59 protein-coding genes, 3 tRNA genes and 1 pseudogene (2 of these 63 cut by a window edge) are annotated in these 53,913 nt (G+C 63.7%); 20 read left to right on the plus strand and 43 right to left on the minus strand.

What is annotated here, in order from left to right:
• Positions 1-39, minus strand: the 5' portion of a protein-coding gene (locus tag V6E02_RS06750) for an Hsp20/alpha crystallin family protein (RefSeq protein ID WP_347308018.1). Its footprint begins 393 nt before the window's first position; only the first 39 of its 432 coding nucleotides appear in the window; its start codon is at positions 37-39; its stop codon lies off the left edge, out of view.
• Positions 40-209: 170 nt separating this feature from the next.
• On the opposite strand from V6E02_RS06750, the gene V6E02_RS06755 reads away from it, so the two are divergent.
• Positions 210-1,223, plus strand: coding sequence for a glycosyltransferase (locus V6E02_RS06755; RefSeq protein ID WP_347308019.1), 1,014 nt, complete (start codon positions 210-212; stop codon positions 1,221-1,223).
• 276 nt (positions 1,224-1,499) lie between these two features.
• Here the strand turns inward: V6E02_RS06755 and V6E02_RS06760 are convergent, their stop codons facing one another.
• Entirely contained in the window at positions 1,500-2,327 is an 828-nt protein-coding gene (locus V6E02_RS06760; protein ID WP_347308020.1) for a zinc dependent phospholipase C family protein, read from the minus strand.
• 106 nt (positions 2,328-2,433) lie between these two features.
• Between V6E02_RS06760 and V6E02_RS06765 the strand changes: the two genes are divergently transcribed.
• From V6E02_RS06765 to V6E02_RS06790, 6 genes are all read left to right on the plus strand, one after another.
• Entirely contained in the window at positions 2,434-3,372 is a 939-nt protein-coding gene (locus tag V6E02_RS06765; protein ID WP_347308021.1) for a carbohydrate kinase family protein, read from the plus strand.
• A 29-nt stretch (positions 3,373-3,401) separates the two neighbouring features.
• Complete coding sequence (locus V6E02_RS06770; RefSeq protein WP_347308022.1) at positions 3,402-3,857, plus strand: outer membrane lipoprotein; 456 nt, start codon at positions 3,402-3,404, stop codon at positions 3,855-3,857.
• Positions 3,858-4,032: 175 nt separating this feature from the next.
• Entirely contained in the window at positions 4,033-4,605 is a 573-nt protein-coding gene (locus V6E02_RS06775) for a TIGR00645 family protein (RefSeq protein WP_347308023.1), read from the plus strand.
• Positions 4,577-5,185 carry a DNA-3-methyladenine glycosylase I gene (locus tag V6E02_RS06780; protein WP_347308024.1) on the plus strand — a complete coding sequence of 203 codons (609 nt, stop codon included), beginning with the start codon at positions 4,577-4,579 and terminating at the stop codon, positions 5,183-5,185. Before V6E02_RS06775 ends, V6E02_RS06780 begins: the two co-directional genes overlap by 29 nt.
• A gap of 114 nt (positions 5,186-5,299) precedes the next feature.
• A complete protein-coding gene (locus V6E02_RS06785; RefSeq protein ID WP_347308025.1) occupies positions 5,300-6,058 on the plus strand; it encodes a GNAT family N-acyltransferase in 759 nt (252 codons plus the stop codon).
• Positions 6,059-6,105: 47 nt separating this feature from the next.
• Positions 6,106-6,948, plus strand: coding sequence for a lysophospholipid acyltransferase family protein (locus tag V6E02_RS06790; protein WP_347308026.1), 843 nt, complete (start codon positions 6,106-6,108; stop codon positions 6,946-6,948).
• On the opposite strand, the gene V6E02_RS06795 is transcribed toward V6E02_RS06790, so the two are convergent.
• Positions 6,875-7,702 carry a symmetrical bis(5'-nucleosyl)-tetraphosphatase gene (locus V6E02_RS06795; RefSeq protein ID WP_347308027.1) on the minus strand — a complete coding sequence of 276 codons (828 nt, stop codon included), beginning with the start codon at positions 7,700-7,702 and terminating at the stop codon, positions 6,875-6,877. The two genes, V6E02_RS06790 and V6E02_RS06795, sit on opposite strands and share 74 nt — an antisense overlap.
• A gap of 113 nt (positions 7,703-7,815) precedes the next feature.
• Here V6E02_RS06795 and V6E02_RS06800 point away from each other — a divergent pair, with 113 nt between their 5' ends.
• Complete coding sequence (locus V6E02_RS06800) at positions 7,816-9,801, plus strand: UvrD-helicase domain-containing protein (protein WP_347308028.1); 1,986 nt, start codon at positions 7,816-7,818, stop codon at positions 9,799-9,801.
• Between the two features lie 623 nt (positions 9,802-10,424).
• Here the strand turns inward: V6E02_RS06800 and V6E02_RS06805 are convergent.
• Complete coding sequence (locus V6E02_RS06805) at positions 10,425-10,922, minus strand: c-type cytochrome (protein ID WP_347308029.1); 498 nt, start codon at positions 10,920-10,922, stop codon at positions 10,425-10,427.
• A 143-nt stretch (positions 10,923-11,065) separates the two neighbouring features.
• Here V6E02_RS06805 and V6E02_RS06810 point away from each other — a divergent pair.
• Positions 11,066-11,142: transfer RNA gene (locus tag V6E02_RS06810), tRNA-Arg, on the plus strand.
• 233 nt (positions 11,143-11,375) lie between these two features.
• Here V6E02_RS06810 and V6E02_RS06815 read toward each other — a convergent pair.
• The 3 genes and pseudogenes from V6E02_RS06815 to csm6 all read right to left on the minus strand — a co-directional run.
• A pseudogene (locus tag V6E02_RS06815) lies at positions 11,376-11,718 on the minus strand (transposase); the annotation flags it as partial.
• A 238-nt stretch (positions 11,719-11,956) separates the two neighbouring features.
• Positions 11,957-12,349 carry a hypothetical protein gene (locus tag V6E02_RS06820; RefSeq protein WP_347308030.1) on the minus strand — a complete coding sequence of 131 codons (393 nt, stop codon included), beginning with the start codon at positions 12,347-12,349 and terminating at the stop codon, positions 11,957-11,959.
• Positions 12,350-12,563: 214 nt separating this feature from the next.
• On the minus strand, positions 12,564-13,724 hold the full coding sequence (gene csm6 / locus V6E02_RS06825) for a CRISPR-associated ring nuclease Csm6 (protein WP_347308031.1): 1,161 nt from the start codon (positions 13,722-13,724) through the stop codon (positions 12,564-12,566).
• A gap of 262 nt (positions 13,725-13,986) precedes the next feature.
• Here csm6 and V6E02_RS06830 point away from each other — a divergent pair, with 262 nt between their 5' ends.
• Entirely contained in the window at positions 13,987-14,841 is an 855-nt protein-coding gene (locus V6E02_RS06830) for a pirin family protein (protein ID WP_430626778.1), read from the plus strand.
• A 127-nt stretch (positions 14,842-14,968) separates the two neighbouring features.
• Here V6E02_RS06830 and hslU read toward each other — a convergent pair whose 3' ends face one another.
• The 4 genes from hslU to rpmE all read right to left on the minus strand — a co-directional run bounded on the left by hslU (position 14,969) and on the right by rpmE (position 18,531).
• Positions 14,969-16,306 carry an ATP-dependent protease ATPase subunit HslU gene (gene hslU, locus V6E02_RS06835; protein ID WP_347308033.1) on the minus strand — a complete coding sequence of 446 codons (1,338 nt, stop codon included), beginning with the start codon at positions 16,304-16,306 and terminating at the stop codon, positions 14,969-14,971.
• A 22-nt stretch (positions 16,307-16,328) separates the two neighbouring features.
• A complete protein-coding gene (gene hslV, locus V6E02_RS06840; protein ID WP_347308034.1) occupies positions 16,329-16,865 on the minus strand; it encodes an ATP-dependent protease subunit HslV in 537 nt (178 codons plus the stop codon).
• Between the two features lie 29 nt (positions 16,866-16,894).
• Positions 16,895-18,031, minus strand: coding sequence for an STAS domain-containing protein (locus V6E02_RS06845; protein ID WP_347308035.1), 1,137 nt, complete (start codon positions 18,029-18,031; stop codon positions 16,895-16,897).
• Between the two features lie 296 nt (positions 18,032-18,327).
• Positions 18,328-18,531, minus strand: a complete 204-nt coding sequence (gene rpmE, locus V6E02_RS06850; RefSeq protein ID WP_347308036.1) for a 50S ribosomal protein L31 — start codon at positions 18,529-18,531, stop codon at positions 18,328-18,330.
• A 393-nt stretch (positions 18,532-18,924) separates the two neighbouring features.
• Between rpmE and V6E02_RS06855 the strand changes: the two genes are divergently transcribed.
• Both V6E02_RS06855 and V6E02_RS06860 read left to right on the plus strand, forming a co-directional pair.
• Positions 18,925-19,113: a hypothetical protein gene (locus V6E02_RS06855; protein ID WP_347308037.1), complete on the plus strand. Its 189-nt coding sequence runs from the start codon at positions 18,925-18,927 to the stop codon at positions 19,111-19,113.
• A 207-nt stretch (positions 19,114-19,320) separates the two neighbouring features.
• Complete coding sequence (locus tag V6E02_RS06860) at positions 19,321-19,719, plus strand: YMGG-like glycine zipper-containing protein (protein ID WP_347308038.1); 399 nt, start codon at positions 19,321-19,323, stop codon at positions 19,717-19,719.
• Positions 19,720-19,731: 12 nt separating this feature from the next.
• Here V6E02_RS06860 and tyrS read toward each other — a convergent pair whose 3' ends face one another.
• Entirely contained in the window at positions 19,732-20,919 is a 1,188-nt protein-coding gene (gene tyrS, locus V6E02_RS06865; protein ID WP_347308039.1) for a tyrosine--tRNA ligase, read from the minus strand.
• A 130-nt stretch (positions 20,920-21,049) separates the two neighbouring features.
• Here tyrS and V6E02_RS06870 point away from each other — a divergent pair, with 130 nt between their 5' ends.
• Positions 21,050-22,411 carry an OapA family protein gene (locus V6E02_RS06870; protein ID WP_347308040.1) on the plus strand — a complete coding sequence of 454 codons (1,362 nt, stop codon included), beginning with the start codon at positions 21,050-21,052 and terminating at the stop codon, positions 22,409-22,411.
• A 30-nt stretch (positions 22,412-22,441) separates the two neighbouring features.
• Complete coding sequence (locus tag V6E02_RS06875) at positions 22,442-23,551, plus strand: anhydro-N-acetylmuramic acid kinase (RefSeq protein ID WP_347308041.1); 1,110 nt, start codon at positions 22,442-22,444, stop codon at positions 23,549-23,551.
• On the opposite strand, the gene V6E02_RS06880 is transcribed toward V6E02_RS06875, so the two are convergent.
• The 7 genes from V6E02_RS06880 to rplM all read right to left on the minus strand — a co-directional run bounded on the left by V6E02_RS06880 (position 23,548) and on the right by rplM (position 28,560).
• Complete coding sequence (locus tag V6E02_RS06880) at positions 23,548-24,705, minus strand: citrate synthase (protein WP_347308042.1); 1,158 nt, start codon at positions 24,703-24,705, stop codon at positions 23,548-23,550. The two genes, V6E02_RS06875 and V6E02_RS06880, sit on opposite strands and share 4 nt — an antisense overlap.
• Positions 24,706-24,777: 72 nt before the next feature.
• Positions 24,778-25,128, minus strand: a complete 351-nt coding sequence (erpA, locus tag V6E02_RS06885) for an iron-sulfur cluster insertion protein ErpA (protein WP_347308043.1) — start codon at positions 25,126-25,128, stop codon at positions 24,778-24,780.
• 42 nt (positions 25,129-25,170) lie between these two features.
• The gene (locus V6E02_RS06890; RefSeq protein ID WP_347308044.1) at positions 25,171-25,587 is read right to left on the minus strand and encodes a bactofilin family protein; all 417 of its coding nucleotides are present in this window, start codon (positions 25,585-25,587) and stop codon (positions 25,171-25,173) included.
• Positions 25,588-25,606: 19 nt separating this feature from the next.
• On the minus strand, positions 25,607-26,350 hold the full coding sequence (locus V6E02_RS06895; RefSeq protein ID WP_347308045.1) for a DUF6776 family protein: 744 nt from the start codon (positions 26,348-26,350) through the stop codon (positions 25,607-25,609).
• A 6-nt stretch (positions 26,351-26,356) separates the two neighbouring features.
• Positions 26,357-27,385, minus strand: a complete 1,029-nt coding sequence (gene argC / locus V6E02_RS06900) for an N-acetyl-gamma-glutamyl-phosphate reductase (RefSeq protein ID WP_347308046.1) — start codon at positions 27,383-27,385, stop codon at positions 26,357-26,359.
• A 344-nt stretch (positions 27,386-27,729) separates the two neighbouring features.
• The gene (rpsI, locus tag V6E02_RS06905) at positions 27,730-28,122 is read right to left on the minus strand and encodes a 30S ribosomal protein S9 (protein ID WP_347308047.1); all 393 of its coding nucleotides are present in this window, start codon (positions 28,120-28,122) and stop codon (positions 27,730-27,732) included.
• A 9-nt stretch (positions 28,123-28,131) separates the two neighbouring features.
• Positions 28,132-28,560: a 50S ribosomal protein L13 gene (gene rplM / locus V6E02_RS06910; RefSeq protein ID WP_347308048.1), complete on the minus strand. Its 429-nt coding sequence runs from the start codon at positions 28,558-28,560 to the stop codon at positions 28,132-28,134.
• Positions 28,561-29,151: 591 nt separating this feature from the next.
• On the opposite strand from rplM, the gene V6E02_RS06915 reads away from it, so the two are divergent.
• From V6E02_RS06915 to V6E02_RS06930, 4 genes are all read left to right on the plus strand, one after another.
• On the plus strand, positions 29,152-29,910 hold the full coding sequence (locus tag V6E02_RS06915; RefSeq protein WP_347308049.1) for a YdcF family protein: 759 nt from the start codon (positions 29,152-29,154) through the stop codon (positions 29,908-29,910).
• Between the two features lie 44 nt (positions 29,911-29,954).
• A complete protein-coding gene (locus tag V6E02_RS06920) occupies positions 29,955-30,371 on the plus strand; it encodes an OsmC family protein (RefSeq protein ID WP_347308050.1) in 417 nt (138 codons plus the stop codon).
• Between the two features lie 176 nt (positions 30,372-30,547).
• Positions 30,548-31,348 (plus strand): DUF2189 domain-containing protein, encoded by an 801-nt coding sequence (locus V6E02_RS06925; protein WP_347308051.1) that lies wholly within the window; start codon positions 30,548-30,550, stop codon positions 31,346-31,348.
• Positions 31,349-31,671: 323 nt separating this feature from the next.
• The gene (locus tag V6E02_RS06930; protein ID WP_347308052.1) at positions 31,672-32,715 is read left to right on the plus strand and encodes a transglutaminase-like domain-containing protein; all 1,044 of its coding nucleotides are present in this window, start codon (positions 31,672-31,674) and stop codon (positions 32,713-32,715) included.
• Between the two features lie 7 nt (positions 32,716-32,722).
• Here V6E02_RS06930 and V6E02_RS06935 read toward each other — a convergent pair whose 3' ends face one another.
• Positions 32,723-33,028 carry a hypothetical protein gene (locus V6E02_RS06935; protein WP_347308053.1) on the minus strand — a complete coding sequence of 102 codons (306 nt, stop codon included), beginning with the start codon at positions 33,026-33,028 and terminating at the stop codon, positions 32,723-32,725.
• A 228-nt stretch (positions 33,029-33,256) separates the two neighbouring features.
• Here V6E02_RS06935 and V6E02_RS06940 point away from each other — a divergent pair, with 228 nt between their 5' ends.
• Both V6E02_RS06940 and V6E02_RS06945 read left to right on the plus strand, forming a co-directional pair.
• Positions 33,257-33,460, plus strand: a complete 204-nt coding sequence (locus V6E02_RS06940; RefSeq protein ID WP_347308054.1) for a YgaP family membrane protein — start codon at positions 33,257-33,259, stop codon at positions 33,458-33,460.
• A 66-nt stretch (positions 33,461-33,526) separates the two neighbouring features.
• On the plus strand, positions 33,527-34,159 hold the full coding sequence (locus V6E02_RS06945) for a hypothetical protein (RefSeq protein WP_347308055.1): 633 nt from the start codon (positions 33,527-33,529) through the stop codon (positions 34,157-34,159).
• Between the two features lie 5 nt (positions 34,160-34,164).
• Here V6E02_RS06945 and merB read toward each other — a convergent pair whose 3' ends face one another.
• From merB to V6E02_RS07060, 23 genes are all read right to left on the minus strand, one after another.
• The gene (gene merB / locus V6E02_RS06950; protein WP_347308056.1) at positions 34,165-34,815 is read right to left on the minus strand and encodes an organomercurial lyase; all 651 of its coding nucleotides are present in this window, start codon (positions 34,813-34,815) and stop codon (positions 34,165-34,167) included.
• A gap of 84 nt (positions 34,816-34,899) precedes the next feature.
• Positions 34,900-35,409, minus strand: coding sequence for a GlcG/HbpS family heme-binding protein (locus V6E02_RS06955; RefSeq protein ID WP_347308057.1), 510 nt, complete (start codon positions 35,407-35,409; stop codon positions 34,900-34,902).
• A gap of 165 nt (positions 35,410-35,574) precedes the next feature.
• Positions 35,575-36,297: a M48 family metallopeptidase gene (locus V6E02_RS06960; protein ID WP_347308058.1), complete on the minus strand. Its 723-nt coding sequence runs from the start codon at positions 36,295-36,297 to the stop codon at positions 35,575-35,577.
• Positions 36,297-37,016 carry a lysophospholipid acyltransferase family protein gene (locus tag V6E02_RS06965; RefSeq protein WP_347308059.1) on the minus strand — a complete coding sequence of 240 codons (720 nt, stop codon included), beginning with the start codon at positions 37,014-37,016 and terminating at the stop codon, positions 36,297-36,299. The genes V6E02_RS06960 and V6E02_RS06965 overlap by 1 nt, the downstream gene beginning before the upstream one ends.
• The gene (gene gmhB, locus V6E02_RS06970) at positions 37,013-37,555 is read right to left on the minus strand and encodes a D-glycero-beta-D-manno-heptose 1,7-bisphosphate 7-phosphatase (protein ID WP_347308060.1); all 543 of its coding nucleotides are present in this window, start codon (positions 37,553-37,555) and stop codon (positions 37,013-37,015) included. Before gmhB ends, V6E02_RS06965 begins: the two co-directional genes overlap by 4 nt.
• A 47-nt stretch (positions 37,556-37,602) precedes the next feature.
• Positions 37,603-39,702 (minus strand): glycine--tRNA ligase subunit beta, encoded by a 2,100-nt coding sequence (glyS, locus tag V6E02_RS06975; RefSeq protein ID WP_347308061.1) that lies wholly within the window; start codon positions 39,700-39,702, stop codon positions 37,603-37,605.
• The gene (glyQ, locus tag V6E02_RS06980; protein ID WP_347308062.1) at positions 39,699-40,619 is read right to left on the minus strand and encodes a glycine--tRNA ligase subunit alpha; all 921 of its coding nucleotides are present in this window, start codon (positions 40,617-40,619) and stop codon (positions 39,699-39,701) included. Before glyQ ends, glyS begins: the two co-directional genes overlap by 4 nt.
• Positions 40,620-40,694: 75 nt before the next feature.
• The gene (locus V6E02_RS06985; protein ID WP_347308063.1) at positions 40,695-41,498 is read right to left on the minus strand and encodes a phosphate/phosphite/phosphonate ABC transporter substrate-binding protein; all 804 of its coding nucleotides are present in this window, start codon (positions 41,496-41,498) and stop codon (positions 40,695-40,697) included.
• A gap of 264 nt (positions 41,499-41,762) precedes the next feature.
• Positions 41,763-42,335, minus strand: coding sequence for a Tll0287-like domain-containing protein (locus V6E02_RS06990; protein ID WP_347308064.1), 573 nt, complete (start codon positions 42,333-42,335; stop codon positions 41,763-41,765).
• Between the two features lie 54 nt (positions 42,336-42,389).
• Positions 42,390-43,907, minus strand: coding sequence for an apolipoprotein N-acyltransferase (lnt, locus tag V6E02_RS06995; RefSeq protein WP_347308065.1), 1,518 nt, complete (start codon positions 43,905-43,907; stop codon positions 42,390-42,392).
• Complete coding sequence (locus V6E02_RS07000; RefSeq protein ID WP_347308066.1) at positions 43,904-44,755, minus strand: CorC family transporter; 852 nt, start codon at positions 44,753-44,755, stop codon at positions 43,904-43,906. Before V6E02_RS07000 ends, lnt begins: the two co-directional genes overlap by 4 nt.
• Positions 44,756-44,833: 78 nt before the next feature.
• Positions 44,834-45,307, minus strand: coding sequence for an rRNA maturation RNase YbeY (ybeY, locus tag V6E02_RS07005; protein WP_347308067.1), 474 nt, complete (start codon positions 45,305-45,307; stop codon positions 44,834-44,836).
• Entirely contained in the window at positions 45,267-46,226 is a 960-nt protein-coding gene (locus V6E02_RS07010) for a PhoH family protein (protein ID WP_347308068.1), read from the minus strand. Before V6E02_RS07010 ends, ybeY begins: the two co-directional genes overlap by 41 nt.
• A gap of 49 nt (positions 46,227-46,275) precedes the next feature.
• Complete coding sequence (miaB, locus tag V6E02_RS07015; RefSeq protein WP_347308069.1) at positions 46,276-47,607, minus strand: tRNA (N6-isopentenyl adenosine(37)-C2)-methylthiotransferase MiaB; 1,332 nt, start codon at positions 47,605-47,607, stop codon at positions 46,276-46,278.
• A gap of 85 nt (positions 47,608-47,692) precedes the next feature.
• A tRNA-Met gene (locus V6E02_RS07020) sits at positions 47,693-47,769 on the minus strand.
• A 67-nt stretch (positions 47,770-47,836) separates the two neighbouring features.
• On the minus strand, positions 47,837-48,928 hold the full coding sequence (ychF, locus tag V6E02_RS07025; RefSeq protein WP_347308070.1) for a redox-regulated ATPase YchF: 1,092 nt from the start codon (positions 48,926-48,928) through the stop codon (positions 47,837-47,839).
• A gap of 27 nt (positions 48,929-48,955) precedes the next feature.
• A complete protein-coding gene (pth, locus tag V6E02_RS07030) occupies positions 48,956-49,549 on the minus strand; it encodes an aminoacyl-tRNA hydrolase (protein WP_347308071.1) in 594 nt (197 codons plus the stop codon).
• 257 nt (positions 49,550-49,806) lie between these two features.
• Positions 49,807-50,412 (minus strand): 50S ribosomal protein L25/general stress protein Ctc, encoded by a 606-nt coding sequence (locus V6E02_RS07035; protein ID WP_347308072.1) that lies wholly within the window; start codon positions 50,410-50,412, stop codon positions 49,807-49,809.
• Between the two features lie 76 nt (positions 50,413-50,488).
• Complete coding sequence (locus tag V6E02_RS07040; protein ID WP_430626781.1) at positions 50,489-51,421, minus strand: ribose-phosphate pyrophosphokinase; 933 nt, start codon at positions 51,419-51,421, stop codon at positions 50,489-50,491.
• A gap of 117 nt (positions 51,422-51,538) precedes the next feature.
• Positions 51,539-51,613 (minus strand) — tRNA-Gln (locus V6E02_RS07045).
• A 104-nt stretch (positions 51,614-51,717) separates the two neighbouring features.
• Positions 51,718-52,575, minus strand: coding sequence for a 4-(cytidine 5'-diphospho)-2-C-methyl-D-erythritol kinase (gene ispE, locus V6E02_RS07050; RefSeq protein WP_347308074.1), 858 nt, complete (start codon positions 52,573-52,575; stop codon positions 51,718-51,720).
• 18 nt (positions 52,576-52,593) lie between these two features.
• Positions 52,594-53,157 (minus strand): lipoprotein insertase outer membrane protein LolB, encoded by a 564-nt coding sequence (lolB, locus tag V6E02_RS07055; protein WP_347308135.1) that lies wholly within the window; start codon positions 53,155-53,157, stop codon positions 52,594-52,596.
• Positions 53,158-53,162: 5 nt separating this feature from the next.
• A protein-coding gene (locus V6E02_RS07060) for a tetratricopeptide repeat protein (RefSeq protein ID WP_347308075.1) crosses the window boundary here: on the minus strand, positions 53,163-53,913 show its 3' portion. 1,034 nt of this gene lie beyond the right edge of the window; 751 of the gene's 1,785 nt are visible here — the last part of the coding sequence; the start codon falls outside the window, past its right edge; the stop codon is at positions 53,163-53,165.

The raw sequence follows: 53,913 nt of genomic DNA on the forward strand, positions 1-53,913 counted from the left end.
GTCCAGGTTGAACGGGTCGTAACGGGTAATGTTTGCCATGGGAACTCTCCTTGGTTGGTGAACGATTTCCGGCAGCTCTGTTTTGCCGGTTACCACCAATATGGGTGAAAGCGCGGGGATTTCAAGGGTGCCCAGAAAAGACTCTCCGTCACAACCCGGTCATGGCATCGTCACCTGGCTGTCGCAGGAAGCGCGCAGCATGGCAGCCCATGGATGGTCTTGAGTTCGCCGATTCGCTCCCGGTCTCGCGCCCCCCGCACCGGCTCCACCTGGCATGGGTCACCGAAACGTACCCGCCGGAAATCAATGGCGTGGCCATGACAGTCGGCCGGTTGGTGGACGGCTTGCGCCGGCGGGGCCATGGGGTGCAGCTGATACGTCCGCGTCAGCATCCAGCGGATGTGCCCAGTGACACGCAGAGTCTGGAAGAAGTCCTCACCCCCGGCTTGCCCCTCCCCCGCTATGACGAGCTGCGTATCGGCCTGCCGGCGGGGACGCGGCTTAAGCGCCTATGGCGGGCGCGGCGGCCCGATCTGGTGCATATCACCACGGAAGGCCCCTTGGGTTGGTCGGCGCTAAAGGCGGCCCGGGCCCTGGGCGTGCCGGTCACTTCGAGCTTCCATACCAATTTCCATATCTATAGTCGCCACTACGGCTTCGGTTGGCTTAAGCGTCCCATCGAAGCCTATCTGCGCCACTTTCACAACCGCACCGCTCTCACGCTGGTGCCCACCAAGGCCATGCGCCGCGAGCTGAGCCAGCTGGGCTTCCGCCGGCTCAACGTCTTGGCGCGGGGCGTCGATACCCAGCTATTCACACCGCAACGGCGCAGCGACGCGCTGCGCGCGAGCTGGGGTGCCCGCCCGGATACGCCGGTGGTGCTTTACGTGGGGCGGCTCGCCCCGGAAAAAAACCTGCCGTTGCTTCTCGCCGCCTATGATGCCTTGCGCGCCCGCCGTCCTGATGCGCGCTTGGTACTGGTGGGCGACGGCCCCCTGCGCCCGGCGCTGGCGCGCGCCCGCCCCTATGCCGCCACCTGGAGCGCGCGCGAGATGACGGCGCGGCTAACGTGTTTTTTACGAGGATACGCTCAAGCGAGGGGCCGCAGTGGACCGCCTATCCCACGCCGGGCTACCCCATGGATAGCCCCATCGCTGCTTGCGACCGTCGCCACCGCTTGCGTGAACACGCTACGCGTGCACCGTCCTTCCCGCGTAAGCTGAAAGCCAGGTGAGTGTGGCATGAGCCGCTGCCATTTGTGACGGTAGGTCGATCGCCTCGTGAGTCGGCTTATGACTATTGAGCATTACGTAAATGGGTGACACCTTTGTGTCGTCCCCGCGAAAGCGGGGACCCAGGAATATGGCGAGGAATACCCTGGATTCCCGCTTTCGCGGGAATGACGTTTGACTTACGCAGCCTGTCAACGACTTACGTAACGCTCAATAGCCACGTGCGAGGCGATGCGGTTGTGTAGCGACAACAGAAAGTCGATGTCGTTAACCAAACAGACTCTTCGGTAACGGCAGGGGCCCGCGCAGGCGCTCGTAACCAAGCCCGGCCAAGTGGGCCGTGCGCACCGGGCAGGGCAGATCGGCGCGCCAGTTGGGCGCCTCGCCCGCCAACAGCCGGTTGATCTCGGGCAAGCGCGCAGTGATCTCAGCCACGTAATGGTCGCAACGACGCGCTAGGCAACGATCGAGCGCCCGCGCACCCAGGCCCAGCAAGCGATGCAGGCGGCTGCCGTAGAGCAGCCCACTGGCCTGGGACAGACGTTTCACACCCCGCGCAGCCTCGGCCGAGGAGCAAGCGAAGTGGCGTGCGACGAAGGGGACGATGCGGGCCGCCTCTGCATCCAGTATCACTTGGGGATACGCGAACAGCTGGCAAGCCACGTGGGCATCCATCACCCATTCGGCCACGGCGTGGGTGAGGACCGGCACCTTGAGCCACAGGGCTTCGTGGGCGGGCACGAAATGATTATGGGCGAGCACGTCCACAAACAGGTGGCTGGCATAACCCACGGCCAGCGCCCGCTCCTCGTCGCTCGCCGCTTTTTCCATGAGACGCCAGGCAAAGCGCCATTCATGACTCGTGGCGAAGCCGGTAAGCCGCCCCGCCACCAGAGTGAGATCAGGTAGACACGCCCCAGCCAGAAGCAGCCGGGGCAGTCGGCGCACCGCGCGGCGCAAACGGGAATCGGCCAGCGGCACCGCCCACACCAAGAGCTGGGCGAAGTAGAGGTGGGTTGCCAGCCCCCAGGCCAGCGCCTGTTCGCTGTAGAGCGTCAATGGCAGCAGCCACCAGATCCATGCGCGCCGTTTCATGGCGTGCACTCTCGCAGCACTGAGCGAAGAAACGATGAACTGCCCGTGATTTTTCCGTGACAGGGAATGCGCTAAACTTGACGCTTCTCGCCACGGCCACGACACGATGCGCACGCTGATCTGCGGCTCCCTCGCCTACGACCACATCATGGTGTTCCGCGACCGTTTCCGGAACCACATCCTGCCGGACAAGATCCACATCCTTAACGTCTCTTTCCTGGTGCCGGACATGCGGCGCGAGTTCGGCGGTTGTGCCGGAAACATCGCCTACAACCTGAAGTTGCTGGGCGGCGAACCGGTGATCATGGCGGCGGTGGGCGAAGACTTCGCCCCCTATCGGGCGCGGCTGGAAGCCTTGGGGCTGGAAACGACCCACGTGCGGCTCATTCCCGGCACCTACACTGCCCAGGCCTTCATCACCACCGATCTCGATGACAACCAGATCACCGCCTTTCACCCGGGCGCGATGAACCACTCCCACGAAAACAGCGTGGGCGAGGCGCGCCACATCCGGCTGGGCATCGTCGCCCCGGACGGGCGGGAAGGCATGCTGCGCCATGCCCACGACTTCCATGCTGCGGGCATCCCTTTCGTGTTCGATCCGGGCCAGGCCATGCCCTTGTTCGACGGCCCAGAACTCTTGCGTTTCGTGGAACTGGCGGATTACGTGACGCTCAACGACTACGAAGCCGAGCTGATGCAGGAGCGCACGGGTCTGTCGCTCGCCGCGCTGGCCCAGCGGGTGAAGGCGCTCATCGTCACCCTTGGCGCGAAAGGCTCCCTCATCTTCGCCGACGGCGAACGGCTGGAAATTCCCTGCGTGCCACCGAAAGCCGTGGTGGATCCCACCGGCTGCGGCGATGCCTACCGTGCCGGTCTGCTCTACGGCATCGTGCACGGCTTCGACTGGGAACAAACCGGCCGCCTTGCGGCCTATATGGGGGCGCTTAAGATCGCCAGCCGCGGCGCCCAGAACCATAGCCTCGACCATGCCGCACTCACCGCCTGGGCACGGCAGGAATTGGGCCTGACCTGGCCCGCGTGAAACCCGTTTTGCAACAACCGGAGGTCAACATGCAACGTTTGCTAGTCATTACCACACTCGCCGCCACCGCGTTTGTGCTCACCGGCTGTCCGGCCACCATGTCCAGCGGCACCTACACCCGCGAGCAGGCGCGTCAGGCTCAGGAAGTTCAGATGGGCCGCGTGGAGAGCGTGCGCGAAGTGATGATCGAAGGCACCAAGTCCGTGGTTGGGCCCGCCGCCGGCGCTGCAGTGGGGGGCATCGCCGGCAGTAACATCGGCGGTGGCAAAGGCAGCACCGTGGGGGCCATCGTCGGCGCCGTGGCCGGTGGCGTGGCCGGAGCCGCCATCGAGGAAGGCGTGACCCGCACCAAGGGTCTGGAGATTACCGTCAAACTGGACAATGGCCGCATGATCGCCGTCACCCAGGCAGCGGACGAGGAGTTCCGGCCCGGTGACCGCGTGCGCGTGCTCACCGGAGGCGGCGTAACCCGCGTCACTCATTGAGCCAGCGGGGCCGCCAAGGAGTCCGAGACGGCCTCATTCCCACGCAATCGGACATCCAGGCTGTCATGGCCCCGCGTTCCTGGATCCCGGATCGCTGCGGCGGCGGAGGATGACGTGTGCCGGTGCTCGCCGCGCTCGGCTGTCATGACCGGAATCCTCACCAAAAGGGAGCAAAATGCGATTCATCGAACACTTGCTGGAACTCCTGATCTTCAACGCCCGCTGGCTACTTGCACCGTTTTATCTAGGGCTGGTGGTGGGTATTGGCCTGATCCTGTTGAAGTTTGCCCAGGAGTTCCTACACGTGCTGCCCCACGTGTTCGAAATGAGCGAAGGCGATCTCATCCTGGCGGTGCTCACCCTGGTGGACATGTCGCTGGTAGCCAATCTGCTGCTCATCATCATCTTCAGTGGCTACGAAAACTTCGTCTCCAAGATCGACACCGCTGGCCATGAGGACCGGCCGGACTGGATGGGCAAGGTGGACTTCTCCGGCCTCAAGGTCAAGGTGATCGCTTCCATCGTCGCCATTTCCGCGATTGAGCTGTTGAAGACCTTCGTCAACATCATGGCCCTCATCGAGGCGGACAAGAATCCCAACGCCGAGTGGGTGTGGACCAATGCCGACACCGCCATCGCCTGGAAGGTGGGCATCCATGCCATCCTGGTGGTATCGGGCGTGCTGTTCGCGCTGATGGATCGCATCGCCGAAGGGGCCCATGAAATCAAGCACCGCGCCAAACACTGAAGCCAGGCGCTGCGGCTGGTGCGGGACGGACCCGCTCTATATCGCCTACCACGACAGCGAATGGGGTGTTCCCTCTTTCGATGACGCGCACCTGTTCGAAATGCTCATTCTCGAGGGGCAGCAAGCTGGCCTGTCCTGGCTCACCATCCTCAAGAAGCGCGCCGCCCTGCGCGAGGCACTAGCGGGCTTCGACCCACAGCGCCTGGCACGCTTCACCGCGGCCGACATCGAGCGACTGCTGGACAATCCAGGCATCGTGCGCAACCGCGCCAAGCTCCAAGCAGCCGTCACCAATGCTCGCGCCTTTCTTGAGCTTGCGGCGCACGAAGGCGGTTTTGCGCCTTTTCTCTGGTCCTTCGTCGAGGGCAGACCGGTTCAGAACCGTTTTCGTCGTCTCGTAGACATCCCCACCCAGACCACTGTTTCCCGTCGGCTTGCGCGAGCGCTCAAACAACGCGGCTTCCAATTCGTGGGCCCAACCATGTGCTACGCCTACATGCAGGCGGTGGGTCTGGTGAACGACCACCTGGTGAGCTGCCCGCGCCACGAGGAGGTTGCGTCCCTGGCGCCTGACATCTGAGACATTGCGCGAAGAGTAGGCCCGCGGGTCATAAAAGCTTCATCCCTCTTTCACGCCCACGTCATCGCCGCTTCTTAGCCTGCGCCTCATCGAAAATTCGAAACGAGGTGTGGCATGTTGAACGAGTTGGCGCGTTGGGAAACCCAGGCCCGCTCTGCCCCGCTCACGCTGAGCCTGGCCCGCTGTGAAGACGAGGTGCGCGAGGCACAGCGCCTGCGCTACAAGGTGTTCGCCGAGGAAATAGGCGCGCGCCTGCCCAATCCGGAATCAGGGCTTGACCGGGATCTCTTCGACCCCTTCTGCGAGCACCTGCTGGTGCGCGACGCCCGGACGCTGGAAGTGGTCGGCACCTATCGCCTGCTCACGCCCCGCGGCGCGCGCGAGGCCGGCTGCTTCTATTCCCAGACCGAATTCGACCTGACCCGGCTCAATCATCTGCTCGACCGCACGCTGGAAGTGGGCCGCGCCGCGGTGCATCCTGCCTACCGCAATGGCGGCGTAATCACGCTACTGTGGGCAGGACTGGCCCGCTTCATCGAGCAGCATGGCTTCGATTACCTGATCGGCTGCGCCAGCATCGGCATGGCCGATGGTGGCCATGCGGCCGCAAGCCTGTTCCGCCGCATCGGCATTGAGCACATGAGCCCGGTGGAGTGGCGTGTATTTCCCCGCAACCGGCTGCCTCTGGAATCCCTGGACAACACGCTCAACGTGCCCTTGCCGCCCCTGCTCAAGGGCTACATCCGTGTAGGCTGCTATGTCTGTGGCGCGCCGGCCTGGGACCCGGACTTCAACACCGCCGACCTGATGCTGATCCTGCCGCGGGCGCTGATGAATCCGCGCTATTCCCGTCATTTTCTGCCCCACGGCTGACACGCCACGGCTTTGCACCGTCCGGCGCGGGACGGTAGCATCGCCCGATGGACGAGAAGACTCCCGCGACCGGTGCCGAGGCGTTGCCAAACCGGGCCACGACGCAAGGTGGGATCGCCCGCCTCCTTATCAAGCTCGTCCTGCTCGCGTTCCACTTGGCCTGGGGCGCGGTGCTGGCGGCCCTGGTCTTCCCCTTCGCCACGCAAGCCCGGCGCGAAGCCATCATCGAACGCTGGGCGCAGGCTTTGCTTGGGCGACTATCCGTGCGCGTCACCGTCACGGGTGTGCTTGCGGTCCGCAAGGGTGCCGTCTTCGTCGCCAATCACATCTCCTGGCTCGACGTGTGGCTGCTGGACAGCCAGCGGGCATGCCGGTTTGTGGCCAAGGCAGAGGTGGCGCGCTGGCCGCTGATCGGCTGGCTGGCAAAAAAAACCGGCACGCTCTTCATTCGTCGGGAACAACGACATCACACTGCCGCCATCAACCGGGAGATCGCCGCCGCCCTCGCCGACGGCGCCTGTATCGCCCTGTTTCCCGAGAGCACGACCAGCGACGGCCTAAGGCTGCGCCGCTTCCACCCTTCCCTGTTGCAGCCCGCAGTGGATCTGGGCGCGCCGGTGATTCCTGTGGCGATCCGTTATGTGGACGCGGCGGGCAACCCGGACACCACCCCGGCCTACATTGATCAGATGACGCTGCTCGACTCGCTTACGCGCATCATCAAGGCCGAAACAGTTCACGCCGAGCTTGCCTTTCTGCCCGCCATCTCCACGCGCGGGCGCAACCGGCGCGAAATCGCGCGCGCAGCCCAGGCCGCTATCGCAGCGGCCTTGTCCCTGCCAGACCCTGACAGGACACCTGAAACAGCGCCCGGTCTTCCAAGCGCATAGCAGATAGGGCGCCCCCCCACAGGCAGCCCGTGTCCAGGGCGCAGTATTCACTGTTGACATCGAGCCCATGCGCGGACCAGTGACCGAAAACGATGGGCGCGCCGCGACTCTTGCGTTCCGGCACTTCATACCAGGGCAAGAAGCCTTCCGGCCGCCGCGACGGTGGTCCCTTGTGGGTGAATTCCATCACGCCCTCGCGCGTGCAAAAACGCAGCCGCGTCATGGCATTGGTGATGACCCGCAGACGCGCGATGCCAATGAGATCGTCGCGCCACTGGCGGGGCTCGTTCCCGTACATGTGCTCAAGGAAGTGGCGATAGCCAGGCCCCGCGAGTTCCCCCTCCACTTCCCGCGCCAGCTCCACTGCACGTAACACCGTCCATTGCGGCAACAGTCCTGCATGCACCATCAGCCAGCCGTGCTCGAAATGGGCCAGGGGCCGGTGGCGCAGCCATTCCAGCAGCTCCGCGCGATCCGGCGCGGTGAGCACGTCCTCGAGCGTGTCGTTGTGATGAAGCGGGACGAAGCCCTCCGCCACAGCCAGCAGATGCAAATCGTGGTTGCCCAGCACGGCGACGGCGCGCTCGCCCAAATCACGCGCCCAGCGCAACACCTGCAGCGAATGCGGTCCGCGGTTGACCAGATCGCCCACCAGCCAGAGCCGATCCCGGCTAGGGTCGAAAGGGATTTTCTCCATGAGACGCATGAGCGCCTCGTAACAACCCTGGATGTCGCCAATGACGTAGGTGGCCATGCTCGCTCCAAACAAACCGGCGCCATTCTAACCCGCGTAACCAGCAAGCACCCGCGCTTTGGCTGCATGTTAGAATCGCGGCCTCCAAGCAACCTTCCGCAGCACCCCTGTCCATGCATGCTCTCAATGCCCCGCAGCGGGAGGCGGTCAAATACCTCGACGGCCCCCTGCTCGTGCTGGCGGGCGCCGGCAGCGGCAAGACCCGCGTCATCACACACAAGATCGCCTACCTCATCCGCGACTGCGGCTACGCGCCCGGCACCATCGCCGCCATCACCTTTACCAACAAGGCGGCACAAGAAATGCAGGAACGTGTGGGCCGCCTGCTGGAAAACCGTTCCGTGCGCGGGCTCGCGATCACCACTTTCCACGCCCTCGGCTTGCAGATCCTGCGCCAGGAAGCCGCGCGCATTGGCTATAAGCCGCGCTTTTCCGTGCTCGATGCTGCCGACAGCCTGCACCTGCTGGCGGAGATCCTGAAGACGACGGACAAGAGTCTGCTCAAGCGCATCCAGCACCGCATCTCGCGCTGGAAGAACGATCTGGTGGCGCCCGGGGCGGCGGCCACCCAAGCCGATAGCGAACAGGCCGTGGCCGCGGCGCGCGCCTATGTCGCCTACCAGGACACTTTGCGCGCCTATCAGGCCATGGATTTCGACGACTTGATCCGCCTGCCGGTGGAACTGCTGGAACGCGATCCCGAAGCGCGCGGCAAGTGGCAAGACCGCCTGCGCTACCTGCTGGTGGACGAATACCAGGACACCAATCTCGGCCAGTACCGGCTGATGAAACTGCTCGCCGGCGCGCGCGCGGCCTTCACCGCCGTGGGCGACGACGACCAGGCGATCTATGCCTGGCGCGGCGCCAACGTGGAAAACCTGCGCCTGCTGCAGGACGACTTTCCACGCCTGAAGGTAATCAAGCTGGAACAGAACTACCGCTCCACCCTGCGCATCCTGCGCGCCGCCAATCATCTGATCGCCCACAACACCAAGCTGTTCGAGAAGAAACTGTGGAGCGAGCTCGGCCTGGGCGAACCCATCCATGTGTTCGCCGCGCGCGACGACGAGGCAGAAGCCGAGAACGTGGTCATGCGCATCGAAGCCCACCGGTTGCAACATCGCACCCACTATGGCGATTACGCCATTCTCTACCGCGGCAACCACCAGGCGCGCCCCTTCGAAGAGGCGCTGCGGGCGCGGCGCATTCCCTACCAGGTCTCCGGCGGCCAGTCCTTTTTCGAGCGCACCGAGATCAAGGACATCACCGCCTATTTGCGCCTCATCCACAATAGCGACGACGACCCTGCCTTCATCCGCGCCATCACCACCCCTAGGCGTGGCGTGGGTGTGCAGACCCTGGAGAAACTCGGTGCCTACGCGGCAAGCCGTCACCTATCCCTGTTCGCCGCGGTGTTCGAAGTCGGGTTCGAGGCCCAACTGACTGCCCGCCAATACGAGCCGTTGGCGGCGTTTTGCCATTTCATCAATGGACTGGAGTACCGCGCCGCGCGCGAACCCGCCGGCGTCATCCTGCAGGATATGCTGCGCGGCATCGGCTATGAAACCTGGCTGTTCGACCAAGCAGAGCCGCGCATCGCAGAAACACGCTGGGCCAACGTGCAGGACTTCGTGGGCTGGCTTGCCCGCAAGGGCGAGGAAGAAGGCAAGACGCTGGCCGAGCTCGTCCAGACTGTCGCCCTCATGAGCATGTTGGACAATCGGGAGGAAGACGCAAACGCCGTGAGGCTAACCACCCTGCACGCCGCAAAGGGCCTGGAATTCCGCCACGTTTTCCTGGTGGGCGTGGAAGAAGGCATCCTGCCCCACAGAGAGTGCATCGAAAACGGCCAGGTGGAGGAAGAACGGCGTCTCATGTACGTGGGCATCACCCGCGCCCGCGAAAGCCTCACCCTGAGCCATTGCCTCAAGCGCCGCCGCGCACGCGAGTTCCAGGTGTGCGAGCCCTCGCGCTTCATCGCCGAACTCCCTCAGGACGATTTGCGCATCTCGGGGCGCGAAACCGACCCCATGCGCGACAAGCAGGAGGGCAGCGCGCGCCTAGCCCAGCTCAAGGCCATGCTGAAGGGCAGCTCTTGAGCCTTGAAAACCTGGTTGGCAGATGTGGCGCCCCCTACTGCCGCGAAAGCGATGCAAGGCAACGGAAGCGGACATGCCACGCCCGCCTGCCCCCTGGAGAATGCCCGTTGACGGCATCCCCGTCATCCCCGCGCAAGCGGGTATCCAGACTTCGATCTGCGCAGCTTGCGCAGTGTCCTATTGAGCGTTACGTAAGTCGTTGACAGGCTGCGTAAGTCAAACGTCATTCCCGCGAAAGCGGGAATCCAGGGTATGCCTCGCCATGTTCCTGGGTCCCCGCTTTCGCGGGGACGACACAAAGGTGTCACCCATTTACGTAATGCTCAATATTGAGCGTTACGTAAGTCGTTGACAGGCTGCGTAAGTCAAACGTCATTCCCGCGAAAGCGGGAATCCAGGGTATTCCTCGCCATGTTCCTGGGTCCCCGCTTTCGCGGGGACGACACAAAGGTGTCACCCATTTACGTAATGCTCAATAGATTCCGCGCGCACGGCGTCTGGCCGGCATGACGAAGAGCGTACCCATCTGCACCAGCAGCACCGGTGGGAACGCCTTTCGCCGCAATGGAGCGCAAAAAAAACGCGGGGGCGTCCCCGCGTTTTTCAAGTCCTGGTGGAATCCGTCATTCCTTGGGCTGGAAGTTGGCGCCTGCGGAGTTGGCCATGTAGGCCACCGTGCGCGCGATCTCGATATCCGAGATGTCCGGATCGCCGCCACGGGGCGGCATGCCGCGGATGCCCTCGATGGCATGCTTGATCAGCGTCTCGTAACCTTGAGCGATGCGGGGCGCCCAGTCCGCCTTGTTGCCAAACTTGGGTGCGCCCAGCGCCCCCGCCTGATGGCAGCTCGTGCACACCGCCTGATACACCTGCTCGCCGGTGCGCTCCACGCGCGGCGCGTTGGGATCGACCGACTTCACCTCCGCAACGGGCTTGATGCGTTCCCGCACCGCTAAATCGGCGAGTTGGGGATCATCCTTGTCGATATGACTCGCCTGGATGGACAGCACCAGCTGCACAATCAGGACGATGGCGATGATGGGCGCAGCGAAACCGCCGATCAGGGCGACGATCACCTGCCGCGCAGTGGTCTTGGGAACGCCAGTGCTTTGTTCACTCATAATGATCAAGGCCTTGTGTGGTTGCCAGATAAAGATCGCCGCGGGAAACCCCACGTAAAGGTCCTGATTATACGGGTTTCGGCCGCTTCGGCCAAGGTAATGCGTAGAGCAAAATGCCGAAAGGCGTTATACTTACGCGGCTTGCGCCCGTAGCTCAGTTGGATAGAGTACAGCCCTCCGAAGGCTGGGGTCGGACGTTCGAATCGTCTCGGGCGCGCCAGACAGATGCCTGTTCGGTGCCAGGCGGCGACTCATCAGCAGTACGCACCTCCGTGCCCCACCTTTTCGTCCCCGCAAGGGCGGTGGACCGGCAGCCCGGCTACGGATTGCCTTTCTCCCATTTCCTTTGGAATGCCGTCGTCGGTCATTGCGCCCACGCGACGCGAGAACCGGATTGTGCAACCCCTTTTCTGTAAATATCTGCGGCGGACGTCATGACGCGTGGGTTACGGAGGCCTCCTCGGCGCACTGGGCAAGCTTGTGATGCGCCTTGCGCCAGGCTTCCAAAGCGGCCGCGAAGAGCCGCTCGGCTTCCATCTCGTCAAGGGGCATGGGAGATGGCGCGCAGTTGAGGGGCAACGCTCTTTCGCGCTTGCCTTTCGCGTCATGAGTTGACCGGCGTTCTGTTGCAGAGGGAACTGGGCCCTCCCAGGGCACAGCAAGCAAGACGGCGCGGCGGGCGGCTGCAAGCCCCCCACGGTGATCGGCGACGATACGTTTGACCCCTTTCAGCCCCGCGGGCCAAGAGGCTTTCCAGAAAGCGCCGCCGGTTCAATTCCGCTCCCTTGGGTGCAACCGAATACGCGGCGCTTGTTTCGAAAAGATGAAGCCGAAGGTGCAGCGGGGCTTGCGAGCCGTCGGCCGGGCCGGCCCTCGAACCACAGGATCGCCGAACTGCGCAAGGCAGCAATTTTGGATCAAGTGCATAGCCCCGACGCCAACTTCGGGCAGCGTGGAAGGGGACATCCAGCACGTAGCCGCCACGGGTCCGGCCGCCAGCCCGTCGCACTCGCCACGACTTGTCACGACACCTATCAGCCCTCCTTCGGTTTTTGCTCGGCCACCATTTCGGGGGTTGCACCCGGACATTGCTTCTGAATCGCCACCTGCTGCAAGGCGTCGTACTCACCCTTGAGGCGCGCATATTCGGCTTCCTGCGCCTTGGTGCCACCCAGCGCGAATAGCGCGGGCCAGAAAAGAATCAGCCCCACGCCGGCGATTGCCTTGTCGTTGGCGGCCGCTTGATCCAGCCGCCCAGCAAGCTGCGTGGCGCGCGTTTGCACACGCTGCATCTCCGCCATGATCTGCCCACAGTCATATTGCTGATATTGCAGGGGCGATACTGATTGCGCAGCGATGTCTTTCGAAGCCCTGGCACAACCAGTCAGTTGCGCCGTGGCACAAGCAGACACGGTGAACAGCGCCACAGTTTTTTATTGTGTTTTCCTTTCCCTGTTAAATGGCATGTCAAACCCTTTGTGATCAGAGCATGTCTTCGGATCGCAGACGCATGGACAAAGACAATCGTGGGTGGGTCTCAATCCCTTTGTGATCAGGGCATGTGTTCGGATAGCAATGGTACCCAATCCTATTATCGTTTGATGTGCAGCCATTTTGCTCGAACGGCAAGCTTGTCTGTCATCACAACGTTTCCCTTTTCTTCCCCGTTCCTGGCTGGTCGCATATCTCGATCTGACCCGGTTCTAACGGCAGGTAGTAGTAGCTGTGGCCGCGCGGGCCGTCGCGTTGGATGAGATAGCGGGCGGCGGCCTGCCTGCCCAAGGCCGTTTCGAAGGCGGTCTTGATGCGCGACTTGTGTGGCTCGAAGTATTCGCCGAGCATCTTGGGATCGCTCGAACGCTCGCGGATGGCCTTCTCGCATCGCTCATACTCTCCTGTCATTGAGTTCATGAGACGCGCGGCAACGGCAAGAAACCCCTCTGCCTCGTCGGCGTCCTGCCAGCAGACGTTCGGCTCGCCGCTGCCCGCGCGCTCGGCAAGCCAGAGCAGGACGGCGAGTTCCGTGGGGCTCAGGTCGAGGGCAACACCGTCGGCCGTGACGGATTTTGCGTTTATGTCGATAAATAGGTGGGGCTCCATGAGCGCGCGATTGGCCGCCGCGACCACCTCACTCAAACTGGCGTGCCCCGTGAGCAGCCCGGGGGGCAGTCCTTCGCGCAGGCGCACAAAAGGAATTTCGGCCAGGGTGACCCGCGCCTCTCGGCAGTCGGCGAGCTTGCCGTCGCGGGTCTGGATAATGCGCTCGTGGCGCGTGGGATAAAAGAACTCCCAGCTCGATTCGAACGGCTCGGATACGAGCACATGGGAGAGACGATCCTGCGGACGACCGAACAGGGAGAGTGCATAACCCAGGTAATAGCCCATGGTCTTGCGTCCGCCCGCGATCGAGACGTGTAGCGCGGTGCCCGGATCGGCCGTGAGAGTGCGCACGATGTCCGTGATGCGGTCCGCAGCATGCTGATTGTCGGCTGGGGTGCGGATGTCGGCAAGCGCAACGCCAGACGCATCTTCAATGGTGTGGATGTGCGCTTCGCCAAAGGCGATGGGTGGCAGCGCGTAGTCCAGACACAGGCGGCGAAACCAGCCAGGGTCTTCGGACAACAGCGCAAGCCGCGCTCGCGCTGCGCCCTCGGCCGTGGTGATGAGCCGGACTTCCGTGGGGACGAAGGGCGCCGGTTGGTGAATCAGCGCGTAGAGGGTCTCGGTGACGACCTGTGGGGTGAGACCGCTCACGGCGAGCAGAACACGGCGCTCAAAGGTGTGGGGCTCATTGGGTGTCATGACTCGGTCTCCAATGGAGCCCCATCCTGCCAGGCGTTCTTTGGCCGCGCTCGCGCCACAAGCTTGCGAGCGCGTCACTTTTGGGACCGATTACCGCGCTTCTGTGCCCCGCGCGCCTTTACCGACGCTGGTTTATTGGATTCGACTCCCTGGTGGGGATCTAATCTAAGCGAGCCACCTGCGTTCTTCAAGACCCCTGTAGGCAGCAAAGCGCACGTGGCGTAGGATGCGCGCTGCGCCCATCGCAAACTTATGTTCGATCATGACGCTTCGCACCGTTGTTCACACCGTTCAGGCCCAGCCGCTCTCCGAAGGCGCTGGCGTGACCGTTTACCGTAGCATCGGCACCCCCAGGCTGCGGCACCTGGATCCCTTTTTGCTGTTGGACCATTTCGGCAGCGATGACCCGAACGACTATATCGCGGGCTTTCCGGATCACCCCCATCGGGGTTTCATAACCCTCACCTACATGCTGGATGGCCGCATGCTGCATCGCGACAGCCTGGGCAACACCAGCGAGTTGCGTGCCGGGGGCGCGCAGTGGATGCGGGCGGGCAGCGGTGTCATCCATTCCGAGATGCCCCAGCAGGCGGAGGGGCGGATGCGAGGTTTCCAGCTTTGGATCAATCTGCCTGCGGCGCAGAAGATGAGCGAGCCCGCCTATCAGGAATTTTCCGCGCAGGCCATTCCTGAGCTTGCCTCGCCTGGGCATCGCGTGCGGATCCTGCTTGGGGAATATGCAGGCGTGCGCGGGCCCATCGCCGACGATGTCACCCAAGTGCAGTATCTCGATGTGGCGCTCGAACGGAACGCACGGTTCGAACATGCCTTGCCCGCCGCGCACACGGCCTTCATCTACGTGTTCGAAGGCGAGGCTGTTGCAGGCAACGTGCTCAAGCCCCACACGCTGGGCGTGCTCTCCCCCGGGGAGGACGTGCAGGTCACGGCCGGTGTGGCCGGCACGCGTTTCATTCTGGTGGCGGGGCGGCCGCTTTATGAGCCCGTGGTGCAATACGGGCCGTTCGTGATGAACACGCGCGAGGAGATCGAACAGGCATTGCGCGATTACCGGGCTGGCACCCTGGTCCGGCACGCGCCCGACTTCTCGGCCAGGTGATCAACCTAACCTGCGACCGTCTTGTCCAACCCAGGCGCGTCTGAGACCCTCTCATCCCGCCTCCTGCTGGGTCACCCGGGTTGAAGCACGGCCAGCGCGGCGATCGACGCGGCGGCGGCTGGCTCCCTCACAGCACGTAACGGGCAAGATCTTCGCTCGTGGCCAGATCCTTGAGGCGGGCATCCACGTAGGCGGCATCGATGACCACGGTGCTGCCAGCCTGGCGGTCGGCGGCGAAGGAAATGTCTTCCAGCAGCCGCTCCATCACCGTGTGCAGGCGGCGCGCACCGATGTTCTCGGTGCGTTCATTCACCTCGAAGGCGATCTCGGCGATGCGCCGGATGCCATCGGGCGCAAATTCCAGCGTCACACCTTCGGTGGCAAGCAAAGCCTGGTACTGTTTGATGAGGCAGGCATCGGTACCGGTAAGAATCTGTTCAAAATCTCCGACGGAAAGGGAATCCAGCTCCACGCGGATCGGGAGCCGTCCCTGCAATTCCGGAATGAGATCAGAGGGTTTGGCGAGATGGAAGGCGCCGGAGCCAATGAACAGAATGTGGTCGGTGCGGATCATGCCGTATTTGGTGGAGACGGTGGTACCCTCGATGAGCGGCAGTAGATCCCGCTGCACGCCTTGGCGCGAAACATCGGCGCCACTCGTCTCCGCGCGGCTGGCGATCTTGTCCATCTCGTCGATGAAGACGATGCCGTTTTGCTCCACACTGGCCACGGCTCGCTGACGAATCTCTTCCTCGTTGATGAGCTTGAGGGCTTCTTCTTCGGTAAGGCTACGGAAGGCCTCGCGCACGCGCATTTTTTTCAGCTTGCGCCGCCCTCCACCCAGGTTTTGAAACAGTCCCTGGATCTGGCTGGTGAGTTCCTCCATGCCGGGTGGCGCGAAAATTTCCATGTGCGGGGCAGCCACGGCCATCTCGATCTCGATTTCCTTGTCGTCGAGCTTCCCCTCCCGCAGCATCTTGCGGAATTTCTGGCGTGTGGCGGATTCTTCCTGGGTGCTGCCTTGTCCACCTAAACCGAAGCCGACATCGCGCGCTGGTGGCAATAGCGCGTCCAGGATGCGCTCCTCGGCGATCTCCTCGGCGCGAAACTGCACCTTGCGCATTTCCTCTTCGCGCGTCTGCTTCACCGCCATGTCCACAAGGTCGCGGATGATGGTGTCCACGTCACGTCCCACGTACCCCACTTCGGTGAACTTGGTGGCCTCCACCTTGATGAAGGGCGCATTGGCCAGACGTGCAAGTCGCCGCGCGATTTCCGTCTTGCCCACGCCGGTGGGTCCGATCATGAGGATGTTCTTTGGCGTGATTTCCTGACGCAGCGGATCACTCACCTGCATGCGCCGCCAGCGGTTGCGTAGGGCGATGGCGACGGCGCGCTTGGCCGCCTGCTGGCCGACGATGTGTTTGTTAAGCTCGTGGACGATTTCCTGCGGTGTCATTTGCATGGCGTGAGCGGGAGGTCGCGCCTCAGTCGAGGGTTTCGATCACGTGGTTCTGGTTGGTGTAGATGCAAAGATCGGCCGCGATGGTGAGCGCCTTGCGAACGATTTCCGAGGCCGCGAGATCGGTGTGATCCAGCAGCGCCCGCGCCGCGGACTGCGCGTAGGGCCCGCCGCTGCCAATGGCCACCAGGCCGTGTTCGGGCTCGAGCACGTCGCCGTTACCGGTGAGGATGAGCGAGGTTTCCCGGTCGGCCACCGCCAGCATCGCTTCCAGTCTGCGCAGCATGCGATCGGTGCGCCAGTCCTTGGCGAGCTCGACCGCGGAACGCAGCAGATGCCCCTGGTGCTTCTCCAGCTTGGCTTCGAAGCGCTCGAACAGGGTGAAGGCATCCGCGGTGCCGCCGGCGAAGCCTGCCAGAATGCGGCCATGATAGAGGCGACGCACCTTGCGCGCCGAGGCCTTCACGACCACGTTGCCCAGGGTGACCTGCCCATCGCCACCCATGGCCACGCGGTTTCCGCGGCGGACGGAGAGAATCGTCGTACCATGAAACTGCTGCATCAGGGTTCCCGAGAATACCGGCGGACGCGCTAGCGCGCCTTACGCCGCGCAAGTTGCGCAAAATCGCGCACGCCCATCACTTCGAACAGGGCATGCACCATTTCGTTCTGGCCAGAAAGCGTCACCTTCTTACCGGCCTGGTTGAGGTTGATGAGTGTGTTGATCACGGAGCCAACGATCATGAAATCCACTCGCACCAGGCGACTTAAGTCCACCACCACTTCGCTGCGCCCTTCCGCGAAACGCGCAAGCTCCTTGAGCCGATATTCGCTGGCGGCATCGAGCACGCCTTCCAGCCGGAACACATCGCTCTCCACCTCACCCCCCGTCTGAGCGGGGGATGCAGGGCTCTCCGTCGCCGGCTCGGCAGGCAAACCCGCCACCGGTTCCCAGGAAGGGGGCGAGACCTCGAAAGTCACCGCATAGTCCACGGCCGCGTCCTCGAACTCCTGCGCGCGGTTTTGGAACTGGTAAAGCTCGAACAGCAAACGCCAGTAGGCGGGCTCGCGTCGTCCGGCACCTTCCGTGTAGGCCTTGACTCGCGCCGTGAATTCCTGCGCGCCAGCCAAAACCAGGTACTTGCCGGCCTTGCGCAGCATCAGCAACACTTCCGCGAGTAGCTGGGCACGCGACGGATCGATGCCCTGCGCTTGGGCCAGATCGAGACGAACCGGGACCTTGCCCTCCGCCAGTTTGAGCAGACGCTGAATGGCCTGCTCGGCGCCGCCGTCCAGCATGCCCTCTAGCCTCACCGTCGGCCCCGCCGCCGGTGCACTGGCGGCGACCGGCGCGGACGGGACCGCGTTTGGCGGTTCCCACACCGGCGCCGAACGTTCGAAGCGCACCACGAATTCCATGGACAGCTCGTCGAACTTCTGCTTCATGCCCTGGGACTGATAAAGATCGAACAGCAACAGCCAGGGCTGCAAGTCGCGCGAAGCGGTGTTTTCTCGGAGGAATGTCTCGAGCACGGCAATGGCCTCGGCCACACGTGTGTTGGCGTAGAGCACTGCGGCCTCTTCCACTGCCGAGTAGGACTCGGCGGTGGGCGTGGAACCCAGTAGCAGATCGTCCCAGCCCGCCTCTTGCACCTCGGCGGCTGGCTCGGTCTTGGGCGCCGGCTGGGGCGCTGCCCCTGCTGGCAGCACCGGGCGAGGCGGCGTCACGCTAGGTGGTCCGTCCTGATTCTTGCCTCTGCGAAAAAAGGAAAACACCACCGATCAGCCTACTGTCTACATCGAGTCGTCATAGGTGACGGGAAATCGTCGCCGGAACCGGCCCGCTTCGGGTTGTTTACGCAAGCCAAGCACTGTACCTGCGCAGCCGGCCGCGCACCAAAAGATGACTGGGCCATGATACGGCTAAAGAGTCGGCCTCAGCAATATCGAATGCAAGGTTCCTGCCAGCCCGGGCGCAGGCGAAAAAAAAAGCGGCCAAAGCCGCTTTTTTCGCCTGGCCCAACTTACTTGCGGGCGTATTTCTGGCGGAATCTTTCCACCCGCCCCGCGGTGTCCACGATCTTCTGCTTGCCCGTATAGTAAGGATGGCACTGGGAGCAGACCTCGATGTGCAGATCCTTGCCCAGGGTGGAACCAGTCTTGAACGTGTTGCCGCAGCTGCAGGTCACCGTGATCTCAGCGTAAGCGGGATGAATGTCAGGTTTCATCGCAAATCCTTGAAGTCTGGGAAGTCTGGGCAAATGCCTAATGTCGGGCGCGCCCCGGGCACACCCTACCGAAAGAAACACAAAATTATGGGGGAAACTTGCCCTACGCGCAAGGTATCTGTAGAGAGCGTGTAGAGAGCAAATAAACTGTCCGGACTTGTAGCACGATGGTTGTCCGGTTTTATTGGGTACCGAGGAGGTGCCTGGTGAGACGGACGGAAGTGTTGCAGGCGATACGGAAGATGCGATTTGAGGAAGCCTATGGAGGCTGGCGGTGGGACGGCTTTCGCAAGAGGCGGCAAGGAAAACGCAGTTTCAGCACAGGCTAACCTGCGCCAGCAGGTTAAGCCGCGTAGCGGCGGCCGAAACTTCAACTGTGTGGCCTTCGAGGGGATGAAGTTGCAAATCCCCACCGACCGTCACCGCATGCATTACGTCAAGGTGAAGGTGCAGGTGCACCGTGACTTGGATGGGACAATCGCCCTCTTCCACGGCCCACGCTGCCTGGCTCGCTACAATGCCCAAGGGCAGTTGCTCAAACCCGACTTGCAGGCTGCAGCAAAGGTCCGCCGCAGCACCTGACTGTGGGATACCTTCCCACAGGGAACAAGCGGACAGTCTATGTGCCACGAAACCGGGCAGTTCGATTCGTTGACAACAGCGCTTTACAGAAAAATTTCAGTGCGTCTGTCTTGACGTGTCCCAGCAGTCACTGCCTACCGTCAACCACGCGCCCGGGCATGCGTTAAGTCCTCCAGATTCTTGCGCCAACCGAAAGGAGGAAGTTGCATGAAAGCAAATACTCTCGTTCGCGTCTTGCCGCTGCTATTGGCCATGGGCGCGAGCACGGCCTACGCCGATCATGGTGCGAGCGTGCTCGGTGCAGCCATTGGAAGCGCGGCGGGCGCAGCAGTAGGTCATGGTCTGGGTGGTGATCGTGGCGCCGTCATCGTCTGGAGCGCCCTGGGCGGAGCTGCAGGCGCCGCGATTGGCCAAAGCATGGACTGGGACGACGAACCGCGGTCCGTGATATATCGCCCCCGATACGTGCGCGAGCGCGTGATCTATGTCCCGCAACCGGCGGAGCGCTGCCTCGTGGTGCCGCCGCCGCGGCGAGTGGTCTATGTCTATGGGCCGCCTCCGGGCTGGCGTAAGCACCACCATGCCCATTGGGACTGGGACGACTGACGCCCAGCCCCTTCAGACAAGGGAGACGCGGGCGAACTTGCGCTTGCCCACCTGAATCACGACCTTCTCACCAGGGGGGAGGACGAGGCCTTTGTCGCTCACTTTCTCGCCGTTCACCCGTACGCCACCTTGCTCGATCAGGCGCAGGGCCTCCGACGTGCTGGCGGTAAGCCCCGCCTGCTTGAGGACGTGCCCGATCCCACCAGCCGGCACGGCGACCTCGGGCAGGTCTTCCGGAATGGTATGCAGACGGAAGCGCGCCTCGAAATCCGCCAGCGCCTTCTCTGCCGCCGCGCGATCATGGAAACGGGCGACAATTTCCTGGGCGAACAGCACCTTGATGTCACGCGGATTGCGCCCGTTGGCCACCTCCCGCTTCCACTGCTCGATGGTGGACAGGGGCTGGAAGGACAACAGTTCGAGGTACCGCCACATCAAGTCGTCGGAGATGGACATGAGCTTGCCGAACATTTCGTTGGGCGGCTCGTTGATGCCGACGTAGTTGTGCAGTGACTTGGACATCTTGTTTATACCATCCAAGCCTTCCAGAATGGGCATGGTGAGCACCACCTGAGGCGGCTGGCCGTAGCGTTTCTGGAGTTCGCGCCCCACCAGCAGATTGAATTTCTGGTCGGTTCCCCCTAGCTCCATATCCGCGCGCAGCACCACCGAGTCGTACCCCTGAATGAGGGGATAGAGGAATTCGTGAATGGCGATCGGCTGTCCGGCGATGTAGCGCTTGTGGAAATCGTCCCGCTCCAGCATCCGCGCGACGGTGTACTGGGCCGCCAGGCCCACCATGTCGGCTGCCTTCATTTCGCCCATCCAGCTGGAGTTGAAGAGGACCAGTGTCTTTTCCGGATCCAGGATCTTGAAGATCTGCTGCTCGTAGGTGCGGGCATTCTCCAGCACCTGGTCGCGACTCAGGGGTGGACGTGTGGCGCTCTTGCCGGTGGGGTCGCCGATCATGCCGGTGAAGTCCCCGATCAGGAACAAGGCCTCATGCCCCATGTCCTGTAGTTGCCGCAGCTTGTTGAGAAGCACCGTGTGCCCCAAGTGCAGATCCGGTGCGGTCGGGTCGAAGCCCGCCTTCACCCGCAGTGGCCGACCCAGGGCGAGGCGCTGTTTCAGTTCGTCTTCCAGGAGGAGTTCCTGGCAACCGCGCTTGATAATTTGCAGAGCGTCGGCAATCGAGTCCATGGCGCTGTCGTTTCCGCCGTAAATATTAGATTTCCATGAAATTCCAAGGGCATGGCGATGACAGAAAGTTATTTTGCCCCGCCCGGAAACTCTGTTATCCTCGCGCCTGGTTTTTCGGAAGGCGCAACCCATGCACAAGGACAAAGGCGCGATTTTAGCGCAAAACCCGCCTCCCGCCCCGGTGGACCAAGTCGCGACACCATCCGGGACGACATCCTCCCGCAGCCTACGACTGCGCTGGCTCATCGCCCTCTCCACCCTGCCACTACTAGGAATGGCAGTGGCCTTTGGCATCGCGCCAGCCACCGACCCGCAGCCGCTGGAACGCCGGACGGTGATCGAGCAACTCGACCTGCCCACACCCACCCCCCTCGATGAGGGCGACGGCCAAACCTTCTGGCGCCAGACCCGCATCCAGCGCGGCGATACCTTGGCCAGCCTGCTCGATCGGCTGGAAGTGGACGATGCCGCAGCCTTTGCCTTTCTTCGCGCAAGCCGCGAGGCGCGCACCCTCACCCAGTTGGTGCCTGGCCGCAGCGTCCGTGCCGAGACGGATGCGGAAGGTCGACTGGTGGCGCTGCGCTACGTGGCGCCAGACCAGACGCTGCTGCAAGTGGAGCGCGCGGGTGAAAGCTTCCGCCTGCGTGAAGAGAAAGCGGCGCTAGAGACGCGAATCACCATCAAATCCGGAGAGATCAAGAGCTCTCTGTTCGGTGCCACGGACGCCGCAGGCGTGCCCGATGCGGTGGCAGTGCAGATGGCGGAGATTTTCTCTTCCGACATCGACTTCCACTTGGATATCCGCAAGGGCGACCGCTTCACTGTCATTTATGAGACGCTGCACAGCGAAGGTGAGCCAGTGCGCTTCGGGCGCGTGCTGGCAGCGGAGTTCGTCAACGCGGGCAGGACCTATCAGGCCGTCTATTTCCGCGACCGTGACGGACGCGAGGGCTATTACACGCCGGACGGGAAGAATCTGCGCAAGGCCTTTCTACGCTCGCCGCTGGAATTCTCCCGCATCACGTCGGGCTTCAGCCTGGCCCGCTTCCATCCGGTGTTGAAGACCTGGCGTGCCCATAAAGGCGTGGATTACGGCGCCCCCATCGGCACGCCGGTGCGCGCGGTGGCCGACGGTACCGTCGCCTTTGCTGGGCGGCAGAACGGCTACGGCAATCTCATCGTGCTGCAGCACAACGGACGCATCAGCACCGCCTACGGTCACCTCTCCGGCTTCGCCAAGGGCATCCGGCAAGGTGCGCGCGTCACCCAGGGTCAAACCATCGGCTACGTGGGCGCCACGGGTCTGGCCACAGGGCCACACCTACACTACGAATTCCGCGTCGCTGGCGTGCAGCGCAATCCCCTCACCGTGCCCATGCCCCAGGCCTTTCCCATCGCAGCCCAGTATCGCAACGAATTCCGCGCGGCCACGGCTCCTCTGGTGGCCCGCCTGTCGCTGGTGCGCGGGCTGAATCTGGCCAGCATCGACTGATGACTGCCCGGCTAGGGGCGGATCAACACCATGGCAGCTGGCACGCCCCCTCTCGTCATCGGGCTCATGTCAGGCACCAGCCTGGACGGCGTGGACGCCGTCCTTGGTGACTTTTCCCACACCATCCCGAAAACCTTGGGTCATGTCCAGCTCGGCTTCGACCCCGAGCTACGGGAAGAACTCCTCGCGCTAAACGAGCCGGGCCCCAACGAGCTGGAGCGGGCCGCCCTCGCCGCCAACCGCCTCGCCGAGCACTACACGCAGGCGGTCAAGGAACTGCTCGCGCAAACCGGTCTGAGGCCGGATCAAATCGCGGCCATTGGTGCCCACGGCCAGACCGTTCGCCATCGACCGGAGCTGGGATACACCCTGCAGCTCAACAATCCGGCGCTGCTCGCTGAACGAACCGGCATCAGGGTGGTGGCGGATTTCCGTAGCCGCGACCTCGCCGCGGGGGGCCAGGGCGCGCCGCTGGTGCCAGCCTTCCATGCCGCGGTGTTTAGCCACGCTGAAAAGCATCGTGTTATCGTCAATATTGGTGGCATCGCCAATCTCACCGACCTGCCTCCCGGTGGAAACGTGACGGGTTTCGATTGCGGTCCCGGCAACCTGCTCATGGATGCCTGGTGCCAGCGCCACACGGGTCAGCCCTACGACGTGGGTGGCAGTTGGGCGGCCTCGGGCACGCCCCTGCCGCAGCTTTTGGCGGGCCTCCTTGACGATCCATTTTTCCGGGCACCGCCACCCAAGAGCACCGGCCGGGATCACTTCAACCTCGCTTGGCTCGAGGCGCAACTTTCGGCAGCGTTCGCACCCCAGGACGTGCAGGCCACCCTGTTGCGCCTCACCGCGCAGGCCATCCATGATGCCGTGCAAAGACACATGGCAGGCGCCGAGGAAATCTGGTTGTGTGGCGGTGGCGCGCGCAACACGGCGCTGGTCAATACCCTGCGTCACGCCTTCGCTGCCAGCGCCACGCCGGTGGCGCTGACCGATGCCCTCGGCGTGGCCGCCGAGTGGGTGGAAGCGCTGGCCTTTGCGTGGCTGGCCTGGCGCACCTTGCATGGCGCGCCTGGCAACCTGCCGGCAGTCACCGGCGCGACGCACCCTTGCGTGCTGGGCGCGATCTATCCGCGCTAGCCGCGCTGCTCGATGGGAATGTACTGGCGATTGAGCTCGCCGGTATAAACCTGGGTGGGACGGAAAATGCGGTTCTGCCCCAGCTGTTCCTTCCAGTGGGCCAGCCAGCCGGCGGCGCGGGCGATGGCGAAGATGGAGGTGAACTGGTCGGGCGCGATCCCCATCTCCCGGTAGAGCACGCCCGAATAGAAATCCACGTTGGGATAGACGCCCTTGGGACCCAGACGCTCGGTGGCTGCCCTCTCCACCGCCTGGGCGATCTCGAACAGGGGGCCGACGCGCCCCTCGCGGTACTCGATCATCTTGCGCATGAGATGTTCCAGGATCACTGCCCGTGGATCCTTGACGTTGTATTCGCGGTGCCCAAAGCCCCAGATCTTTTTCTTCTGCTTGATCTGGGCGTCGATGTAGGCTTCCGCCTTGTCGGGTGAGCCGATTTCCTCCAACATCTTGACCACCGCCTGGTTGGCACCGCCGTGTAGCGGTCCGGAGAGGGTGGCGATGCCCGAGGCGATCACGCTGTAAGGACTGGCCAGGGTGGAACCGGCGACGAGCACCGCGAATGTGGAGGCATTGATGGTGTGCTCGGCGTGCAGGATCAGGCAGATGTCCAGGATACGGGCGATGTAGCGGTCCGGTTCCTCGCCCGTGAGCATCCACAAGAAATTTTCGGCAGTGGTGAGGTCCGTGCGTGGCTCGATGGGATCATAGCCATTGCGAATGTGCTCCCACATGGCCACCAGAGTGGGCATGCGCGCCAGGATGCTCACCGAGACGTCGTGCACGTAAGCGAGATCGGCGGCGGCATCGCCAGCGGGACCCTCCGCGCCCGGATAATACATGCCCAAGCAGTTGACCATGGATTGCAGCATGTCCATGGGGTGGGCGTTGGGCGGCAACGCTCGCATCAGTTCCCGGATGCGGAACTTCACCCGCCGCCGCGCCCGCATATCGCGATCGAATTCCTTGAGGGCAGCCCGCGTCGGCAGGTTGCCGTCCAGCAGCAAAAGCGCGGTCTCCTCGAAGGTGCTGCGCTCGGCCAGGGTCTCGATGGCATAGCCGCGATAGGCGAGTATGCCTTTTTCGCCATCGATGAAGGAGATGTTGGATTTCGTCGCCGGCACACCCTCCAGGCCGGGCACGTACTCGTTCATCGTTTTCCCCCTGCAGAAAATAAAAGGAGGCGTGGGTCGCCTCCTTTGGCGTTGCCTGATTGTTGTTGTGGATCAGACCGAGAACGAGGACCCGCAGCCGCAGGTGGAGGTGGCGTTGGGGTTCTTGATCACGAACTGGGCGCCTTCCAGGCCCTCCTGGTAGTCGATCTCCGCGCCAACCAGATAGGTGAAGCTCATGGGATCGATGAGTAGGGTCACGCCGCCCTTCTCCATCACGGTGTCATCCTCGGCCTGGTTCTCGTCGAAGGTGAAGCCATACTGGAAGCCGGAACAACCGCCGCCGGTGACGAACACACGCAGTTTCAGATTGGGATTACCCTCCTCATCGATGAGCTGCTTCACCTTGGCGGCGGCGGCGTCGGTGAAAATGAGGGGGGTAGGCATTTCGGTGGCGGCATTCATGGCAAACTCCTTCAATATTCGGTTCGGTCAATTATCCCGGCCTTAGGCGGATTGGTCAATCGCGCCCTGCGCGCCCAGTCCGACCTGGGCTGGCGAGCTTTCCTCGTGCACCAGCTTGCCCTCGACGATGGCGCCGAGGTGCATTTCCAGGGTCTTGTAAAAGACGTCGCCTGAGACACGGGCCTTGGGCTGCAGTTCCACGTATTCGCTCGCGTGCACCGGGCCCACCACCGTCCCATTGATGACCACGTGGGAAACCTGGATACGCCCCTCGATGCGGGCATTTTCCGACAATACCAGGGTAGCGGGCCCCTCGCCGCGCGAGGAAACATTGCCAAAGATGGCGCCATCCACGCGCAGGCCACCGCTGAACGAGACATCACCCTGCACCCGCGTCTCGGCACCGATCAGGGTATCGATGCGGTTTTGAGGACGGCTGGGTTTCTTTCCGAAAAACATGGTTTTCCTTCCTCCCAACTCAGGGCAGCGCAAGGGTACGGGTCCAGCGGGGCTGTACCGCGCCCGCCTCGAACACACGCACTTGCAAACTCCTTGGGCTCATGCCCTCCGGGAGCTGCAGGCTACCCTCGAGACGCTGATAATAGCGGAAGCGCACGGGCAATCGACCCTTGGCTCCGGGCTCGGCCACCGTCAGCGTCCGCCCGTCCCTGACTCCGCTCACCAACAGTTCCACGCTGCCCGAAAATTCCTGGTCGCGGGGACCGGCGTTCAATAGTAGCAGCCGGTACCGGTATTCGCCAGGCAGCAGGGGGTTGCGCTCCAGCTTGGCATGGTAAATGGTCACGCCCATCGCCCCCGGGTTGGGCGAGAGCAGGTTGCGGAAAAAGGCGGCATCCTCGCGCAAGATCGCGTTCTCTTCCTGTAGCCCCTTTAAGGTTTGCGCCAGGTTGCGCTGCGTGGCCTGCTCGATTTCCAATTGCTGACGCAGGCGCGCGCTCTCGGCACGCAAAGCGGCATTGTCGCGCTCAAGACGCGTCACCTCATCCGACAGACTGCGCAAGGCTTCCTGCGCCTGACTCTTTTCGAATCCCGCCAGGCGCAGCCCCGTCGTATAGACCCAGTCGGCCAGCGCCAGGCCCGCTCCCACCAGCAGCGCCACCACGATGAGACGCACCGGCAGGGGAATGTGGGTGCGCACCCGCATGCGCGCCGTCGCGATGCCGAACCGGCTCTTGAGGCGACGCAGGAGACGAGAGGCCATCCCACCTCAAGGCAGTAAGGGCACCTGATCGAGCCCGAGACGTTCTGGCAAGCCGAACAGGATGTTCATGTTCTGAATCGCCTGGCCGGCGGCACCCTTCACCAGATTGTCGATGACGGACAACACCACCACGGTGTCGCCACCCTGGGGCCGGTGCACGGCAATGCGGCAGACATTGGCGGCCCGCACCGAGCGTGTTTCGGGATGGGCCCCGGCGGGCAGTACATCCACAAAGGGCTCGTTGCGGTAGCGATTCTCGTAGAGGACCTGTAAGTCCACCTCTTGGGTAAGGCGCGCATACAGCGTGGCGTGGATACCGCGAATCATGGGCGTGAGGTGAGGCACGAAGGTGAGCCCCACCACGCGGCCCGCGAGCTGGGACAGGCCCTGGCGGATCTCCGGCCAGTGGCGGTGTCCGGCCACGCCATAGGCCTTGAAGTTATCACCAGCCTCGGCCAGCAGGGTGTGCACCTCGGCCTTGCGTCCCGCTCCCGACACACCAGATTTGGCATCGGCGATGAGGTGGTCAGTATCCACCACTCCGGCTTCAATCAGGGGCAAGAAACCCAGTTGCACCGCGGTGGGATAGCAGCCGGGATTGGCGATGAGGCGGGCACCGCGGATTCGGTCGCGGTTGATCTCCGGCAGACCATAGACCGCCTCCGCCACCAAATCGGGACATGCATGCGCCATGCCATACCATTTCTCCCACATGGCAATGTCCTTGATGCGGAAATCCGCGGCAAGGTCAATGACCTTGACGCCCGCATCCAGAAGGGCCCGCGTCTGGGTCATGGCGACGCCGTTGGGCGTGGCAAAAAACACCACGTCGCACTGGCTCAGTGGCGCTTGCGCGGGATCGCTGAAAGCAAGCTTCACCCGTCCCCTTAGATTGGGGAACAGGTCGGCCACCGGCATGCCGGCTTCCTTGCGAGAGGTGATGGCGGTGAGCTCCGCTTCCGGATGCTGGGCGAGTAGCCGCAAAAGCTCTACCCCGGTATACCCCGTGCCGCCGACGATGCCGATCTTGATCATGCCGTTTCCTCGAAGCCAGACAGTTAGGATGAAACCACGCTGCGCGTTACCTTAAGCGCCCCTCGCCTCGGGAGCGGGCGGCGTGATGGCAACGATCATGGCCAGGCGCCGTTTCATCGTCCAGGGCGACCGTCGCCATGATCGGCTGTGCTAAACCGCAGGTGCCTAGCGGGGCGAGAATTTGGCCTACGTGCAGCAGAGGCTGTCCCATTTCCTTCCTCACGATGGCAGTGGCGACGTCTCGCCACGCGGAGAACCGATCCCCGCAATGATAAAGGAGGGCAGGCAAGCCACCAATGAAAAAGCCGCCCGCAGGCGGCTTTCTGTCGGCACCGTAATACGGCTCAACGCTTGGAAAACTGCTTGCGCCGGCGCGCCTTGTGCAGACCCACTTTCTTACGCTCTACCTCCCGCGCATCGCGGGTAATCAGTCCTGCCTTGCGCAGGGTGGGCTTGAGCGCCGCGTCGTATTGCGCCAGCGCACGCGCGATGCCGTGGCGCACGGCTCCCGCCTGGCCGCTCTCGCCACCACCCGAGACGTTGACCATGATATCGAAGCGACCTTCGCTGTCGGTCACCACCAGAGGCTGGCGCACCACCATGCGGCCCGTTTCACGGGAGAAATACTCGTCCACGGGTTTATCATTGACGATGAAACGACCCTTGCCGGGCTTGATGAACACGCGCGCCACGGAGCTCTTGCGCCGGCCGGTTCCGTAATGCCAGTTGCCGATCATGATGGATCCTCAGATTTCCAAAACCTTGGGCTGCTGCGCGGCATGGGGATGCTCGGCGCCCTTGTAGATCTTGAGCTTCTTGAGCATGGCATAGCCTAGGGGACCCTTGGGCAGCATACCCTTGACCGCTTTCTCCAACACACGCTCTGGATGCTTGGCCTGCAGCTTGGCAAAGTTCGTGGTATGGATGCCACCGGGATAACCGGAATGACGGTGGTACTGCTTGTCCTGCGCCTTGTTGCCGGTGACGCGCAGCTTTTCCACATTGACCACGACGATGTAGTCACCGGTGTCCATGTGCGGCGTGTAGATGGTCTTATGCTTGCCCCGTAGGCGGCGGGCGATCTCGCTGGCGAGGCGGCCCAACACCTTGTCGGTACCGTCCACGACATACCAGTCGCGCCTAATGTCTGCCGGTTTTGCGGAATAGGTACGCATACCGAAAATCCCGATGCTGAACTTGAGGAAGGGGCGGATTATAGGGGCGTTCCCGCCGCGGTGTCAAACCGCTGTATGAGTCCACCACCTTTGGCACTCGGGGTGGTGAGTGAGGAGCCATTTTCCGGGGGAAGAAGGCCGCATGCGTCGGCCTCTCATCCCATTGCGTCCCATCCGTGCACTTGTGGTCAGGCCAGCGCTCTGCTTTCGGCTTCCTCCACAGCTGCAGTTACCCACGACGACACGCTGGTCGTTCGGCTAGTTCTTCCGCCGCCAGGCGGCTAGGACTATTACCTGCAAGTCCGCGCATGCTGCCGCGGCGCAAAAAAAACGCAGCCCGTGCGGGGCTGCGTTCAAATCCACCAAAGGAGGAGGATGGAGGAGACAACGATAAGACGCAGGCGCGTCTTACGTATGAGCATTTTCTAATATTCCGATAGTCTTTGCAAGCATTTCTTGCGCCCTCGCCGGCGCGATCTTCAAAGTCGTTTTGTATCAATTCCTTAGAAGCAGACGGGGCGATCGGGGCGGGCGTGTTTCGCCTGGCCGCGCCCGCCGCCGCTACAATGGCCATGCCAGCCAGGAGCCCCTATGGATCTTGCCTACCCGCTCACCGGTCTGCTCACGGCCTTGTTTTTGCCGCCTGGCAGTCCGTTGGTCATGCTCGCGCTCGGTTGGGCTGTCTGGCCGCGACGACCTCGCCTGGGTCGGGCGCTGGTTCTCGCCGGCACCCTCACCCTGGGCCTGCTGTCGCTGCCCTTCGTCTCGGCCTCGCTGCTACGCCTGCTCGCTGGCGAGCCTCCCTCGCACTTGGACTTCTCCGGGGCGCAGGCCATCGTGGTGCTGGGTGCCGGCCGCTATCAGGACGCATTGGAATATGGGGGCGACACGGTCAACAGGCTAGCTCTGGAACGCCTGCGTTATGCAGCGCGGCTAGCGCGGGCCAGCGGCCTGCCCGTGCTGGTGAGCGGCGGTAGCCCGGAAGGTCGCGTTCCAGAAGCGTCCTTTATGAAGGCCGTCTTGGAAGACGAGTTCGGCGTCCCGGTACGCTGGGTCGAAGCGGATTCGCGCAACACGTGGGAGAACGCCCGTTTCAGCCAGCGCATTCTCGCGCGCGAGGGCATCGAGCGCATTGTCCTGGTCACCCACGCCTGGCACATGCCCCGCGCCCGCGCTGTGTTCGAGCGCGCCGGTCTAAAGGTAGTGCCCGCGGGCACGCGTTTTTACACGCCACGCGGACAGGGGCTCGCCGACTGGCTGCCCGATGCCCGTGCGCTGCTTGACAGCAGCCATGCCCTGCACGAGGGGCTCGGGCTCATGTGGTATCGCCTGCGCGGCCATACCCGCTAGAATGCAGGACTGGCAAGCCGCATCAGACAGAGGATAGGAAAACCATGAAAGCCCGGGTGAAATGGTTAGAAGACGCCGCCTTCGTGGGCCAGACGGAAAGCGGCCACGCAGTGGTGATGGACGGGCCGCCGGAGGGGGGTGGCCGCAATTTGGGGCCACGCCCCATGGAAATGCTGCTTTTGGGCACAGGTGGATGCACTGCCTACGACGTGGTCGCCATCCTACGCAAGCAGCGCCAGCAAGTGGTGGACTGCGTGGCCGAGCTGGACGCCGAGCGCGCCACCACCGACCCGAAGGTATTCACTCGCATCCACATCCATTTCGTGGTCAAGGGCCGGGATCTCAAGCCGGACGCAGTGGAGCGCGCCATCAATCTGTCAGCGGAAAAGTACTGCTCCGCTTCCATCATGCTCGGCAAGGTCGCCACCATCACCCACGACTACGAGATCGTCCAGATCTGAGCGTGTAAACAACCTGCGGCATAAACTGTTCGCGACGCGGTACTCTTCCGCGTCAACTGATCCGCCTCGGCGCTGCGCGCTCAAGCTTGGCGCGCCGGCGCCGCTGCGTCTATAAAAGCAGAGGGCGGCGGCCCCAGAACGCCCCAATACCGACCAGATTGCCCGAGGAGGAACCCATGTCCACCTTGCCCCCACCTTCCGCCGGAAGTCTGCCGCCGGAGCAGCTTCCCTTCGTCGCCCCCTGCCGTATGGTCGAAGCCAGGGCTCCACTGCGATGGCTAAAGGCGGGCTGGCATGACTTCCGCCACGCCTTACGGTTGAGTCTGACCTACGGTGCCGTGCTCACGGCCTTGAGCGTTTTGATTCTGCTTGCCAGCTGGCGTTTCGGCATGCTGGCCTTCTACCTGGGCCTGGCGACCGGCTTTGTCTTTGTCGGGCCGGTGCTGGCGGTGGGCCTTTATTCCATCAGCCGCCAACTGGGCCGCGGCCAGACACTGGAGCTGGGCTATTGTCTGCGGGAGGGCCGGGAACACATCCGCGAGCTGCTGGTCTTGGGCATGGTGCTGCTAGTGGTACTGCTCCTGTGGGCACGGGCGGCCGCCATGGTGCATGTGTTCTTTCCCACCGAAGGCGAGGTGGATCTGAAGGCACTGGCCACCTTTCTCGGTGTGGGCAGCCTGGTGGGCGCCCTGTTCGCCATTGTGGTGTTCAGCGCCACGGCGTTTTCCCTGCCCATGATCCTGGACCGACGGGTGGATGCGATCACCGCGGTGATCACGAGTATGCATGCGGTGCTATGCAACAAGCTGCCCATGCTGCTGTGGGGTCTGATCATCGTCGCCTGCGTGATCGTGGGCTTTGCCACCCTGACCCTAGGCTTTCTCGTGCTGCTACCAGTGATCGGGCATGCCACTTGGCATGCCTACCTGGACACCATCGACGCCTCCGCTTGGCCAGAAAACCGGCCAGAAACGTAAACACCCAGCCAGCGCGCAGCCTTGTTTTCCTCGGCATCGAGCCGATTGCCCGGAGCTGCACGCGCATGCGTCCCACAACGCGCGTCATCGCCCGCTGAGCTTTGGACACCCAAGCTCACGGTTCGCCTGGCCGGAACGCCTTTTGCCGATCGAATGCGTCGTGCTTGCTCCGAAGACACTCAGCCTGCGCATCCGCTCGCTGGAAAGGGCGCTACAATTTCCTCGCTTGCGCCGGGAACAGTGCGGCCGACGGTGTTCGGCCATCCCCTTGTGGTGCGCAGGCACAGGCAGAAATCCGGGAAAAACGTTTTCAAGGAGCCACCATGAAACGACGTGATTTTCTGCGCCTCACTGCATTCTTGCCCCTCTATGCCGCCCTTCCTCCGGTGGCGGAAGCGACGCATGATGCCGCCTGGCGCACTTTCGAGCTCACCTACGACATCGACCTCGCAGCCCACCCAGGTGCCGGCCAACTCTGGCTACCCCTGCCCCAGGATGCCGGGGACTATCAGCGCGTACTCTCCATCGAGTGCTCGAGCGCGGTTCCCGCTACCCTGCACTGGGATGACACCTACCACGCACCCATTGTGCGGCTGGCGTTCGATTCCGAAGAGCGGAGCCGTACCCTGACGGTGAAGACGCGCATCGCCACCCGCGACCGGCATCCCCCCATGCCGGTCCTGCGCCCGCAGGGCATGCAAGAGGCGGCGCTGTACCTCAAACCCACCGAGCACATGCCGATAGATGGCATCGTGCGTGATACCGCCCTTCGCATCACACGGGGGCTGCGCGGTGCAGACGCCAAGGCGCGCGCAATCTATGAGTGGGTGGTGGACAACACCTTTCGCGATCCCAACACGCGCGGCTGCGGGCTGGGCGACATCAAATTCATGTTGGAATCCGGCAACCTGGGTGGCAAGTGCGCGGACATCAACTCCCTGTTTGTGGGGCTCGCCCGCGCGGCCGGGGTTCCTGCTCGGGAGTTCTATGGCGTGCGGGTAGCGGAATCGGCCCAGTTCAAGAGCCTCGGTAAGAGCGGCGACATCTCCAAGGCGCAGCACTGCCGCGCGGAATATTTTTCGCCGCGGCGCGGCTGGGTGGCGGTGGATCCGGCAGATGTGCGCAAAGCGGTGCTGGAGGAAAAGCTTTCGCTCGACGACCCCAGGATCGTCGCGCTCAGGAAGCGCCTGTTCGGCTACTGGGAGATGAACTGGGTCGGGTTCAACCACGGCCGAGACTTCACGCTACCCCAGGGCGATACGGTTGCCTATCTCATGTATCCCTATGCCCGGTTCGGTGACAAGGTGATCGATGGCCGCGAGCCGGAGGCCCTGAAGTTCCGCCTCACCAGCCGCGAAATCGGGTGAGCCTGCTTCAGTGCCGGGGCGGTGGCAACATTTCGAGTTGAGCGCGTAGGATGCTGAGCCGGCGTTCCACCGCGCGCACGTCCGGATGGGCGGGCGCGTAGCGGGTGAGCAAATCGGCTCGCCGCGCTTCCAGGGCGCGGATGTCTTGCTGGATTTCCTCGCGCGTGCGATGCGGCGCAGGAACCTGGGCGCGCCTGGCTGCGTCTTCCCCGGCAGCCGCCGGCTGCTGGGGAAACAGCGGCTCCTGGGCGGCCGTGGGCTCCACCATGGCGGCGAGCGTGCCGATTAGTAGGAATAGCCACTTGCTGTCCATACCCCTCCTTCCCCGCACGACGGCGGGCCAACCTTCAAATTGTCATTCGGAATGTTCTATGCTGTAGCAGGCCCGTCGTTTCCATGCAAGGTCGGTCGCCATGATAAATGGCTTCCCCTGGCTTAGGCTGGCACTCGCTTGCCTGCTGTGCATTGGCGGCATCATAATGCTGGTGCTGCTGGTGGAGGGCTGGTGGTAATCGTTTCGTTCCTAACCAAGGAGAGCATCATGAAGAAGAACATGGGCGGCGCAGACCGCATCATCCGACTCATCATCGCGGCCATCATCGCCGTGCTGTATTTCACCGGACAGATCAGCGGCACCCTCGCGATCATTCTGGGTATCATCGCCATCGCCTTCCTGCTGACCAGTCTCATCGGCTGGTGTCCGCTCTACGTGCCGTTCAAGATTTCGACCTGCAAGCACGAGTGAGCCCACCGCGTCAGGGGCGAAAAGCTGGCCGCCCACCGGCGGCATTGATCAATGGGGGGCACGGCCATGGCTGAGCTCGGCACCGCCTCGGGCAGTGCCGAGTCGGCGGGCCTGTTGCGGCGGGCGGCGTCCCATGCCGCGCGCGAGGCACGCCGTCGGCGCAGCCAGCGGCTGATGCTGGCGATTGCGCTGGCGGTGAGTCTAGCGATGCTCCTAGTGGTGGCAGTGGTCGCCGGTATCCAGATTCAGCATCTGACCGCCGAGAACGCGAGCCTTGCCAACGATCTCTTTCGCGCACGGCAAAAGCTGGAACGCATCGAGCCCGAACTGGAGAAGACGCGCCAGGAGCTCACCAGTGTCACGCGCGGCCGCCTGCCTCATCTCAAGGAACTGACACCGGACAAAGTTATCCCCCTCGACGCGGGCTATGTGAAGAACATCGTGTTCACCGTCCTGCGCCAGAACGGTCAGACCCGCTATGAATACCGGGCGGTACTGGAAAACGCCGGCGAGACCATGCTGCGACCGGAGGTGCGTGTGTTCGTATTCGATCAGCGCGGCATCCAGGTGGGATCGGGCGAAATCACGGACCGTACCGAAATGATCCCGGGTGAAAGCCGCGCCTATTCGGCCAGCATCGAGCGCTTCATGGACGAAGAGCCCCGCTACTTCTACGTCTGGGCGCGCCGCAAGAAATAGCCGCGTCAGAGGGGCTCGCCCCGGATCAGTTTGCGCTGGAACGCATAAAAGGCGTTAGCCACCGCCGAGGCCTCAGCGAGCGACAGCGTCTGCCGAGCACCTTCCGCCTCGCTCGGGCGCAGGAAACGAATCCCCGGCGCGAGATCGAAAGCATAACGCAGCACTTGATCCGCCACCTTGCGTAATGCCACGCGCGCCACGCCCAAGTCTTCCGCCCGAGGCGTGCCGCCTTCACCCACCACGATCTGAAGGCGCGCGCCACTGACAGGACAGGTGGCCTCGATGATAGCCGCCGTCGCCTGAAGCCGCGGCAACGCCAGCGCGTCCAAGGCCGACAGCGCGTGCACCGTCTCGTGGGGCACGTGCACGAGAATGTCGGTGGCCGCGGCGCTAAACGGCGGACAAGTGATGCGCCCGTCCACGATCTTCAGCGCATCCAACGCCACAAGCTCCTCCAGAGCTTCCCGGTCGAAGCCCTCCGGCGTGGGCGCCGCGCCCGTCTGCACCCAGCGCAGCAACACCGCGAGATAGGTTTCGCGCGTGGCCTCGCAGGCCGCAAGCCGCAGACGCTGCTCCAAGGGCCAAGCCCGGTGCAGGGCGGCGAGCGCCGCCAGCACTCGCTTTGGATCCACCGGCGCAGTGATGGTTGCATTCATGGTCGAGCGAAAAAGGCCACGCAGCCGGACTTTGCTTTTAGCGGGCGTGCCGCCGCGACGACCCTTGCCTACCGGGTGATGCCGTTACAGTGACGCGGATTCCAGATCCAGCGCGATAGCATCCAGCCCCGCTTTGGCGCAGGCTTCGTCCTGTTCGCCCGTGGGCGCACCCGACACGCCCACGGCGCCGACGATGTTGCCGGCTGCCTCGATAGGCAATCCGCCGGCCGAGAACACCAAGCCTTCCACCTTGCCCACCGAAAAGGGATGTGTGAAGCGACTCGCCATGCTGCCGGTGGAGGCGTTGAAATTCACGGCAGTGTAGGCTTTCTGGCGGCTAATCTCCAGGGTCAGACGCGGTGCGAGGGTGTCACGCAGCACCACCATGGGGTCACCGCTGCGGTCCACCACGGTCACCGCGATCTGAATGCCCTGCTTGCGGCACGCTTCCAGCGTGGCACGGGCGAGCTTCTCTGATGCTTCCACCGTCAGGCGGGGAATTTTCACCGCCACCGGCATTTCTGCGGCAGCAACGGGCGAAGTGGCGACAACAAGTACGGCCGCGAGGACAGGGATGGAAAAGGCATGACGCATGGTCGAACTCCTGTTTGTTCGGTTGGAAAACGAAGGGCAGTGCATGGCACTCTTGTTTTTATAGCGTAATTTGCAGCGCGCGGGGTGGTCACGCGCTTTTGCCGCAGAACGGCGCCACGACCGCGCCCTCACTGCGTGCATTGCGCGGAGGCGGCGGCAAGGCGCTCAGAAGGTGTGGTAGAGATGTCCGTCCCGTTCCAGTGCGAGCCGCTCCAGACGGTAGTCCGGGAAAATGGCTGCCACGGTTTGCCAGAAAGCGCGCGAATGGTTCATGTGCCGCAGGTGGGCGAGCTCGTGGGCCACGACGTAGTCGATCTGGCCGCAGGGTGCCTGGATCAGCCGCCAAGACAGGCGCAGGCGGCCTTCCGGCGTACACACGCCCCAACTGGTGCGCGCCTCCGACAGCCGAAACGGCGGTGGTGTCACCGGCAGGCGTGCGGCCAGCACCACCAGCCGCTGCGCGAAGTAGCGCTGGGCCTGGTCACGGTACCAGGTGCGCACCTGGGTCATTACCTGGTCGGCATCCGCCGGATCGTGCACGCCCATTAGCAGCCGGCTCGCGGTGCGGATGGGCTCGGCGCGAGTGTGGGTGCGATAGAGGTAAAGTTCGAGATTCTCGCCCAAGAAGAGCAGACGCTCGCCGCTCTTCCACTGGCGCGGCGGCAGGCGGCGCGCCTCCATCTGCGCCAGTTTCTCCACGATCCAGTCGCGCCGCATGAGCAGCACTCGCTCCAGGTGGCGATAGGGCTCCCGCGGCGGCGCGCTGACGGTGAGTCCATCCTCATCCACCTTAAGCCCGATGGTTCTACGCCGCCGACGCAGCAGGGTGTAGCTGAGCTGCCGGTCTGGCAACGCGAGCACCCGGGTTTCCTGCTGGGGATAGCCCATCAGCCGCGCCTCGCTGGGGGGAGTCTTGCCATTTCGCCCTCGATCCAGGCTTCCACCCGAGCGTTGATCTCGCCCGCCTTGAGTCCCGTGGTTTCGATCACCGGGCCGATGCTCACGGTGATGGTGCCCGGGTATCTCAGGAAGGCATGCCGCGGCCACAGCTCGCCCGCGTTGTGGGCGATGGGCACCACGGGCGCGCCGGTGTGGGCGGCAAGCCATGCGCCACCGATGCCATAGCGGCCGCGATGGCCTGGCGCCACGCGTGTACCCTCGGGAAAAATGAGTACCCAGAAACCTTGCTCGAGCCGCTGGCGGCCTTGTTCCGTGATCCGGCGCAGGGCCTCCTTGCCGGCGCGCCGGTCGATGGCGATGGGCGAAAGCATGGCGAAACCCCAGCCAAAGAAGGGAAGCTTAAGCAGCTCGCGTTTGATGACCATGGCCAGGGGCGGCAACAGGATGGGCAGGGCAATGGTTTCCCACGCAGACTGGTGTTTGGCCATGACAATGGCCGGCCGGCTCGGGAGATTCTCCCGGCCCAGGATGCGATAGTCGATGCCGAGCAGCAGCCGTGCTAGCCACACCACGACGCGGTTCCAGACGGTGATGATGCGATAGCGGGTGAGCGCGGAAAACGGGAAGGTGCCGAGCGCGATCAGGGAAAAAATCACGGTGGCAATTAGACGCGCGAGCTCGAACAGGGCGCAGCGCAGGACGATCATGATGGTGGCTTGAGCAGGTGTCGCACGGCCTCCGCCAGATTTTCGAACACCGCGGTACCCGGTGGCAGCGCGCCTGCTTCGAGGGTGCGCTGGCCCTTCCCGGTGAGCACCAGGATGGGACGCGCGCCCACGGCGGCGGCTGTTTCCAGATCGCGCTGGGCATCGCCAATGGCCGGCACGCCTGTCAGGTCCACGTTGAAGCGTCGGCCGATTTCCTCGAACAAGCCCGGACGCGGCTTACGGCAGGGGCAGTTGAGCTCCGCGGCATGGGGACAGAAAAACAGGGCATCGATGCGTCCGCCCACCTGGGCCAGGGCACGCAGCATTTTCCCGTGGACGGCATTGAGGGTGGCCATGTCAAACAGGCCGCGGCCGATGCCGGACTGGTTGGTGGCCACCACCACGCGCCAACCCGCCTGGTTGAGGCGCGCGATGGCCTCCAGGCTGCCGGGGATGGGCTTCCACTCCTCCGGGCTCTTGATGAACTGGGGACTGTCGAAATTGATGACACCGTCCCGGTCCAGGATCACGAGTTTCATGGGGCGCGCGGCATGGGAATTGGGACGATTCTACACCGCCCCGCGCCTCACCCGGCCAACTTGGACAGATCCGCCACCTGGTTCATGAGCTCGGCGAGCCCTTTCAGCAGGGCGAGCCGGTTGGCACGCAGCAGGGGCTCGTCGGTCAACACCATCACCTCATCGAAGAAGCGATCCACCGCGGGCCGCACCGTGGCCAGGGTGCGCAAGGCCCCGGTGTAGTCCTGGTTGGCCACCAGCGAGCGCACCCGTGGCGCCAAGCTATTCACCGCCTCGAATAGGGCCCGTTCCGCGTCTTCGGCGAACAGGGCAAACTCGGGCGCGCCGGTTGGAGGCTGCGCCTTCTTGAGGATGTTTTGGATGCGTTTGTTGGCGGCGGCCAGGGCCTGCGCCTCCGGCAGGCGCACAAAGGCGACGACCGCTTCCAGGCGCGGCAGCACCAGGTCGATGCGGGACGGATTCTGCGCCAACACCGAGTCGATCTCGCGTAAACCGTAACGCCGCTCGCGCAGGTAGTTCCTCAGCCGCTCCAGCATGAAGGCGTGCACGTCCACCACCACGCTGTCGGCCACCAGCTCCCCCAGCAGGGCACGCGCCGCTTCCAACAGTTCGACCAGATCCAGCGGCAGCGACTTTTCGGCGAGGATACGTAGGATGCCCAGGGCATGACGCCTGAGGCCGTAGGGATCTTTCTCGCCAGTGGGGACCGCGCCAATGCCGTAGATGCCCACCAGGGTCTCCAGCTTGTCGGCAAGGGCCACTGCGGCACCGATGTTGTCTTCCGGCAGCGTATCGCCCGCAAAACGCGGGTGATAGTGCGCCTTAATGGCTCGACACACCGCCTCCGGCTCGCCATCGTGGCGGGCGTAGTAGGCACCCATGATGCCCTGCAATTCCGGAAATTCCCCCACCATGTCGGTGGTGAGATCGGCCTTGGCCAGCCAGGCGGCGCGGGCGGCCAGCTCCGCATCCGCATGGAGCATCAAGGCGATTTCGTGGGCAAGTTTCTGCACGCGACGGGTGCGCTCCAACTGGCTGCCGAGCCGGTTGTGATAAACCACGCGCGCGAGCTTCTCCACGCGCGAGGCAAGGGGCTGGCTGCGATCCTGGTCGTAGAAAAATTTGGCATCCGCCAGCCGTGGCCGCACCACCCGCTCGTTGCCGGCGATCACCGCCGAAGGGTCCGCTGGCGTAACATTGGCCACGATCAGGAAGCGGTTGGTGAGCCGGCCTTGCGCATCGAGCAGGGGAAAGTATTTCTGGTTCGCCTTCATGGTGAGGATGAGACATTCCGGCGGCACTTCGAGGAAAGCCGTGTCGAACCGGCCCAGCAGCACATTGGGGCGCTCCACCAGCGCGGTCACTTCATCCAGCAGGGCAGCATCTTCCACCGGCTGCAACCCCTCCGTGGCTTTGGCAGCCAGTTGGCGTACGATCTCGGCCCGGCGCTTGGCGAAGCTCGGGATCACCGCGCCCTCGGCCTCCATCTGCGCCTCGTAGCGGTCGGCGTGCTCAATCGACACCGGATTGACTTGGGCTTCGAAGCGATGGCCCTGGGTGGTGCGGCCCGCCCTCAAGCCCAGCACGCTGACTGGCACCACCTCTGCGCCGTAGAGGGCGAGCAGGCCGTGAGCAGGACGCACGAAATGCACCGTGGTCCAGCCATCGCGCAACTGATAGCTCATCACTTTGGGGATGGGCAGTTTCGCTAGCGTTGCCTCGAGGGCCTTTTGCAATCCTTCGCCCAGGCTTGCGCCCGGCGCGACGCTATCGTAGTAGAGGACCTCGCTTTTGCCCTCCGCCACCCGCCGCAGCCCCGGCACCACATGCGCATCCAGCCCCAGCGTAGAAAGCTTCTTCAAAAGCGCCGGCGTGGGCCGCCCTTCGGCATCGAGGGCCACCGCCACCGGCATCAGCTTGTGGCAGACGGGTTTGTCCGGCGCCCGCGCCGCCACTGCGGTGATGTGCACGGCCAGGCGCCGCGGCGAGGCATAGGGCGTAGAACGGGAATCGGCAGTGGTGAGCCCTTGGGCGGCAAGACTGGTATACAGCCCCTCGGCAAAGGCTTCGCTCAATGCGCGCAGGGCCTTAGGTGGCAACTCCTCCACCAGGAGTTCCACCAGCAGATTCTCGATGGATTTGCTCATGGCGCGCCCTTTCTTTCCAGTTGGGCGAGAACCTCTTCCGCCCAGGCACGGGGCGCCAGGGGAAAGCCCAGTCGCGCACGGGATTCCAGATAGCTCTGCGCCACCGCGCGCGCCAGCGCGCGGATGCGGCCAATGTAAGCGGCTCGCTCCGTGACGGAAATCGCGCCGCGGGCATCCAGCAGGTTGAAGATGTGGCCCGCCTTGAGCACCTGTTCGTAGGCAGGCAGCGCAAGCTTCTGCTCCATCAGGTATTTCGCCTGCCGCTCATGGGCATTGAAGGCATGAAGCAGGAATTCCACGTCGGAATGCTCGAAGTTGTAGGCCGATTGCTCCACCTCGTTCTGGTGGAACACGTCGCCATAGCTGACGCCCGGCGCGTAGGTGAGGTCGAAGACGTTTTCCACACCCTGGGAATACATGGCCAGCCGTTCCAGTCCGTAGGTGATCTCGCCGGTGATGGGCCTGCAGTCCAGGCCGCCCACCTGTTGGAAATAGGTGAACTGGGTCACTTCCATGCCGTTGAGCCACACTTCCCAGCCCAGCCCCCAGGCACCCAGGGTGGGATTCTCCCAGTCGTCTTCCACGAAGCGGATGTCGTTGGCAGCGAGATCGAAGCCCAATGCTTGCAAGGATCCCAGGTAGCGCTCCAGGATGTCTTCTGGCGCGGGCTTCAACACCACCTGGAACTGGTAGTAATGCTGCAGGCGGTTGGGATTCTCACCGTAGCGGCCATCCTTGGGGCGGCGCGAAGGCTGGACATAGGCCGCGCGCCAGGGCTCGGGCCCCAGCGCCCGCAGGAAGGTGGCGGTGTGGCTCGTGCCCGCGCCCACTTCGAGATCGTAGGGCTGGAGGATCACGCAGCCCTGATCACTCCAGTACTGCTGCAGGCGCAGGATGAGTTCCTGGAAGGTCTGCATCGGCGTCCTTTCGGCTTGCGCCGCTCAAGAAAAAACGCCGATTTTACCGGTGGCAAGAAGACAGCGGAAGCGCGGCTATTGCCGCGCAAGCCAAGCGAGCAGGTCCAGATAGGCCTGCTTGTCGCCGGCTTCGAAACCAGTGATCTCCAGGCTGTTGAGCATTTTCTGCCCCAGGGGATCGTTGGCGGCGTTGAGGAGTCCTTCCCTGACTGTGGCCTTCTGCGCTGCGGAAAGCCTCGGCGAGGCGATGAGTGACCAGAAGGGGAGCTTCTTGCTCTCAAAAACGGTGATCCCGCCCTTGGCCTCCCACTGTTTGGCGACGATGGGCGAGACCATGCCCACGTCGGCAAAGCGGTTCTCCACGATGAAGGCGATGGCGTCCTGGTAGCGCGCCTTCACCAGCTCGCTGGGCTTGGGCACGATCCCCAGGTCGCGCAGGGTGGCCATGCCCGCCTTTTCCATGAATGTACCCTGTGCATAAGCGATTCTGCGGCCGCGGATGTCCTCTGGTTTGGCGAGGCCACTGTCCTTGCGCGCGATGAACTTCACCGTAAACGCGCCCTTTACCGCCGCCACCAGGTCGTAGTTGGCGCGCGCCATGGCCTGCGCCGCCACGTTGCTGGGTTTGGAAAAGAAGAGGTCATAGCGCCCCTTCATCAGGTTTTCGGTGGAACTCTTGAGGTTCTGGGAGGATTCCAGCTTCACCGGCTTCTTGAGCAGCTTGGAAAGATAATCCGCCAATGGCTGGTAGCGGTCGATGAGTTTGCTGTAGTCCATCTGCCCGGCCACGCCGTCGTTGACACCCAACAGCAAGGCTTCCTGAGCAGAGGCAGTAGACAAGACGAAAAGCAGGCACAGCAGGGGCAACAGGCGGCGCATGGGATCTCCTCAAACGCAGATCATCAGAACGCGGGATGGGGTTCGCTCACAACCGCGTAGGCACGGCGGATATCTCAAAAAACGGTGATGAATGTCATGTGCACTACAGTTCACAGGGCACGCGCCGGTCTAATGGATGATCAGGGTTCAAACGAGACGAGGCGGCGGATGCCCCTGCTGCAAGCCAGAGCCAAAGACGCCTCTTCCCTTGCCTGCTTCAAACGAGACGAGGCGCCGGATGCCCCCTGCTGCAGACAGACACATTCAGAACAGCGGCCGCTTGATGGTGACGGCACCCCGGATTTGGCCTTCCTTGTACCCTGTGGCGCGGTCATGGGGATAGTCCGCGGCCAGCCGCGCACGGGTGCCCTCGGAGACGGTCTCCGGTGTGCCGTGGCAGTTCAGGCATAGCGGTTGCACCGGCAGCGCCTTCATGTAGCGGAAATATCGCCCGGCCGGTTCGGCCACGATCTCCGAATACTCAAGGTTGTCTGGCTTCTCACCCGCGGCGGCGCGACGGTCGAAGTCGGCGAGCACCTTCTGCTCCCAAGCATCCGGCGTGCCGATCATGGGGTTGCGCGTCTTCAGGGACACCCGCCGCACCTGCCAACCATGCTGGATGGAAAGCTCGCTGGCGATGGCGGGCGCGACACTCTTGCACACTTTGATGGCGTTCTCGGGACCACCGGCGCTAAGCTCCTTCTTGAGTTCGCCACCCAGCTTTTGCACCAGGCTCTGGCTGAGCTTGCGGCTTTCTTCCAGGTAGCGGGCGGTGTCGTCTTGGGCCAGGGCGGGCGCGGCGAAGGCCGCGGCGATTAGCCAAAACAGCGTCTTCATGGTTCCTCCTTGAGATGGTCAAAATGAACTTTTACGCTGGATCAGAATCGCTCGTCAAGACTTGACGCCTGGGCGCAAGACGGCTCCCATCAAGGATAACGTCAACAGCAGAAGCACTGGCACGTTCCCGAAGCGCACGTAGGGCGTGACGCCGCTGTGACCTTGCGCACTCACTTCGATGAGCCCGGTTTGAAATGGCGCAAGCGCGGCCACCACCCGACCCCGGGGGTCGATCAGGGCAGTGATGCCGGTGTTGGTGGCGCGCAGCATCATGCGTCCGCTCTCCAAGGCGCGCATCTGGGCAATCTGTAGATGCTGGTGCGGCGCGATGGAATCGCCGAACCAGGCATCGTTGCTCACGTTGGCAAGCAAAGTAGCGGCGGGCACCTGCCGGATGATTTCCTCGCCAAAGGCATCCTCGTAGCAGATGCTGACCGCCACACTTTGCCCCGCCACCGCCAATGGCCGCTGATTGGGTGCGCCGCGGGCGAAGTCGCCCAGGGGAATGTGCATGAGATCGAGCAACCAGCCGAATACCGGCCGCAAGGGAATGAACTCCCCGAAGGGAACCAGGTGCACCTTGCGGTAGACCTGCATGGGGCTCGCCCCGAAACTCACCACGGCGTTGTAATAACGAGTGCCGCCCACGGCCCGTTCCGGCACCCCGAACACTAAGTCCCCACCACGCGCGCGCACGAGCTTTGCAAGCTGGTCCAGATAGGCGGGCGGCAACTCATCGAAAAACAGAGGAAAGGCTGTCTCCGGCAGCAGCACCAAGCGCCCTTGAGCTTGCTCAACCAGCCGGGCGTAGGTCTCCAGGGTGGGTGCCACCCGCTCTTCGCGCCACTTGAGGTCCTGGGGAACGTTACCCTGCAGCAGGCTGACGGTAAGCGGCGCGCCGCTGGGTTGTGTCCACGCCACGCGAGCCGCCGCAAGCCCCACGAGCCACAACAGCGTTAACACCACAAGCCCCATCGCAGCACGCTTCGGTCGCGCTCGCCCGTTCCAGGCGAGCGCCAAGAGACCTGCGCTCAGCGCGGTAAGCCAAGATACCCCATACACACCCAATAACGGCGCATAGCCAGCAAGCCCATCGTGGGGGACCGCGGCATAGCCCACGGCCAGCCAGGGAAAGCCGGTGAAAACCCAGCCACGCACCCATTCCACCAGCGCCCAGGCGGCGGGCATGGTCAGCACCGGCGCCTGCCAGTGGCGTCCCCGCCCGCCCGCGAACCATCCCACGGCGGCCGGAAAGAGAGCGAGGAACAAGCAAAAAGCCAGTGTCGCCAAGGCCGCCACCGGCGCGGGCATGCCGCCGAAATCGTGCAGGCTGACGTAGACCCAGGATACGCCCAGAAGAAACAGCCCACACCCGAAAGCGAAGCCCATGAGGGCTGCGGCGCGCCGGGAGCCCGCCCCCCAGTAGAGATGGAACAAGCCGGCCAGGGTGAGGACCGGTAACCAGAATAGGTGAAAGGGCGCGAAGCCGAGCACCGTGACCGCGCCCAGCAAAAAGGGCAGCCCCACCAGCCGCAGCCGCCCGGCGCGATGAACAATGGCCGCCGTACTCAAAGGGCGTCCTGAACGTCCCGTTGCGCCTCCGGCAGGCGTTCCACCAAGAGTGAGTGCAGACGCCGGCTGTCGGCGCGCAACACCTGGAACTTCAGGCCATCCACGGTGACCGCCTCACCGCGTTTGGGCAGGCGCCCGAACTGGGCGATCACCAACCCACCGACGGTGTCGTATTCTTCGTCGCTGAAGTGCGTACCCATGGCCTCATTGAAGGCCTCGATCTCGGTGAGCGCCTTCACCCGGTAACGATTGTTGCCGGCGGCCATGATGTTGTCCTCGGCCTCGTCGAAGTCGAATTCGTCCTCGATATCGCCGACGATCTGCTCGAGCACGTCTTCGATGGTAACCAGGCCGGCCACTCCACCGAATTCATCCACGACGATGGCGATGTGGTTGCGGTTGCTACGGAACTCCTTGAGCAACACATTGACCCGCTTGGACTCCGGGATGAACACCGCCGGACGCAGCATGTCACGCACGTTGGTCTCCTCACCCGCGAAGAAGCGCAGCATGTCCTTTGCGAGCAGAATACCGACGACGTCGTCGCGATCCTTGTCGATCACCGGAAAACGCGAATGCCCAGTGGCGATCATGAAGGGCAGGAATTTCTCTGGGGGATCGTTGATGTCGATCACGTCCATCTGCGCGCGCGGGATCATGATGTCCCGCACCTGGGTTTCCGAAACCTGCAGCACGCCCTCGATCATGGCCAGGGCGTCGGCGTCGAGAAGATTGCGCTCGTAGGCGGCGTGCAATAGTTCGATGAGTTGCTCGCGGTCCTCTGGCTCGCGCATCAAGAGCGCGCCGAGGCGCTCGAGCCAACTGGGCTTGGTACTCGCATCGTCCATGGAGAGAAAAATCAACCCCTGCGGGGTAATGAATGGCGAATGGCGGCCCATTCGTCATGCATCATCCCAGCGGGATCGTCACCGGCCAGAGTGGTAAGGATCAGGATAGCCCAGTTTGGTGATGATTTCCGTCTCACGTGCTTCCATCGCCAAAGCCTCGGCTTCGCTCTGGTGGTCGTAACCCTGCAGATGCAGCATGCCGTGGACGATCAGGTGCGCGTAATGGGCGGCGAGCGATTTACCCTGTTCCCCTGCCTCGCGCGCCACCACCGGCGCACAGATCACTAGATCACCCACCACCACTGGAGCGGTTTCGTAGCCGAAGCTTAGCACATTCGTCGCGTAGTCCTTGCCGCGGTAGTCACGGTTGAGGCTGCGCCCTTCTGGTTCGTCCACGAAACGCACGGTGATCTGCGCCGCGCGCGCGGCGGCGGCACGCACCCAACGCCGCACCTGGCTGCGCGTGGGCAGGCCCGGCGCCTGGCTGGCATACTGCACGGCAAGGGAGAGCTCAGGATTCGCCCTGTTCTTGCTGGAAGCGATCGTAGGCATTGATGATGTGCTGCACCAGGGGATGGCGCACCACGTCCTCAGACTGGAAATGGGTGAAGGCGATGCCCGGAACCTTTGCCAGCACCTGCTGCGCCTGCACCAACCCACTCTTCACGCCCCGCGCCAGGTCGATCTGGGTGACATCGCCCGTGATCACCGCCTTGGTGCCAAAGCCGATGCGGGTCAGGAACATTTTCATCTGCTCCGGCGTGGTGTTCTGCGCCTCGTCCAGGATGATGAAGGAATGGTTGAGGGTGCGGCCACGCATGTAGGCCAGCGGGGCGATTTCGATCGTGCCGCGCTCGAACAGCTTCTGCACCTTGTCGAACCCCATCAGGTCGTAGAGGGCGTCGTAGAGAGGCCGCAGATAGGGATCCACCTTCTGGGCGAGATCACCCGGGAGAAAGCCCAGCCGCTCGCCCGCCTCCACCGCCGGGCGCACCAGCACGATGCGCTTGACCAAATCGCGCTCCATGGCATCCACTGCGCTCGCCACCGCGAGATAGGTCTTGCCGGTGCCGGCCGGGCCGATGCCGAAGGTGATGTCGTGTTCCTGGATTTGGCGCAGGTATTCGTTCTGGCGCAACGTGCGGCCGTGCAGATCGGCGCGACGCGTCATCAGCACTGGCACCATGCCCTCACGGCGTTCTCCCGCCTGGAGGTGGGTCGCCTCCACCAGGCCGAGCTGCACGTCCTCCACACTCAGGCCGCGCGCTGCGCGTTCGTAGAAGGTCTGAAGCAGGTCGGCGGCCAACCGTGCCCGGCCAAGCTCGCCTTGCACACGGAAATGCTCGCCGCGACGGGCGATGCGCACTTCCAGCGCGGTTTCGATCTGGCGCAGGTTCTCGTCCAGCGCCCCACACAGATTGGCCAAACGCCGGTTGTCCACCGGCGTGAAGGAAATCTCGACCGTATTCATGGACTCACCCTCGCCCCGGCACCGATACATGAGGCCACTTGGGCATGGGTCAGTCCGCCACCACCACCTCGCCCCGCAGGGAATGGGGCAGGGCCGCAGTGATGCGCACCTCGACGAACTGACCGATGAGGCGCGGCTCGCCACGGAAATTCACCACACGATTGTTGTCGGTGCGGCCGGCCAGTTCGCGGGCATCCTTTTTCGATGCGCCCTCTACCAGCACCCGCTGCACGCTGCCCACCATGGCCCGACTGATGGCCTGGGCTTGTTGCTCCAGACGTTTTTGCAGCCGCATCAGACGCGCGGTCTTGACTTCCATGGGGGTATCATCCGGCAGTTGCGCGGCGGGTGTACCCGGCCGCGGGCTGTAGATGAAGCTGAAGCTGGCATCGAAGCCCAGTTCCTCCACCAGGCGCATCGTGGCTTCGAAGTCGGCTTCGGTTTCGCCAGGAAAGCCCACGATGAAATCGGATGACAGGCTCATGTCGGGCCGCACCGCCCGGAGCCGGCGCACTCGCGACTTGTATTCTAGCGCCGTGTAGTTGCGCTTCATGGCCGCCAGGATGCGGTCCGAGCCGGACTGCACCGGCAGATGCAGATGGCTCACCAGCTTGGGGATGCGCGCATAGGCTTCGATCAGACGATCCGTGAGCTCGTTGGGGTGAGAGGTGGTGTAGCGGATGCGCTCGATGCCCGGAATTTCCGCCACGTACTCCAACAGCAGGGCCAGGTCGGCAGTCTCGCCATCTGGCATGACGCCGCGATAGGCGTTCACGTTCTGGCCCAGCAACGTGACCTCCTTGACGCCCTGCTCGGCAAGCCCCGCCACTTCCGCCAGCACGTCGTCGAAGGGGCGCGACACTTCCTCGCCGCGGGTGTAGGGCACCACGCAAAAGCTGCAGTATTTGGAACAACCCTCCATGATGGAGACAAAGGCCGCCGCCCCTTCCACGCGCGGCGGCGGCAGGTTGTCGAATTTCTCGATCTCGGGAAAGCTCACATCCACCTGGGGCCGCCCCGTGGCGCGCCGCGCGCGGAGGAGCTCCGGCAGGCGATGCAGGGTCTGCGGGCCGAACACCAGGTCCACATAGCGGGCACGCTCGACAATGGCCGCGCCCTCTTGACTCGCCACACAGCCACCCACACCGATGAGCAGGTCGGGATTGCGCGCCTTGAGATGCTTCCAGCGTCCCAGATGGTGGAAGACCTTTTCCTGGGCCTTTTCCCGCACCGAACAGGTGTTGAGCAAGATCAGATCGGCCTGCTCCGGATCGTCCGTGCGCTCGTAGCCCTCCGCGGCGGTGAGCACATCGACCATCTTGGCCGAGTCGTACTCGTTCATCTGGCAGCCGAAGGTCTTGATGTAGAGCTTGCGGGTCACGGCCGGTGGAAAGGCTAAATTACGTCAGGCTACCGCCAGAAGGAAAGGTTTCGGCCGCGGGAAAAGTAGCGGCCGGGAAGGCATCTGGTGGTGATAGGTGGACTTGAACCACCGACCCCAGCATTATGAGTGCTGTGCTCTGACCAGCTGAGCTATATCACCAACATCACCGGACGGTGCAGGGGGCTGAATTATCCGGCTTCGTCCTCGCCGCGTCAAGGAAACCCCTTCACACGTTGAACAGGAAATTCATCACGTCGCCGTCCTGGACCACGTAATCCTTGCCCTCGGCGCGCAGCTTGCCCGCCTCGCGCGCGCCCTGTTCGCCGCCGTAGGCGATGAAGTCCTCGAAGGCGATGGTCTGGGCGCGGATGAAGCCGCGCTCGAAGTCGCTGTGGATCACGCCTGCCGCCTGGGGTGCGGTCGCGCCCTTGGGGATGGTCCAGGCGCGCACCTCCTTCACCCCAGCCGTGAAGTAGGTTTGCAGGCCCAGCAGATCGTAGGCGGCACGGATCAGGCGGTTGAGGCCCGGCTCGGTCAGGCCCATGGCCGCCAGGAATTCCGCTTTGTCGGCCTCGCCCAGATCGACGATCTCCGACTCCATGGCGGCGCACAGGGCCACCACCGGTGCGCCTTCCGCAGCCGCGTAGGTCTGAAGGCGCGCCAGATGGGGATTGTCGCTGAAACCGTCCTCCGCCACGTTGGCCACGTACATGGCAGGCTTCACCGTGAGCAGGCACAAAGGCTTGAGCAGGGCCAGTTCCTCGCGGGACAGGCCCAGACTGCGCACCGGCTTGGCCTCGTTCAGGTGCGACAGGAGCCTGTCCAGGACGGCGACCAACTTCTGCGCCTCCTTGTCGCCGGCGCGCGCCTTTTTCACGTCCCGCGCGTGGGCTTTCTCCACGGTGGCAAGATCCGCCAGCGCGAGTTCGGTGGCGATCACTTCGATGTCGGCGATGGGATCCACCTTGCCCGCCACGTGCACCACATTGGGATCGTCGAAACAGCGCACCACATGGACGATGGCATCGGTCTCGCGGATGTTGGCCAGAAATTGGTTGCCAAGTCCCTCGCCCTTGGAGGCGCCCGCCACCAATCCGGCGATGTCCACGAATTCCACGATGGCAGGCACCACCCGCTGCGGCTTGACGATGTCCGCCAGTTGTTGCAAGCGCACATCCGGCACTTCAACCACGCCCACGTTGGGCTCAATGGTGCAGAAGGGATAGTTTTCGGCGGCGATGCCGGCACGGGTCAGCGCGTTGAACAGGGTGGACTTGCCCACGTTGGGTAGCCCGACGATTCCGCATTTGAGACTCATCTGTCGTCCGATTTGAATGGGCCTGGCTCAAGCCTGGGGTTTGGGCACCACCCGGGTATGTAGCCGGTGCATGGCGGTTTCAAGATCCCCGGCCACCACCAGAGGCAAAATTTTCAGGCTGCGGTCGATGGCATCCTCGATGCGCAGCGCTTCCTCCCGGGAGGGGCGATTGAGCACGTAGTCCACCACCTGAGCACGATCGCCTGGATGGCCGATGCCCAAACGCAGGCGCCAAAACTCGGCTCCTAGGCGGGTGATGATGTCCTTCAGGCCATTGTGCCCGCCGGCGCCGCCGCCCCGCTTGAGACGGGCGGTCCCCGGCGGTAAATCCAGCTCGTCGTGCGCCACCAGGATCTCGGTCGGCGCGATCCTGTAGTAGGCCGCCAAAGCCTGCACCGCCTGGCCGCTGGCATTCATGTAGGTCTCCGGCTCGATTAGCCAGATTTCGTATCCGTCCACCCGCGCGCGCGCCACCCGCCCATGGAAACGCCGCTCTGGCCGCAACTCGGCATGGTGCGCGCGAGCAAAGGCCTCTACCAGCCAGAAGCCGGCGTTATGCCGGGTGTCGGCATACGCGGGGCCGGGATTGCCCAGGCCCACGAGAAGGCGGATCGGCGTCATGGTGCGATCTGATCCAGCGCGACCATCGAAACTTCCGCAACTAGGTGGCGGGCCAGACAATGGGCGCGTCATTGCCGCGCAAGCGGGAAGCCATGCCATTCATTTGGCCGTTCTCCTGGTTTCCCGTTGACGCGCGGATGGCGCAAGGCCGGCAACTTGCGCCGTCACGCTCGCCAGAAAGCCGCGCCCCATGAAGGGCGTCGCTCGAAAAAAAGCCCGTCCCAGCGGAGGACGGGCTTTCCGCGTCCAACCGCCGCTTACGCCTGCGTGCCTTCGGCGGCTTCCTCGGCCGCCCCACGGGGCACCACGCAGCTCGCCACCGCGGCATCGTTGCCGTGGCGCAGCTCGACGAACTCCACACCCGCCGGCAGCTTGATCTCGGACAGGTGCAGGGAATGACCTGCCTGCAACCCAGACAAATCCACCTCGATGAATTCCGGCAGATCCTTGGGCAGACAGAGTACTTCGGCCTCGTTCATGACGTGGGTGATGTTGCCGCCCGCGAGCTTCACGCCGGGAGCGACGTCGGCGCCCACGAAGTGCAGCGGCACCTTCATGTGGATCTTGGCATTGGGATCCACGCGCTGGAAGTCCAGATGCAGGACCAGCGGCTTCCAAGGATGCATCTGCACGTCACGCAGCAGCACCTGTTCCTTGCTGCCGTCCACCTCAAGGGTGAGGATGGAGGCATGGAAGGCCTCGTGCTTGAGCTGGTGGAAGACCGTGTTGTGATCGAGCTCGATGGTGATAGGCGGCTCGTTCCCCCCATAGACGATGGCGGGAACGCGGCCGGCGCGGCGCAGGCGGCGGCTCGCACCCGTGCCCTGCGTCTTGCGCGCGGTGGCAGTGACTTCGAATTTCATGGTTTGGCTCCAGGTTGTGTCGTCCGCGACCAGACGACGGGTTGCCGCCCCCGCATGGGCAGGGACGAAAAAAAAATCATTCCGAGAACAGGGAGGACACCGAGTCCTCGTTGCTGATGCGCTGCATGGTCTCCGCCAACAGCTCGGCCACCGACAACTGGCGGATGCGGCTACATGCGCGCGCATCGTCCCGCAGGGGGATGGTGTCGGTTACTACCAGCTCGTCCAGAGCGGACTGGGCGATGCGGCTCACCGCGTTGCCGGACAGCACCGGATGGGTGCAGTAGGCCACCACTCGCGCCGCGCCGTGCTCCTTCAAGGCTGCGGCCGCTTCGCACAGGGTGTTGGCGGTGTCCACCATGTCGTCCATCAGCACACAGGTGCGGTCCTTCACCTCGCCGATGATGTGCATGACCTTGGCCACGTTGGGCTTGGGACGGCGCTTGTCGATGATGGCGAGATCCGCCTCGAGTCGCTTGGCCAACGCCCGGGCCCGCACCACGCCGCCCACGTCCGGCGACACCACGATGAGATTCTCGTAATTCTGCTTCCACACGTCGCCAAGCAGAATGGGCGAGGCATAAACGTTGTCCACGGGGATATCGAAGAAACCCTGGATCTGGTCCGAGTGCAGATCCATGGTGAGCACCCGGTCCACGCCTGCCACGGTGAGCATGTTGGCCACCAGCTTGGCGGTGATGGCCACCCGCGCTGAACGGGGCCGCCGGTCCTGGCGCGCATACCCGAGATAAGGAATAGCGGCGGTGATGCGGCCGGCGGACGCGCGCTTTAAGGCATCCACCATCACCAACACTTCCATCAGGTTGTCGTTGGTGGGGGTGCAGGTGGATTGGAGCACGAACACGTCCTTACCGCGCACGTTTTCCAGGATTTCCACCATCACTTCGCCGTCGCTGAAACGACCGACGATGGCGCGGCCCAGACGCAGGTTCAGTTTGCGCACGACATCCTCGGCAAGCTTGGGATTCGCATTGCCGGTGAAAACCATCATGCCGCCGTATGCCACGCCTGACCCCTTACGTTTGTGCAACGAAAAAAAGCGTGTAAGGGCTACACGCTTTCTTGGCACGGGCAGCGTGCTTGCGGCGCTGCCCGTGTATGTCTCTGGCTGGGGAGGTAGGGATCGAACCTACGCATGCCGGAATCAAAATCCGGTGCCTTACCACTTGGCGACTCCCCAGGGTTTCGCCCTGCGGCCCGGACATCCGCCCTAAGCTTGGCATCGCCCGTTCCGGAGGGCCTGGGAACCGGACCGCCAGGCACCCCTGCCCGGCCGTCCATTCCCTAAAAATCGCGCAGCGGGTGATGATCGAGCCCCTGCGCCACGAAACCCTGCATGTCCGCAGGCCTTTGCGCGAAGACCGCGCGTGCCGCCTGCTCCGACTCGAACCCGGCGAACACACAGGCGCCGGACCCGGTCATGCGCGCATCGCCAAACCGCGCAAGCCACGCCAGGTGACGGGCCACCTCGGGATAGCGATTTAGCACCACCGGCTGGAGATCGTTGTGTCCCTGGGCAAGTAGCCCCTCGGGAAACCGGCCGGTGGAAAAGGGCGGTATTGTGACGGCTGGCGTGTCCCGTGTCAATTCCGGCGCCGCGAAGATGTCCGCCGTGGACACCGCCACCGGCGGCACCAACACCACGTACCAGGCGAAAGGCAAGACCACCGGTGTAAGCCGCTCCCCCACGCCCTGGGCGAAGGCGTTCTCACCGCACACAAACACCGGTACGTCGGCGCCCAGGTCAAGCCCTAGTGCCATGAGTCGTTCCCGGGGCCAGTTCACGCCCCACAGCCGGTTTAGGGCGATCAACACGGTAGCGGCATCCGAGCTGCCGCCACCCAGGCCGCCGCCTATGGGCAGGCGCTTATCCACGCGGATGTCCACGCCCTGCCTGACCCCGGCGCTCACCTGGAGCAGCCGCGCCGCGCGCAACGTGAGGTCTGCCTCCCCCGCCACCTGGGCAAGCTCGGCAACCCGCGTGATGGCCCCATCGCCCCGCACGCGCAGATGCACGGTGTCGCCGTGATCGATGAAGCGAAACACCGTCTCCAGCAAGTGATAGCCGTCGGGACGACGTCCCACCACGTGCAGGAATAGATTCAGTTTCGCCGGTGCGGGAAAGGCGTGCCAGTCACCCATTGAGGCATTCTTCCTCGCTCAGGGTCCCCAGGCATCCACCACCAATTTGAGGCGCAGGCCATGGCCCTCCACTGTGATTCGTCCGGGCAAGGCGCCGCCGGGCGCGGCTCGCCAGGCGCCGTATTCGATGCGCCAGCCTTGCTGTTCCAGTGCCGCGATGCGCCCATCCTGGTCGCGGCGCAGCAATTCCAGCGGACCCGGCGCCGGCTGGGCTTGCACCCAGTAGGCGAGAGGATCCAATGGCAGGCTCAAGCCGAGAATGCGTTCGGTCAGGCTTTCTGCTTCTAGCGCGCGTTCCACCACGCCATCGGCGGTGGTGAGGCTAACGCCATCCGGACCCCGCACCAGACGCGCCACGCCCTGCCCGAGGGGGCTCAGGATTTGCAGCTCGTCTGCCGCCGGCCGGTGCCACCAGTCGAGGCTGCCAGAAAACCCCTGCTCGCCCTGGCGCACACTGATGCGCCCCACCAGGTGAAAGGATGCCATGAGCCCCGCGGAAGGCATCCCCGGTGGCGGCGTGGTGGCGCAGCCGGTGAGCCAGGCAAGCGCCGACAGGAATGCCCAGCGCTGCAGACGCCCCATGAACCTCACGGCGCAGGCATCGCTTGGCAACGCCGCATCGCCTCCAGCAGGGCGTCGTTGCCTGGGTGGGATTTCAATGCTTCGCCCCACACGTGCTGCGCCTCGGTGCGGGCGCCACTCATCCACAACACTTCACCGAGATGGGCAGCGATTTCCGGATCCGGACGCAAGGCCGCCGCCCGCCGCAGATATTCGATGGATTTGGGATAATCCTTGAGCCGGTACGCAAGCCAGCCCATGCTGTCGAGAATGAAGGGGTCGTCCGGCGCCAGCTTGAGCGCCGTCTCCAGCAGCTGCCGCGCTTCCTCCAGGCGGATGCCCCGGTCGGCAAAGGTATAGCCCAGGGCGTTGTAGGCGTGGGCGTGGTCGGGCTTCAACTGGATCAGCTTGCGCAGGCTCGCTTCCAGCACGTCCAGCCGGTTGAGGCGCTCGGCGGCCATCGCCTGGTCGTAGAGCAGATCCGGATGATTGGGCAGTTTCTCCAGGGCGCGCGTGAGTAGCTCGAAGGCTTCCCGGTCCCGTTTCGCCTCCCGCAGCATCTGCGCCTCGGCCTGCCATAGCTGCACCCGCTGCTGGTTGTTGGCGGGCTGGATCTGGGCGAGCTGGGTCCGGGCCTCGTCAAGCCGGCCCTCTTTGGCCAAGGTGAGCGCCTGCCTCAGCCGCGCGGTGAAACCCTGCTCGCCGCTCACCTGCACGTACCAGCGGCGGGCTTCCTCGTAGCGCTTCTCCTCCTCGGCGATCTGGCCGAGGTAAAGA

Source organism: Thiobacter sp. AK1 (assembly GCF_039822265.1).
GTDB lineage: Bacteria > Pseudomonadota > Gammaproteobacteria > Burkholderiales > Thiobacteraceae > Thiobacter > Thiobacter aerophilum.

What these genes read in the sequence shown, in the direction of transcription:
- V6E02_RS06755 (WP_347308019.1), top strand. Translation starts at nt 210, where the DNA reads ATGGATGGTCTTGAGTTCGCCGATTCGCTCCCGGTCTCGCGCCCCCCG.
- V6E02_RS06760 (WP_347308020.1), bottom strand. Translation starts at nt 2,327, where the DNA reads ATGAAACGGCGCGCATGGATCTGGTGGCTGCTGCCATTGACGCTCTAC.
- V6E02_RS06765 (WP_347308021.1), top strand. Translation starts at nt 2,434, where the DNA reads ATGCGCACGCTGATCTGCGGCTCCCTCGCCTACGACCACATCATGGTG.
- V6E02_RS06770 (WP_347308022.1), top strand. Translation starts at nt 3,402, where the DNA reads ATGCAACGTTTGCTAGTCATTACCACACTCGCCGCCACCGCGTTTGTG.
- V6E02_RS06775 (WP_347308023.1), top strand. Translation starts at nt 4,033, where the DNA reads ATGCGATTCATCGAACACTTGCTGGAACTCCTGATCTTCAACGCCCGC.
- V6E02_RS06780 (WP_347308024.1), top strand. Translation starts at nt 4,577, where the DNA reads ATGAAATCAAGCACCGCGCCAAACACTGAAGCCAGGCGCTGCGGCTGG.
- V6E02_RS06785 (WP_347308025.1), top strand. Translation starts at nt 5,300, where the DNA reads ATGTTGAACGAGTTGGCGCGTTGGGAAACCCAGGCCCGCTCTGCCCCG.
- V6E02_RS06790 (WP_347308026.1), top strand. Translation starts at nt 6,106, where the DNA reads ATGGACGAGAAGACTCCCGCGACCGGTGCCGAGGCGTTGCCAAACCGG.
- V6E02_RS06795 (WP_347308027.1), bottom strand. Translation starts at nt 7,702, where the DNA reads ATGGCCACCTACGTCATTGGCGACATCCAGGGTTGTTACGAGGCGCTC.
- V6E02_RS06800 (WP_347308028.1), top strand. Translation starts at nt 7,816, where the DNA reads ATGCATGCTCTCAATGCCCCGCAGCGGGAGGCGGTCAAATACCTCGAC.
- V6E02_RS06805 (WP_347308029.1), bottom strand. Translation starts at nt 10,922, where the DNA reads ATGAGTGAACAAAGCACTGGCGTTCCCAAGACCACTGCGCGGCAGGTG.
- csm6 (WP_347308031.1), bottom strand. Translation starts at nt 13,724, where the DNA reads ATGACACCCAATGAGCCCCACACCTTTGAGCGCCGTGTTCTGCTCGCC.
- V6E02_RS06830 (WP_430626778.1), top strand. Translation starts at nt 13,987, where the DNA reads ATGACGCTTCGCACCGTTGTTCACACCGTTCAGGCCCAGCCGCTCTCC.
- hslU (WP_347308033.1), bottom strand. Translation starts at nt 16,306, where the DNA reads ATGCAAATGACACCGCAGGAAATCGTCCACGAGCTTAACAAACACATC.
- hslV (WP_347308034.1), bottom strand. Translation starts at nt 16,865, where the DNA reads ATGCAGCAGTTTCATGGTACGACGATTCTCTCCGTCCGCCGCGGAAAC.
- rpmE (WP_347308036.1), bottom strand. Translation starts at nt 18,531, where the DNA reads ATGAAACCTGACATTCATCCCGCTTACGCTGAGATCACGGTGACCTGC.
- V6E02_RS06855 (WP_347308037.1), top strand. Translation starts at nt 18,925, where the DNA reads ATGAAGTTGCAAATCCCCACCGACCGTCACCGCATGCATTACGTCAAG.
- V6E02_RS06860 (WP_347308038.1), top strand. Translation starts at nt 19,321, where the DNA reads ATGAAAGCAAATACTCTCGTTCGCGTCTTGCCGCTGCTATTGGCCATG.
- tyrS (WP_347308039.1), bottom strand. Translation starts at nt 20,919, where the DNA reads ATGGACTCGATTGCCGACGCTCTGCAAATTATCAAGCGCGGTTGCCAG.
- V6E02_RS06870 (WP_347308040.1), top strand. Translation starts at nt 21,050, where the DNA reads ATGCACAAGGACAAAGGCGCGATTTTAGCGCAAAACCCGCCTCCCGCC.
- V6E02_RS06875 (WP_347308041.1), top strand. Translation starts at nt 22,442, where the DNA reads ATGGCAGCTGGCACGCCCCCTCTCGTCATCGGGCTCATGTCAGGCACC.
- V6E02_RS06880 (WP_347308042.1), bottom strand. Translation starts at nt 24,705, where the DNA reads ATGAACGAGTACGTGCCCGGCCTGGAGGGTGTGCCGGCGACGAAATCC.
- erpA (WP_347308043.1), bottom strand. Translation starts at nt 25,128, where the DNA reads ATGAATGCCGCCACCGAAATGCCTACCCCCCTCATTTTCACCGACGCC.
- V6E02_RS06890 (WP_347308044.1), bottom strand. Translation starts at nt 25,587, where the DNA reads ATGTTTTTCGGAAAGAAACCCAGCCGTCCTCAAAACCGCATCGATACC.
- V6E02_RS06895 (WP_347308045.1), bottom strand. Translation starts at nt 26,350, where the DNA reads ATGGCCTCTCGTCTCCTGCGTCGCCTCAAGAGCCGGTTCGGCATCGCG.
- argC (WP_347308046.1), bottom strand. Translation starts at nt 27,385, where the DNA reads ATGATCAAGATCGGCATCGTCGGCGGCACGGGGTATACCGGGGTAGAG.
- rpsI (WP_347308047.1), bottom strand. Translation starts at nt 28,122, where the DNA reads ATGATCGGCAACTGGCATTACGGAACCGGCCGGCGCAAGAGCTCCGTG.
- rplM (WP_347308048.1), bottom strand. Translation starts at nt 28,560, where the DNA reads ATGCGTACCTATTCCGCAAAACCGGCAGACATTAGGCGCGACTGGTAT.
- V6E02_RS06915 (WP_347308049.1), top strand. Translation starts at nt 29,152, where the DNA reads ATGGATCTTGCCTACCCGCTCACCGGTCTGCTCACGGCCTTGTTTTTG.
- V6E02_RS06920 (WP_347308050.1), top strand. Translation starts at nt 29,955, where the DNA reads ATGAAAGCCCGGGTGAAATGGTTAGAAGACGCCGCCTTCGTGGGCCAG.
- V6E02_RS06925 (WP_347308051.1), top strand. Translation starts at nt 30,548, where the DNA reads ATGTCCACCTTGCCCCCACCTTCCGCCGGAAGTCTGCCGCCGGAGCAG.
- V6E02_RS06930 (WP_347308052.1), top strand. Translation starts at nt 31,672, where the DNA reads ATGAAACGACGTGATTTTCTGCGCCTCACTGCATTCTTGCCCCTCTAT.
- V6E02_RS06935 (WP_347308053.1), bottom strand. Translation starts at nt 33,028, where the DNA reads ATGGACAGCAAGTGGCTATTCCTACTAATCGGCACGCTCGCCGCCATG.
- V6E02_RS06940 (WP_347308054.1), top strand. Translation starts at nt 33,257, where the DNA reads ATGAAGAAGAACATGGGCGGCGCAGACCGCATCATCCGACTCATCATC.
- V6E02_RS06945 (WP_347308055.1), top strand. Translation starts at nt 33,527, where the DNA reads ATGGCTGAGCTCGGCACCGCCTCGGGCAGTGCCGAGTCGGCGGGCCTG.
- merB (WP_347308056.1), bottom strand. Translation starts at nt 34,815, where the DNA reads ATGAATGCAACCATCACTGCGCCGGTGGATCCAAAGCGAGTGCTGGCG.
- V6E02_RS06955 (WP_347308057.1), bottom strand. Translation starts at nt 35,409, where the DNA reads ATGCGTCATGCCTTTTCCATCCCTGTCCTCGCGGCCGTACTTGTTGTC.
- V6E02_RS06960 (WP_347308058.1), bottom strand. Translation starts at nt 36,297, where the DNA reads ATGGGCTATCCCCAGCAGGAAACCCGGGTGCTCGCGTTGCCAGACCGG.
- V6E02_RS06965 (WP_347308059.1), bottom strand. Translation starts at nt 37,016, where the DNA reads ATGATCGTCCTGCGCTGCGCCCTGTTCGAGCTCGCGCGTCTAATTGCC.
- gmhB (WP_347308060.1), bottom strand. Translation starts at nt 37,555, where the DNA reads ATGAAACTCGTGATCCTGGACCGGGACGGTGTCATCAATTTCGACAGT.
- glyS (WP_347308061.1), bottom strand. Translation starts at nt 39,702, where the DNA reads ATGAGCAAATCCATCGAGAATCTGCTGGTGGAACTCCTGGTGGAGGAG.
- glyQ (WP_347308062.1), bottom strand. Translation starts at nt 40,619, where the DNA reads ATGCAGACCTTCCAGGAACTCATCCTGCGCCTGCAGCAGTACTGGAGT.
- V6E02_RS06985 (WP_347308063.1), bottom strand. Translation starts at nt 41,498, where the DNA reads ATGCGCCGCCTGTTGCCCCTGCTGTGCCTGCTTTTCGTCTTGTCTACT.
- V6E02_RS06990 (WP_347308064.1), bottom strand. Translation starts at nt 42,335, where the DNA reads ATGAAGACGCTGTTTTGGCTAATCGCCGCGGCCTTCGCCGCGCCCGCC.
- V6E02_RS07000 (WP_347308066.1), bottom strand. Translation starts at nt 44,755, where the DNA reads ATGGACGATGCGAGTACCAAGCCCAGTTGGCTCGAGCGCCTCGGCGCG.
- ybeY (WP_347308067.1), bottom strand. Translation starts at nt 45,307, where the DNA reads ATGCCTACGATCGCTTCCAGCAAGAACAGGGCGAATCCTGAGCTCTCC.
- V6E02_RS07010 (WP_347308068.1), bottom strand. Translation starts at nt 46,226, where the DNA reads ATGAATACGGTCGAGATTTCCTTCACGCCGGTGGACAACCGGCGTTTG.
- ychF (WP_347308070.1), bottom strand. Translation starts at nt 48,928, where the DNA reads ATGAGTCTCAAATGCGGAATCGTCGGGCTACCCAACGTGGGCAAGTCC.
- pth (WP_347308071.1), bottom strand. Translation starts at nt 49,549, where the DNA reads ATGACGCCGATCCGCCTTCTCGTGGGCCTGGGCAATCCCGGCCCCGCG.
- V6E02_RS07035 (WP_347308072.1), bottom strand. Translation starts at nt 50,412, where the DNA reads ATGAAATTCGAAGTCACTGCCACCGCGCGCAAGACGCAGGGCACGGGT.
- V6E02_RS07040 (WP_430626781.1), bottom strand. Translation starts at nt 51,421, where the DNA reads ATGGTTTTCACCGGCAATGCGAATCCCAAGCTTGCCGAGGATGTCGTG.
- ispE (WP_347308074.1), bottom strand. Translation starts at nt 52,575, where the DNA reads ATGGGTGACTGGCACGCCTTTCCCGCACCGGCGAAACTGAATCTATTC.
- lolB (WP_347308135.1), bottom strand. Translation starts at nt 53,157, where the DNA reads ATGGGGCGTCTGCAGCGCTGGGCATTCCTGTCGGCGCTTGCCTGGCTC.